Annotated in this window: 43 protein-coding genes (1 of these 43 only partly in view); 21 read left to right on the top strand and 22 right to left on the bottom strand. The window is 72.1% G+C overall.

Going from position 1 to position 57,671, the window contains the following annotated elements; translation table 11 throughout:
• On the top strand, positions 1-185 hold the 3' portion of the coding sequence (locus DP939_RS37560) for an FMN-dependent NADH-azoreductase (RefSeq protein ID WP_113985604.1). It extends 466 nt beyond the left edge of the window; only the last 185 of its 651 coding nucleotides appear in the window; its start codon lies off the left edge, out of view; it ends in the stop codon at positions 183-185.
• A gap of 70 nt (positions 186-255) precedes the next feature.
• Complete coding sequence (locus DP939_RS37555; RefSeq protein WP_113985603.1) at positions 256-780, top strand: VOC family protein; 525 nt, start codon at positions 256-258, stop codon at positions 778-780.
• 27 nt (positions 781-807) lie between these two features.
• On the opposite strand, the gene DP939_RS37550 is transcribed toward DP939_RS37555, so the two are convergent.
• A complete protein-coding gene (locus DP939_RS37550; protein WP_113985602.1) occupies positions 808-1,032 on the bottom strand; it encodes a hypothetical protein in 225 nt (74 codons plus the stop codon).
• A gap of 53 nt (positions 1,033-1,085) precedes the next feature.
• Between DP939_RS37550 and DP939_RS37545 the strand changes: the two genes are divergently transcribed.
• Positions 1,086-1,973, top strand: a complete 888-nt coding sequence (locus DP939_RS37545) for an MFS transporter (RefSeq protein ID WP_113985601.1) — start codon at positions 1,086-1,088, stop codon at positions 1,971-1,973.
• Here DP939_RS37545 and DP939_RS37540 read toward each other — a convergent pair.
• The 3 genes from DP939_RS37540 to DP939_RS37530 all read right to left on the bottom strand — a co-directional run bounded on the left by DP939_RS37540 (position 1,966) and on the right by DP939_RS37530 (position 5,071).
• Complete coding sequence (locus DP939_RS37540; protein ID WP_147268291.1) at positions 1,966-2,235, bottom strand: hypothetical protein; 270 nt, start codon at positions 2,233-2,235, stop codon at positions 1,966-1,968. The two genes, DP939_RS37545 and DP939_RS37540, sit on opposite strands and share 8 nt — an antisense overlap.
• Positions 2,236-2,574: 339 nt before the next feature.
• Positions 2,575-4,464 (bottom strand): alpha/beta hydrolase, encoded by a 1,890-nt coding sequence (locus tag DP939_RS37535; RefSeq protein ID WP_113985599.1) that lies wholly within the window; start codon positions 4,462-4,464, stop codon positions 2,575-2,577.
• 280 nt (positions 4,465-4,744) lie between these two features.
• Positions 4,745-5,071, bottom strand: coding sequence for a hypothetical protein (locus tag DP939_RS37530; protein WP_113985598.1), 327 nt, complete (start codon positions 5,069-5,071; stop codon positions 4,745-4,747).
• Between the two features lie 112 nt (positions 5,072-5,183).
• On the opposite strand from DP939_RS37530, the gene DP939_RS37525 reads away from it, so the two are divergent.
• Positions 5,184-5,945 (top strand): TetR/AcrR family transcriptional regulator, encoded by a 762-nt coding sequence (locus tag DP939_RS37525; RefSeq protein ID WP_113985597.1) that lies wholly within the window; start codon positions 5,184-5,186, stop codon positions 5,943-5,945.
• Positions 5,946-5,969: 24 nt separating this feature from the next.
• On the opposite strand, the gene DP939_RS37520 is transcribed toward DP939_RS37525, so the two are convergent.
• Complete coding sequence (locus DP939_RS37520; protein ID WP_113985596.1) at positions 5,970-7,232, bottom strand: MFS transporter; 1,263 nt, start codon at positions 7,230-7,232, stop codon at positions 5,970-5,972.
• A 55-nt stretch (positions 7,233-7,287) separates the two neighbouring features.
• Between DP939_RS37520 and DP939_RS37515 the strand changes: the two genes are divergently transcribed.
• Both DP939_RS37515 and DP939_RS37510 read left to right on the top strand, forming a co-directional pair.
• Positions 7,288-8,163: a winged helix-turn-helix transcriptional regulator gene (locus tag DP939_RS37515; protein WP_113985595.1), complete on the top strand. Its 876-nt coding sequence runs from the start codon at positions 7,288-7,290 to the stop codon at positions 8,161-8,163.
• A gap of 377 nt (positions 8,164-8,540) precedes the next feature.
• Entirely contained in the window at positions 8,541-9,305 is a 765-nt protein-coding gene (locus tag DP939_RS37510; RefSeq protein ID WP_147268290.1) for an RICIN domain-containing protein, read from the top strand.
• On the opposite strand, the gene DP939_RS37505 is transcribed toward DP939_RS37510, so the two are convergent.
• Entirely contained in the window at positions 9,300-9,551 is a 252-nt protein-coding gene (locus DP939_RS37505; protein WP_113985593.1) for a response regulator transcription factor, read from the bottom strand. The genes DP939_RS37510 and DP939_RS37505 overlap by 6 nt on opposite strands.
• A gap of 113 nt (positions 9,552-9,664) precedes the next feature.
• Positions 9,665-11,554, bottom strand: a complete 1,890-nt coding sequence (locus DP939_RS37500; protein WP_147268289.1) for a BTAD domain-containing putative transcriptional regulator — start codon at positions 11,552-11,554, stop codon at positions 9,665-9,667.
• Positions 11,555-11,772: 218 nt separating this feature from the next.
• Between DP939_RS37500 and DP939_RS37495 the strand changes: the two genes are divergently transcribed.
• From DP939_RS37495 to DP939_RS37470, 6 genes are all read left to right on the top strand, one after another.
• Entirely contained in the window at positions 11,773-12,714 is a 942-nt protein-coding gene (locus tag DP939_RS37495; RefSeq protein ID WP_147268288.1) for an ABC transporter ATP-binding protein, read from the top strand.
• A gap of 1 nt (position 12,715) precedes the next feature.
• Positions 12,716-13,528: an ABC transporter permease gene (locus DP939_RS37490; protein WP_113985590.1), complete on the top strand. Its 813-nt coding sequence runs from the start codon at positions 12,716-12,718 to the stop codon at positions 13,526-13,528.
• A gap of 8 nt (positions 13,529-13,536) precedes the next feature.
• Positions 13,537-14,688 (top strand): YcaO-like family protein, encoded by a 1,152-nt coding sequence (locus DP939_RS37485; protein ID WP_158578922.1) that lies wholly within the window; start codon positions 13,537-13,539, stop codon positions 14,686-14,688.
• Positions 14,688-15,950, top strand: coding sequence for a TfuA-like protein (locus DP939_RS37480; RefSeq protein WP_113985588.1), 1,263 nt, complete (start codon positions 14,688-14,690; stop codon positions 15,948-15,950). The genes DP939_RS37485 and DP939_RS37480 overlap by 1 nt, the downstream gene beginning before the upstream one ends.
• Positions 15,947-17,158: a cytochrome P450 family protein gene (locus DP939_RS37475; RefSeq protein WP_113985587.1), complete on the top strand. Its 1,212-nt coding sequence runs from the start codon at positions 15,947-15,949 to the stop codon at positions 17,156-17,158. Before DP939_RS37480 ends, DP939_RS37475 begins: the two co-directional genes overlap by 4 nt.
• A 77-nt stretch (positions 17,159-17,235) precedes the next feature.
• The gene (locus DP939_RS37470) at positions 17,236-17,943 is read left to right on the top strand and encodes a response regulator transcription factor (RefSeq protein WP_147268287.1); all 708 of its coding nucleotides are present in this window, start codon (positions 17,236-17,238) and stop codon (positions 17,941-17,943) included.
• On the opposite strand, the gene DP939_RS37465 is transcribed toward DP939_RS37470, so the two are convergent.
• The 4 genes from DP939_RS37465 to DP939_RS37450 form a co-directional block, all read right to left on the bottom strand.
• Positions 17,915-19,240, bottom strand: coding sequence for an NAD(P)/FAD-dependent oxidoreductase (locus tag DP939_RS37465; protein ID WP_113985585.1), 1,326 nt, complete (start codon positions 19,238-19,240; stop codon positions 17,915-17,917). The two genes, DP939_RS37470 and DP939_RS37465, sit on opposite strands and share 29 nt — an antisense overlap.
• The gene (locus DP939_RS37460; RefSeq protein ID WP_113985584.1) at positions 19,237-19,506 is read right to left on the bottom strand and encodes a PqqD family protein; all 270 of its coding nucleotides are present in this window, start codon (positions 19,504-19,506) and stop codon (positions 19,237-19,239) included. The genes DP939_RS37465 and DP939_RS37460 overlap by 4 nt, the downstream gene beginning before the upstream one ends.
• A gap of 15 nt (positions 19,507-19,521) precedes the next feature.
• Positions 19,522-20,973 (bottom strand): StsB family radical SAM/SPASM domain sactipeptide maturase, encoded by a 1,452-nt coding sequence (stsB, locus tag DP939_RS37455; RefSeq protein WP_113985583.1) that lies wholly within the window; start codon positions 20,971-20,973, stop codon positions 19,522-19,524.
• Positions 20,974-21,047: 74 nt separating this feature from the next.
• Positions 21,048-21,308 (bottom strand): StsA-related sactipeptide RiPP, encoded by a 261-nt coding sequence (locus DP939_RS37450; protein WP_113985582.1) that lies wholly within the window; start codon positions 21,306-21,308, stop codon positions 21,048-21,050.
• Between the two features lie 178 nt (positions 21,309-21,486).
• Between DP939_RS37450 and DP939_RS46485 the strand changes: the two genes are divergently transcribed.
• From DP939_RS46485 to DP939_RS46480, 5 genes are all read left to right on the top strand, one after another.
• The gene (locus DP939_RS46485) at positions 21,487-21,687 is read left to right on the top strand and encodes an aroma-sacti cluster domain-containing protein (RefSeq protein ID WP_111167557.1); all 201 of its coding nucleotides are present in this window, start codon (positions 21,487-21,489) and stop codon (positions 21,685-21,687) included.
• A complete protein-coding gene (locus DP939_RS37445; protein WP_158578921.1) occupies positions 21,684-24,632 on the top strand; it encodes an AAA family ATPase in 2,949 nt (982 codons plus the stop codon). The genes DP939_RS46485 and DP939_RS37445 overlap by 4 nt, the downstream gene beginning before the upstream one ends.
• Positions 24,633-24,639: 7 nt before the next feature.
• The gene (locus DP939_RS37440) at positions 24,640-25,548 is read left to right on the top strand and encodes a S8 family serine peptidase (RefSeq protein ID WP_113985580.1); all 909 of its coding nucleotides are present in this window, start codon (positions 24,640-24,642) and stop codon (positions 25,546-25,548) included.
• The gene (locus DP939_RS37435; RefSeq protein ID WP_113985579.1) at positions 25,538-26,140 is read left to right on the top strand and encodes a GAF domain-containing protein; all 603 of its coding nucleotides are present in this window, start codon (positions 25,538-25,540) and stop codon (positions 26,138-26,140) included. The genes DP939_RS37440 and DP939_RS37435 overlap by 11 nt, the downstream gene beginning before the upstream one ends.
• A 91-nt stretch (positions 26,141-26,231) precedes the next feature.
• Positions 26,232-28,817 (top strand): helix-turn-helix domain-containing protein, encoded by a 2,586-nt coding sequence (locus DP939_RS46480; RefSeq protein ID WP_113985578.1) that lies wholly within the window; start codon positions 26,232-26,234, stop codon positions 28,815-28,817.
• On the opposite strand, the gene DP939_RS37425 is transcribed toward DP939_RS46480, so the two are convergent.
• From DP939_RS37425 to DP939_RS37390, 8 genes are all read right to left on the bottom strand, one after another.
• Positions 28,814-30,202 (bottom strand): High-affinity nickel-transporter, encoded by a 1,389-nt coding sequence (locus DP939_RS37425; protein ID WP_113985577.1) that lies wholly within the window; start codon positions 30,200-30,202, stop codon positions 28,814-28,816. The two genes, DP939_RS46480 and DP939_RS37425, sit on opposite strands and share 4 nt — an antisense overlap.
• Positions 30,199-31,500 (bottom strand): tetratricopeptide repeat protein, encoded by a 1,302-nt coding sequence (locus DP939_RS37420; protein WP_113985576.1) that lies wholly within the window; start codon positions 31,498-31,500, stop codon positions 30,199-30,201. Before DP939_RS37420 ends, DP939_RS37425 begins: the two co-directional genes overlap by 4 nt.
• A 40-nt stretch (positions 31,501-31,540) precedes the next feature.
• Positions 31,541-32,920: a DUF4331 domain-containing protein gene (locus tag DP939_RS37415; protein ID WP_113985575.1), complete on the bottom strand. Its 1,380-nt coding sequence runs from the start codon at positions 32,918-32,920 to the stop codon at positions 31,541-31,543.
• 75 nt (positions 32,921-32,995) lie between these two features.
• Positions 32,996-33,658 (bottom strand): hypothetical protein, encoded by a 663-nt coding sequence (locus DP939_RS37410; RefSeq protein WP_113985574.1) that lies wholly within the window; start codon positions 33,656-33,658, stop codon positions 32,996-32,998.
• Positions 33,659-33,852: 194 nt separating this feature from the next.
• Positions 33,853-34,623 (bottom strand): hypothetical protein, encoded by a 771-nt coding sequence (locus DP939_RS37405; RefSeq protein ID WP_113985573.1) that lies wholly within the window; start codon positions 34,621-34,623, stop codon positions 33,853-33,855.
• Between the two features lie 94 nt (positions 34,624-34,717).
• Complete coding sequence (locus DP939_RS37400; protein ID WP_147268286.1) at positions 34,718-36,772, bottom strand: hypothetical protein; 2,055 nt, start codon at positions 36,770-36,772, stop codon at positions 34,718-34,720.
• Entirely contained in the window at positions 36,769-49,680 is a 12,912-nt protein-coding gene (locus tag DP939_RS37395) for a hemopexin repeat-containing protein (RefSeq protein ID WP_158578920.1), read from the bottom strand. Before DP939_RS37395 ends, DP939_RS37400 begins: the two co-directional genes overlap by 4 nt.
• 117 nt (positions 49,681-49,797) lie before the next feature.
• Entirely contained in the window at positions 49,798-50,976 is a 1,179-nt protein-coding gene (locus DP939_RS37390; RefSeq protein ID WP_113985570.1) for an acyl-CoA dehydrogenase family protein, read from the bottom strand.
• A gap of 189 nt (positions 50,977-51,165) precedes the next feature.
• On the opposite strand from DP939_RS37390, the gene DP939_RS37385 reads away from it, so the two are divergent.
• Complete coding sequence (locus DP939_RS37385; RefSeq protein ID WP_113985569.1) at positions 51,166-51,582, top strand: hypothetical protein; 417 nt, start codon at positions 51,166-51,168, stop codon at positions 51,580-51,582.
• A gap of 61 nt (positions 51,583-51,643) precedes the next feature.
• Here the strand turns inward: DP939_RS37385 and DP939_RS37380 are convergent, their stop codons facing one another.
• Positions 51,644-51,919 (bottom strand): GNAT family N-acetyltransferase, encoded by a 276-nt coding sequence (locus DP939_RS37380; protein ID WP_147268285.1) that lies wholly within the window; start codon positions 51,917-51,919, stop codon positions 51,644-51,646.
• Positions 51,920-52,371: 452 nt separating this feature from the next.
• Here DP939_RS37380 and DP939_RS37375 point away from each other — a divergent pair, with 452 nt between their 5' ends.
• Positions 52,372-53,979, top strand: a complete 1,608-nt coding sequence (locus DP939_RS37375; protein WP_158578919.1) for a DHA2 family efflux MFS transporter permease subunit — start codon at positions 52,372-52,374, stop codon at positions 53,977-53,979.
• A 238-nt stretch (positions 53,980-54,217) separates the two neighbouring features.
• Here DP939_RS37375 and DP939_RS37370 read toward each other — a convergent pair whose 3' ends face one another.
• Positions 54,218-54,883 (bottom strand): GntR family transcriptional regulator, encoded by a 666-nt coding sequence (locus DP939_RS37370; protein ID WP_113985566.1) that lies wholly within the window; start codon positions 54,881-54,883, stop codon positions 54,218-54,220.
• Between the two features lie 51 nt (positions 54,884-54,934).
• Here DP939_RS37370 and DP939_RS37365 point away from each other — a divergent pair, with 51 nt between their 5' ends.
• On the top strand, positions 54,935-55,510 hold the full coding sequence (locus tag DP939_RS37365) for a YbhB/YbcL family Raf kinase inhibitor-like protein (RefSeq protein WP_225878730.1): 576 nt from the start codon (positions 54,935-54,937) through the stop codon (positions 55,508-55,510).
• 125 nt (positions 55,511-55,635) lie between these two features.
• Positions 55,636-56,568, top strand: a complete 933-nt coding sequence (locus DP939_RS37360) for a nucleoside hydrolase (protein ID WP_113985564.1) — start codon at positions 55,636-55,638, stop codon at positions 56,566-56,568.
• A 4-nt stretch (positions 56,569-56,572) separates the two neighbouring features.
• Here the strand turns inward: DP939_RS37360 and DP939_RS37355 are convergent, their stop codons facing one another.
• Positions 56,573-57,595 carry an MDR family NADP-dependent oxidoreductase gene (locus tag DP939_RS37355; protein ID WP_113985563.1) on the bottom strand — a complete coding sequence of 341 codons (1,023 nt, stop codon included), beginning with the start codon at positions 57,593-57,595 and terminating at the stop codon, positions 56,573-56,575.
• Between the last annotated feature and the right edge of the window lie 76 nt (positions 57,596-57,671).

The following is a 57,671-nucleotide window of genomic DNA, read 5'->3' as shown; positions in this document are numbered from 1 at the left end:
TGCTCGGCCACGAGGACATGTTCGGCCTCGACGTCACCATCGTGGTCCCCGAGCTGACCATGGCCCCCCACGAGACGGCGATGGCCGCGCTGCTTCCGATGCACAAGGCGTCCATGGCCAATGCCCACGACCGAGCTCGCGAACTCGCCGCGACGATCGCCGGCGGCGCGACCGCCGCCGCCTGAGCCCCGAACCGGTACGGGGCACCCCACCCCGCCGGCGAAGACGACCAACCGTGACCAGCCAAGGAGTGACATGCCAGTCCAGCGTCTCAACCACGCCGTGCTCTACGTCCGCGACGTCGAACGCAGCATCGCCTTCTACACCGAACTGCTGAACTTCCGCATCGACCACCGCCTCCATGCCGACGGCGACAAGATCCCCGAGTCGGCGTTCATGAAGGCCGAGGACTCCACCAACGACCACGACCTGGCCTTGATGCAGATCGACGGCCCGGCCGCCCCGCAAGGCCCGGACCGGCGCCCCGGGCTCGCGCACCTGGCGTGGGAGGTGGACACCCTGGCCGAACTCCAGCGGATCCGCGGCAGGCTGCGTCAGGCAGGCGCCTTGATCGACGAGATCGACCACGGCGCCACCAAGTCGCTGTACGCCGCCGACCCCGACGGCCTGCAACTCGAAGTGTGCTGGCTGGTGCCCGCCGACAGGATCGACGAGACGACCCACGAGGCGTTCGCACCGCTCGACTGGGACGCGGTGCTCGCGCAATTCGGCGCCGACCTCCCAGGTGGGATCGGAATCTCCGCTCCGGCCCGCCCCTGAACCGGCGTACGCCATCCTTCCCTCGGGTCAGGAGCGGGGGGCGGGGACGCGGGGGGCGGGGTGTGCGCTGCGGATGATGGTCGTCACCACGTGTTCCAGGCGCTCGCGGTCGTCGGGGGCGACCTCTCCGATCAGGTGCTCGACCTGTGCGGTGACCTTGCGGTGCGCCGCGTGGGCGATCTGCCTGCCCTGCTCGGTCAGTTGGATGTCGCAGGCGCGGCGGTCACGCTGGGCGCGGACCCGGAGCACCACGCCGCGCCGTTCGGCCCGGTCGACGAGCCGCTGGTGAAGCGTACCAACGCGACGTGTTCGCCCTGGTCACCTCGGTCTTCAGCTACGCGCTCATGCAGACGATGGTCGTCCCCGCGGTCGGCCTGCTTCAGCGCGAACTCGACACCACACCCGGCTGGGCCTCGTGGATCATCAGCGGGTTCCTGCTGTCCAGCGCCGTGCTGACCCCGCTGCTCGGCCGGATGGGCGACCTGTACGGCAAGCGCCGGGTGCTGCTCGCCGTACTGATCACCTATCTCGCCGGCATGGCCGGGGCCGTGGCCGCCCAGGACATCGGGCAGCTCATCGCGGCCAGAGTCGTCCAGGGCGCGGCGCTCGCGCTGGTGCCGCTGTCCATGGCCATCCTGCGCGAGACGATGCCGCGCGAGCGGATGACGTTCGCGTTCGGGCTGATCTCCGGGATCGTCGGCGCGGGCGCCGGGGCCGGGCTGGTGGTCGGCGGGCTGCTCGCCGACTACCTGTCATGGCGCTGGCTGTTCGGGCTCGGCGCGCTGCTCGCCCTGGTCAGCCTGCTGCTGGTGGCCCGCTCCGTACCGGCGAGCGCGCACACCGCGCGCGGCGGGCTCGATCTCCCCGGCGCCGTCCTGCTCGGTGCCGGCCTGGTCGCCCTGCTGCTGGCGCTCACCCAGGGCCGGGGCTGGACCGCGGTCGCGCTCGGGGTGGCCGCGCTCGCCTTGTTCGTCGTCCTGCTCCTGGTCGAGCGGCGCAGGGTCCACGGGACCAGCGGGTTCACACTCATGACCATGGACCCGAGCCGGATCAGGCGGTTCGGCGAGGAGGTGGCACCCGCCGTACGCGAACTCGTGGCGAAGGAACGGGCACCGGACCGTAGGCCCGCGTCACGCTCGGATGCCGCCCCGATCAGGCGGCCTCCGCCAGGCGGCGGCGCACAGATCACTTAGCGGGGCGGATGCGGATGATCGCGGCCTTGTCCGTGATGTCGGTGACGGTCAGGGTCATCTGGTTGATGGTGACCTTTTCGGCGGATCGGCAGGTCAGGTCCCAGTGGGCGGGGGCGTCGGCGGACGAGCCGATGAGGGTGGCGGAGCAGCCGCCGTCGCTTTCGAACTTCGACCGGGTCAGTGGGACGACCATCGTGATGGTGTCGTCCTCGACGCCGGTCACCCTGATCGGGCCGATACCGAATCGGCGGGGGAGTGGCACCTTGGCCCGTTCCCTCACCCGGACCTCGCAGGTGCCGTCCGCGCATGAGCGCAGTTTCGTGCCGTCGCGGGGAACGGGCCGCGACGGTGTGGGCGATGGGGTGGGGGACGCCGGGGCGCTGGAGGTGGTGGGCGGGGGCGATGGTGACGTGGTGGTGCGGCTGGGGGGCGGCGGGTTCGAAGAGCATGACGTGAGCATGGGGGGCAGCAGCAGGCAGGCGAGCAGCCGCGGCCAGACTTTCGACGGCAACCGTGAGCTGGGCATGGGGATACCGAACATCAGGTCTCCGGGGAGCGGTCCCGTGGCCGCTCGGCAGCACGGGGGACCTGATGCCGCTCGTCAGAAGGCCGGGGCGGTGGCCTGGAAGGGGTGGCCGTTCAGCTTGCCCTGGAGGCGGGTGAGGTCTTCGGGCTGGAAGGGCCGCCATGACAGGGTCAGCGGTGTCTCGGGCGAGCCGGTGGGCTTCGCCTTCAGGTCGGCGGTGGCCACGCCGGTGTCCGGGGCGTACCGTACGGTGCCGCTGACCTGGACGTCCTTCACGTACCTGGTGTGCGCGAGGGTCACCGTGGAGGTCTTGGCGTCGTAGCGTACGTGGCCGCCGCGCAGGCCGGGTTCCCGCGCGGGCAGTGGCGTGGTGGAGTACGGGCCGCGTGGGGCCAGGGCGTCGACGGCGGTGGCGAAGGCGGCCGCGATGGTACGGCGGGCCGCGCCGGGCAGGTCGTCGCCGCCGCGGATCGGGGGCAGGTCGGCCGACCGTCGCGGGTGCTCGCCGAGCAGGCGGTAGTGCTCGGCCGAGCAACCGGCCACGGGCTTGGAGGGCTCGGCGACGAACGTGCGGAGCAGGTCCTGGACGCAGCCGCTGTCCGGCCCGGTGCCCATGAGCAGCCCGTGGCCGCCGAACGGGATGTTCAGGGCCCGGCCGCGGGGGAAGCGCGCCGCGACCGCCGTCGCGTCCTCGGGCGCGGTCTCGGTGTCGAACCGCCCGCTCATCGCCAGCACCGGCACGTCCGGCAGCCGGGTGCCCGGCGGGACGGGCGGGGTGTGGCGCGGCGTGGGCCAGTACGTGCATGCGCGCAGCCACTGCGCGGTCGGCCCGGACGCCTCCCGCGCGGTGTAGGGGGCGAAGATCGGGTGGCGGGCGAGGTAGGCGTCGAGCTGGCGGGCGCGTACCCGCGCGGTGGCCGTTCTGTCGTACGGGGCCCGCGCGTCCCCGCAGTAGTAGGTGAACAGGGCCGGTGGCAGGGCGGCGGGTGACGGGGTCGGCGTGGCCCGCTTGACCAGGCGGCGGAGCGGTGCCCGATCGCCGCGGAGGTACGCGCTCGCCGCGGCCAGGTTCTCGCGGGCGTCCGGTACGGAGGCGGCGATCAGCAGTGGTTCGGTGGCCCTCACCGGGACCTGCCGGTCGGGGGCCGAGCGCAGGCGGCGCAGCAACCTCTCCCACAGCCGCTCGGGGTGGGGATGGGCGCGGGCGCAGGCGGCCGAACGGCGGCAGGCGGCGATCAGTGCGTTCATCCCCATCTGGTGCTGGTTGCGAAAGCCGCGGGCCTCGTACCCGCGCGCGTCGGCGGCGACGACGCTGTTGAGGAACATGGCCCGGACCTGCTTGGGGAAGCGGGCGGCGTACGCCTGGCCGATGAGGGTGCCGTAGGAGTTGCCGACGAACGTCACGTTCCGGCCGCCCAGCGCCTTGCGTACCGCCTCGATGTCGGCGGCGTGCTGCTCGGTGGTGAAGTACGAGGCCCGCGACCCCAGCCTCCGGGTGCAGGCGGCGATGGTCGCCGGGCGGTCGATGTCGAGTCCGTCGCAGGTCAGCGGCGCGGAACGGCCGAACCCGCGGGGCTCGACCATCAGTACGTCCACCCGGTCGGCCAGCGGACCGAGCATGGCCTTGGCCAGTTCGCCGTAGGAGGGATCCAGGGGGCCGGGGCCGCCGCCGTTGGCGATCACGGTGGTGAGCGGGGGCCGGGCGCGGTCGCCCCTCGGCACCCAGGTGAAGGCCACGGTGATGGTGCCCGAGCCCGGGTCCTTCCAGTTCAGCGGCACCTGCAAGGTACCGTCGCAGCGTTCGTCCGCTTGGGCGCAGTCGTGCGGGGGAGCGGGGGTCGGGTCAGTGTCCGCCTGTGCGGGCGTCGTGACCGCTGACAGGGCCGTCGCGGTGGCCAGCAGGGCACAGGCCAGGCGCCGTGCCGGGGTGCCGGCGGCTTGTTTCGAGGTGTGCGTGCGCAGCATGGCTGCTCACCCTTTCGCTGGGAGATGCGTCGCGTGAGAGCACGCCGTACGGCGTGGTGGTGCGTTCCCGTGGTCGTCGAGTTGCCGCTCGCCGGCCACGGGGGGCCATCCGGCCCACGATGCCACGATAAGTCATGCATGACCTCTCGTGCAAAGGGTGACCGGCTGCTCGGGGTCACCCCCAGACGGCGGCAGGCCCCCCACCTGGTGGCGGGGGACCTACCGGAGGAATTCCGTGGGCGGCGCTGATGTCCGGGCTGCCGCCCTCAGTTCACTTCTGTCAGGGCGTGGTGGCGTATTGCGCTGATATCGCGGTTTCCGTGCCGAGGCAGTATGAGAGGGAATTGCCGTCCTGACGCCAGGGGCCGGAGCGGGGGGTGATGTCGCCCTCGGCGCTCTGACATTGGGCGATGGCCTGGTACCAGCCGCCGTTGCTCTGCGCGCAGGTCGCGCCGGTGTGATTCCAGCCGAGGATTTCCGCGTGGCAGTCGCTGGGCAGGGCGGTGGCTTCGGCGGTCGCGGCCGAGGCGGTCCCCGCGAAGGTGGTCATGACCGCTGCGGCGGCCATGACGATGCTCAGGCGCTTGGCCCGTTGTCCGGATTTCATGCCGTGGCTCCCTTCGTTGCGCGGTGCCGGGCGGTGCCGTCTCCGCCGCCCGCATAATTAGTGTAAGGCTTGAACAGTTTTTACGGGAGCCGCTTGGTGCAAGATGTTGACGATGAAGGACAGCCCGGAGCGTGAACTGCCCCCCGGCCTCACCCTGGCCTGGGGACTCGCCTCGACCGCGCGGCGGCGCGGCCCCAAGCCCGCGCACAGCGTCGAGCGGATCGTCGAGGCCGCCGTGGAGATAGCCGACCGGGACGGCCTCGCGGCGCTGTCCATGCCGAAGATCGCAGGTTCGCTGGGCATCACGGCCAACGCGCTCTACCGGTACGTCAGCTCCAAAGAAGAACTCCTCGTCCTCCTCGCCGAGGCCGGCTGGGGCCCTCCGTCCAGCGCGCTGTGCCACGTCACCGGCTGGCGGGAGGCCGCCACCGAATGGACCCACGCGGCCGTCGAACGCCTCCGCGCCCACCCCTGGCTGCTCGACCTCCCCGTCCGTGGCACCCCTTTGACCCCGAACCTGCTGGGCTGGCTTGAGGTCCTGCTGGAGGCCATGTCGGGCTCCGGGCTGGACGATCAGGAGATCCTGGGCTGCGCGCTGCTCCTGGACGGCTACGCCCGCAGTACGGCGGACCTCGCGCGCACCATGGACGTCCTGGGTGCACCTCCCGCCCTGCCCCCCACGGTGATCGAGTTCCTGCGGCCCCTCCTGAACGAACGCGGGTTCCCCAGGCTCGCCGCCATGATGGCCGGTGGGAACTACGAGGTGAACGATTTCACCGACAGTGACATCGAGTTCGGCCTCAACCGGATCATCGCCGGCATCGACGCCCTGATCGACACCAAGCGCGGCAAGCCGGAGGACCCCAAGGCGTGACGTAGTCAAAAGCGTGCCCGCCGGTCACGGGGTGAGCGTGTCCGCCTGGGCTTCGATCTGCCGGTAGTCGGTGAGGTCGCGCAGGTGGCGGATAGGTGAGGCGAGCAGGACCAGCGGGATGCAGGCGGCCGCGACGACGAAGATCATCAGGGTGGCCCGGCCGCCGAGCGCGCCCGCGATCACTCCGGCGATCAGCCCGCTGATCGGGATCGCACCCCAGGAGACGAAGCGGACGGTGGCCATCACCCGGGCCAGCAGGCCGGGCGGGCTGGCGATCTGCCGGTACGTACGGGTCACCACACTGAGCACCACGACGCCGGCGGCGAACACCACATTGCCGACGGCGAAGGCGGCGAACCCGTGCCAGCCGGTGCCGAGGGGGACGACGAGCGCCCCGGCGACGGCGACGAAGCCGGTGACGATCAGGGCGCGGGCGGTGCCGAGCCTGGCCGTGAGCCGGTTCGTCAGGGCCGCGCCGATCAGCGTGCCGACGCCGTCCGCCGCCAGCAGCAGGCCGACGAGGCCGGGCTCGGCGTGCAGTTCGCGTACGAGGTACAGCGCGTAGAGGGCGTGCTGCGCCCCGCAGACCGTGTTCGCCGCGGTGGCGGCCCACATGCACGGGCCCATCACCGGGTGGTGTACGACGAAGCGCCAGCCTTCGCGGATCATCGCGCGCATCGGTGTCCGGTGTCCGGGGGCCTCCGCGCGGCGTTCGGGCAGGCTCCGCAGCAGGAGGGCGGAGACGAGGTAGCTCACCGCGTCGACGAGGAGGGTCGGCACCGCTCCCAGTAACTGGACGATGAGACCGCCCGCCGACGGCCCGCCGAGCTGAGCGGTGGCCTGGGTGCCCGACGTCAGGCTGTTGCGGGACTGCAACTGTTCCCTGCTCACGATCGACGGCAGGAAGGTCGAGTTGGCGACGTCGAAGATGACGGTCGCGAAGCCGATCACGAGGGCCGCGATGACCAGCTGGGCGATCGTCAGCCGGTCCAGCCACCAGGCCGGCGGGATGGAGAGGATCGCCGCCGCGCGGGCCAGGTCGGCGGCGACCTGCACCTTTCGCATGGGCAGCCGCTGCACCAGCACCCCGGCGGGCAGCCCGATCACGATCCAGGCGACGTACCCGGCGGCGGTGATCAGGCCCATCTCGAACGCGGAGGCGTCGAGCACCGTCAGGGCCGTCAGCGGCAGCGCCACCGCGCCCACCGCCGAGCCGACCGCGCTGGTCGTCCCGGCCGCCCACCATCGCCAGAAGACGCCCGCCCCGCTTCCGCCGCCGAATCCCATCGCAGCGCCTCCCACTAAGTGAGTTCCAAATTGAAACGCACTCTATACTAGGGATGTGAAGCGCGCCGAGCTGTCCGAATCCGACTGCGGCATCGCCCAAGCGCTCGGAGTGATCGGCGACTGGTGGACGTTCCTGGTGGTGCGCGACATCGCGGGCGGCATCACCCGCTTCGACGCCCTCCAGCGCGAGCTGGGCGTCAGCCGCCGGGCCCTGGCCGAACGCCTGGCCGGGCTGGTCGAGCACGGGGTGCTCGAGCGGCGGCCCTATTCCGATCGCCCGCCGCGCCACGACTACGTGCTGACCCCGAAGGGCGAGGGCCTGCTGCCCGCGCTCGTCGCCCTGCAGGACTGGGGCGTCAGGCACGTGATGGGCGATGGGGCGCTCACCGCGACCAGCGAGGACGGGTCGGCCGAGAGCCGTCGCGTGCACGAGCTGGTCGACCGGAAGATCCCGGACGTCCTGCTGGAACGACATGACGGCGAGCCGGTCGCGCCCAACGCGCCGGACGGCCTCTGGACCGTGCTGTTCTTCTTCCCCGGTGCCTTCGCCCCGGGCACCCAGGGGAACCCACCCGGCTGGACCGACATCCCGGGCACGCAGGGCTGCACGCTGGAGGCGCTCACGTACGCCTCACGCAGCGCCGGCTTCGAGGCGGCAGGTGCCACGATCCGGGGCGTGAGCACGCAGCGCCCCGACCAGCTGGCCGCCTTCGCCGAGTACGCGAAGCTGCCCTACCCGCTACTGTCCGACCAGGACAGCAGGCTCGCCGCCGGGCTGCTGCTGCCGACCTTCCGGGTGGCGGGCGCCGACCGCTTCAAGCGCCTCAGCCTGCTCGTCGATCCCGATGCGATCATCCGGGCGGTGCAGTTCCCGATCAGCGACCCGGCCGGTTCGGTGGACGAGATGCTCGCCCTCGTCCACAGCCGATAAACACGGCTGCCGGGGGTCATCCCTCGGCCCGCGCCTGCAGTACCTCCCGCACGCCGGCTCGGGCGATGCCCGCACCGCGCTCATCGCCGGTGGCCTCGAAGCAGGCCGACGCCCCCGGCCTGGCGGGGTGTCACCCACTCGTGACCCCTGCACGGGCCGGACCGGTGGGCCTGGCAGATGGACAGCAGGTTTGACAAAGATTAGGGGCCATGCACCCCCATTCTTCAGATCGTCCCGATCCACGAGAGGCGAGGACGCCTGCGGAGTTCGTCGCGCAGATGCGGCGGCTCAGGGCGTGGTCAGGACTGACGTTCCGGAACGTGGAAGCGCGGGCCGCCGCGGCGGGCCGGTCGTTACCGCACAGCACACTCGTCGGCGTGCTGCACCGAAGCACCCTGCCACGCGACGAAGTCCTCATGGCGTTCGTGCTCGCCTGCGGATGCGGCGAGGAGGAGGCCGAGTTATGGCGAAGCGCGCGCACCCGGCTGGCGATGGGCGAGCCGCCGCCGAGGCCGGACGCCGGACCCGAGCCCTCCACAGGCGCGGACTCCCCGTACCTGCCCCCCAGGAAGTGGACGTACTGGCTCTCGATGCTCCTCGGCACGGCCCTCCTCCTGCTGCTCCCCACCGGCGGATCGGTCCGGCTGGACCTGACGCGGGCACAGACGCCACAGCCGTCGCTGGACCAGGCCGGACCGGACGCGCCGATCGCCGCGGGCCCCTACCGCATCCGGATTCCCGGCAGTGACCGCTGTCTGTCGGCGTCCAAGGGCCGGGACGGCCGGATCCGGCAGATTCCCTGCGCCGACGCCTTTCCGAAGCGGTTCGTCCAGCCGCTGGGTGACGGCAGGTACAGGATCAACACGCAGCATCCGGAACTGGGACTGGGCTGCATGGGCGTACGCAACGGTGAGATCCACGACGACTACTGCGGCGAGCGGAGCGGCAACCAGATCGACCGGTTCCGGCTGGAGCGCGCGGGGACCGGAGACGCCGACCGCCGGATCAGGGTCGCCGACGGCGACCAGTGCCTGGCGCACTCGGTCCCGCCGCACGACATGGCCCCGCTGTGGCTGCGCCGCTGTACGCCCGCGACCGCGGAACTCGTCTTCACCTTCGAGCCGGACCCCGGCCGTTCATGAGATGGCGCTGGAGGCGCTGGGCGGCCAGATACCCACGTGCAGCAGCCGGTGGGCGTAGGAGTAGGCCACCAGCTGGCTGCGGTTGCTGCACGAGAACCGGTCGAGCAGCTTGCTGATCCATTCGGCCACCGTGTAGCGGCTGAGGTGCAGCTCACGGGCGATTCTCGTTGTCGTGTACCCCTTGGCCAGCATCACGATCAACTCACGGTCACGATCGTTCAGCAGGCCAACGGAACCAAGATCCATGTGAACGCCCCAGGTCAGATCGCGTTGGACCAGAGGTCCCCGACTGGAAGGATTTCGATGTCAACGCTAGGAGGATTCGCTTAACCAGCGGTATGGCGCGGCCATGCTCCCGGTTATGTGTCCAGTTCCTGACACACGTAGGACCAGGGGTCTTCGGGACGACCCTGGAGGATCGCCTCGTAGACCTTCCGCAGTGCCGGGCTGGGATCGATGCCCAGCTCGGCGGCCAGGTGGCGGCGCAGGCTCTCGAACTGCGACAGCGCCTCGGGGGCGCGCCCGCAGCCGACCAGGGCGGTCATCCTGGCAGCTATGAGTCTTTCCCGGGTGGGAAAGTGTGAAACCAGGTCGTCGAGGCGCGGCAGCGCCTCGACGTGCCTGCCCCGCTCGATCTCCAGCTCGGCCCAGTCCTCGCTGACCGTGAGGTACAGCTCGGTGCAGCGGCTCACCGCCTTGTCCGCCAGCGGGACGCAGGCGAACTCCGCGAGCGGCCGGCCGCGCCACAGGCGGGCGGCGTCGCCGAGCAGGTTCAGCGCCGCCTGGCCGTCGCCCCTGCGCCGCAGGTCGCGCCCGGCTCCGGCCAGGTGGCGGAAGCGGAGCAGGTCCAGTTCGTCCGGCGTGGCGTCCAGCCGGTAGCCCCAGCCCTCGTAGAAGATCCGGTCGCCCACCTTCCTGCGCAGTTCGGAGACGTGGACCTGGAGGTTCTTGCGGGCGGTGGGCGGCGGGGACTCGCCCCACAGGGAGTCGATGAGCTGGTCGGTCGCGACCACCTGGTTGGGGCTGAGCAGCAGGATCGCGGCCAGCAGCCGGATCTTGCGGGCGCTGATCCTGACCAGGGCGCCGTCCACCCTGATTTCGAACGTTCCAAGCACCCGGGCGTCCAGGGCGGGCCTGACCTGCTCGGCCGGTGCGCGCCTGCCGGTGCCCAGGGCGAGGAACCCGGTCAGGGCGACGGGCGCGGGGGGCTTGGGCGCCGCCTGCGCGTGCAGGGCCTTGACCATGGCGAGCGCGGCCATGGAGACGTCGTCCACGCCCGCCTTGGCCTCGAACCAGCGCCAGTCGCCGTCGGTGTTGACCTCAAGGAAGACCGGCCCCTGCCTGGTCATCAGGAAGTCGAAGGCGCCGTAGCGCAGGCCCCACAGATCGGTGAGCCTGCGGACCGCGGCGACCACGGACTCGGGAGTGGAGACCCGGCAGACCGAGACCGAGTCGGCGTCGCACCACAGCGCCTCGGGCGAGGGCTTGGTGACCCGGAACGTTCTAATCTCGCCGTCAAGGAAATAGACGCGCAGCTCCACCCCGTGATCGACGTACTCCTGCACGATCATCGGGGCGTCCCTGACGGAGAGCCCGCGGGCCGCCGCCGCGTCCATGATCTCGGGGAAGACCCCGGCCAGCGTGCCGGGCTCGGTCTCCACGAAGTGCCCGTCGAGCGCCTTGACGATGACCCGGTCGCCGGGCAGGGAGCCGCTGGCCGCGGCGGGGTCGGTGGTCACGATGGTCCGCGGGGTGCGTACTCCGGCCCGCGCCGCGTCGCCCAACTGGATCAGCCGCCCGATGTCGGGGCCGCCGGGCAGGTGGTGGGCGGCCAGGTGGGACATCTGGGCGACCAGGGCGCACCAGGAGTCGGCGCGGAACGGCGAACTCGCCGAGTTCGGGATGGCCCGGGGCGAGAAGTGCCGTACCCAGGTGACGGTCGGGACGATCCGGCGTCCGTTGACCGTGAGCGAGCGGTCGGCGATGTCCGCGGCGATGCGCAGGTCGTCGATGGCCTCCGCGTCGATGCGCAGGCTGGGCACGCCCAGGGTGCGCAGCCCGCGCTGGAGCGCGGCGAACTCGGTGAGCCCGGCCCGGTCGGCGAGGACCACGCAGGGGAGCGGGGTCGCAGGGTCGCTCTCCTCGGGCAACCGCCAGGTCAGGCCCGTACCGCCGGGCGGCAGGATGAGGGTGTAGGCATCGGGTTCTGGCGTGATCTCTAAGTTTCCCGAAGGGATCTCTAAGCTCACTCGCGGTCCACCACCTCATGCGTGCCGGGGATGCGGTTCAGCCGGTCGCACTCGTCCATGTGCCGATGATCATCGGGTCGGCGTGGGTGCGCAATCGGTCCTCTGTCGTTTGGCATATGGATTTTCGCTAACGCCCACATTCGTGGGGTTGTGGCCCCTATGTGCCTGCGAGTCATACTCAACCAGCACGCTGCCCGAGGCGGGGAGAGGTGGGGTAGTTGTCTGACGACGTTGTGACAGCCACGGACCTGGTCAAACAGTACCGGCGCATGGAACGCCGGGCGGTGGACGGCATCTCCTTCGAGATCTCACAGGGCGAGACGATCGGGCTGCTCGGACCCAACGGCGCGGGTAAGACCACCCTGATCAAGATGATCTGCGGAGTCACCGCGCCGACCTCGGGCCGGCTCGAACTCTTCGGCGTGGACCCCGTGCGGCAACCGGTCGCGGCCAAGACCTCGATCGGGGCGATGCACCAGGTGGGCCCGTTCGACCTGATGCTCTCCGCGCTGGACAACCTCAAGATCGCGGCACGCTTCCGCGGCCTGCGCTGGCGCGAGGTCCGGCCCTGGGCCATGGAACTGGTCGAGCACCTGGGCATCACTCCGGCCCTGTCCCGCTTCTGCTTCCAGCTCTCCGGCGGCCAGCGGCAGCGCCTGCAGCTCGTCCGCGCGCTGCTCACCATCCCGCGGCTGCTGGTGCTCGACGAGCCGTCCGCCGGTCTCGACGTCGGCGGGCGCAGGCACGTCGAGCGGTTCGTGACCTGGCTGCGCGACGAGCACGGCGTGACCGTCCTGTGGACCAGCCACCACATCGACGAGCTGGAGCGCAACTGCCAGCGGGTGATGGTGATCGACCAGGGCCGGGTGATGCGCTTCGCCAAGCCGCGCGAACTGGTCGAGGAGTTCGGCACCACGCACCTGGTGGTGACCGTGCAGGACCCGGGGACCAGCGGGGTCGTGGTCGCGTGGGCGGAGGCGGCCGGGCTGGTGGTCAAGGCGGAGGACGCCGAGGTACGGATCGAGGGCGCGCAGGTGCAGGACGTCCTGCCGGGCCTGTCCGGCCACTGCCAGGAGCACGGGGTGGCGATCTCGGGTGTCTCCACCGCGACCGATTCGCTTGAGGAGGTCTTCCTCCGGATGACCGAGAACAAGGAGTGACGTGGCCGCCGCCCTGACCTTCGAGAACAAGCCCCCGGCGCCTCGGGGCCGGGTCTCCGACCTGTTCGCGGTGGTCTACCGCGAGTACGCGCTGCTGGCCCGCAACCGGGTCTACCTGATCGTGGGCCTGACCCCGATGCTCATCTACTTACTCCTGGTCAACACCTCGCTGAGCAATCTGGTGCAGAACGTCGACTACCGCGGCATGAACGTGCCCTTCACCATCTTCCTGCTCCCGATGACGCTGGCCATGTCGGTGGTCAGCGCGGCCGGTACGGCGGGCATGGCGGTCTTCCAGGAGGAGACCAGCGGCGTCGCCACCCAGCTGTGGTCCTATCCGCTGCGCAGGTCCCGCTTCCTGCTCGGCAAGCTGATCGCCGGAGTCTCGCTGGTGATGGCCCAGACCCTGCTCGGCCTGGGCGTGGCGGCGCTGATCTTCGACTTCCCGTTCACCGCGGGCGGCTGGATCGGCCTGCTGGTGATGCTGGTCTTCGCCTCGCTCGCCTTCAACGGGCTGTACCTGGCCGCCGCGATCACCATCACCGACCACCAGGTCTTCATGGTGCTCTCCAACGTGTCGATCCCGGTGCTGGTCTTCTCCGCCCCCTCGCTCTACACGATCGAGAGCATGCCGACCGTGATCCAGTGGATCGCGATGGTGAACCCGCTGACGTACGCGATCAACGGCATGCGCGACGCCTCGCTCTTCGGGCTGGGCGAGACCCTGCAGCCCATGGTGGTGATGGCCGTGATGGCGGTCGTCGGCTACACCATCGGCGGACGCGCCCTGCTCAACCGGGCGCGCAACCTCTGATGCGCGGCATGGACGACATCTCGTGGCTTCCCGCGCAGGCCGACGACGTCAAGGTGCGGCTGCCCGGTACCGACCGGGCCAAAGAACCGGCGCAGACGCTGGCGATGGCCCGGCGCGCGGCGGGCCCGGTGGGGATCACCCGGGTCGCCGACCTGACCTGGCTGGACACCATCGGCATACCGACCTACCAGGCGATCCGGCCGGCCGCCCGCACGCTCGCCGTCTCCCAGGGCAAGGGGATCACTCCGGAGCTGGCCCGGCTGTCGGCGATGATGGAGGCGATCGAGCTGTGGCACGCCGAACAGTCCCGCCCGCCCGCGCTGACCGCCCCGCCGCGCGAGGTCGCCGGTGAGCTGAGCTACGACCTGGGCGAGCTGCCGCAGGCCACCCCGAGCCTGTTGCACGAGGGCCTGCCGATGGAGTGGGTCGCGGCCACCTCGCTGGCCGACGGCAAGCCCACCCTGCTGCCCAAGGAACTCGTGACCGTCACCATGGACCGCGGCCCCGGCTGGCACCCGCCCGTCTTCGCGGTGTCCTCCAACGGCCTGGCCAGCGGAAACACCCTCGTCGAAGCGGTACTGCACGCGCTGTACGAGGTGATCGAGCGGGACGCGGTGACCCTCGCGCTGAGCGGCGGCGGCAAGGGCGTGAACGCCGATCCCGCCTCGCTCGGCTCGGCCGTCGTGGACCGGCTGTGCGAGCTGCCGGCCAAGGCCGGGGTCCGCCTGGAGGTCAGGTCGATGCCGTCGGCCACCGGGCTGCCCTGCTTCCTGGCCGAGATCACCTGCGACGAGTACGCGATGAACTTCCGCGGCTTCGGCTGCCACCTGAGTTCGGAGATCGCGCTCACCCGGGCCGTCACCGAGGCCGCCCAGGCCCGGCTGGCCTACATCTCCGGCGCGCGGGACGACCTGCACGCCGACGCCTACGCCTCGATGGGCGAACGCCGCAGGAAGGCCCCCGCCCCCGAACCGGCCGAGCCCATCGCCCGCGTCACGGCCAACGCCAGCCTGCTCGACGACCTGCGCGACGTGGTCGGGCGCGCCACCGCCGCCTTCGGCCACGCGCCCCTGTTCACCGACCTGACCAGGGACGATCTCGGCGTACCCGTGGCCAGGGTGGTCGCGCCGGGCGCCCGCCTCGCCCCCGAGGAGTTCTGATGCGGACGGTCGTCTACACCGGTCCCACGCTCGCCCCCGACCAGGTCGCCGAGGCACTGCCGGGCGCGGCCGTCCGCCCGCCGGTGGCGCGCGGCGACGTGCTGGGCGAACGCTGGAGCCCCGGCGACACCGCGGTGATCATCGACGGCTACTACCGCGAACGCCTGTCGGTCGGCCACAAGGAACTGCTCTGGCTGCTCGGCGAGGGCGTCACCGTGATCGGCGCGGCGAGCATGGGCGCGCTGCGCGCGGCCGAGCTGAGCCCGTACGGCATGCGCGGCGTCGGTGACGTCTTCGACTTCTACGTCTCCGGCGCGATCGACGGTGACGACGAGGTCGCCATCGTGCACGGCCCCGCCGAGGTGGGCTACCCGGCGAGCACCGTGGCCATGGTCAACATCCGTTACGGCTGCCGGGAAGGGGCCAGGAGCGGCCACATCCCCGCCGAACTCGGGATGCGGATCGTGCGGACCGCCAAGGACCGGCCCTTCTCCCACCGGACCTGGCCGGACCTGGCCCAGGCGCTCGGCGCCGACGCGCTTCCCGCCCTGCGCACGCTGGAGCGGATGATCGCCTCCGGCGAGTGGGACCGCAAACGGCTGGACGCGCTGGCCGCCCTGCGCGCGGTCGGCGAGTCGCCGCCGGAGACGACCACCGAGGCTCACCGCTCGATGGGGACCGGCCCCGCCCAGGTGCTGCGGTGGCGGAGCCGGCGGGAGTACGCCCCCGGCCGGTGGATGTCCGACCTCGACGTGCTGGACGCCGCCCGGCTGTACTGGACGGGTTATCCCGAGCTGCACGAGCGGGTGCTGACCGAGCTGCTGACGGAGTTCGCCGGGGAACGCGGGCTCGCCGCCTACCTGGACGCCGGGCTCGGCGTCGAGGAGGCCGTGCCGCCCGCGCTGACCGGCTGGCTGACCGCCGCCGAGCGGGCCGGACTGCCGGTGGCCGAGCAGTACAAGCGGGTGATGCTGCGGGTCTGGCCGCTGTGGAAGTCCTTCGACTGGCGGCCCGCCGTGCTGGCCGAACTGCGCGAGTCGGGCCGTTGGGAGGAGTGGACCGACCTCGTCGCGCAGGCGGACGAGGCGGCGGAGCAGGCCATCGGCCGCCTGGTGGTGCCGCCCCCGGCGTACTGCGGGAAGCTGTTCCTGCGGCACTGGGGCGGTGACCCGGTGGAGATGGCCAGGCGCGGCTTCACCGGGTTCGCGGACCTCGGCCGGACGGTCAGGAGGTACTTCGCGCTGGACGTACGGCGCCGATGACCTTCACCGCCGAACTCGACAGCGCCGACCCGCACGCCTACCTCCACCGGATGCGCGAGCGGGACCCGGTGGAGCGGCGGGTGGACGCCTCCGGCCGGGCGTTCTGGTACCTGACCCGGTACGCCGACGTACGCCGGGCGCTCCAGGCTCCCGAACTGGGCCGCCAGCTCGACCGGCTGCCCCCGGAACTGGCCGAGACGCACCGGCGCTGGGAACACGACACGCTGCCGATGTTCCGGCGCAACGTCTTCAACCTGGACCCGCCCGACCACACCAGGCTGCGGCGGCTGCTGGCCCCCGTGTTCAGCGCGCGCAGCATGGCGGCGCTGTCCCGGCGCGTCGATCAGTGCGTCGGGGAGCTGGTCGGCGCCATGACCGGCGAATGCGACCTGATCAAGGCGCTGGCGCTGCCGCTGCCCATCCTGATCATGGCGGAACTGATCGGCTTCCCCGCCGAGGACCGCGGCAGGCTGCGCGCCTGGTCCGACGCCATGCTGAGCGAGGACGTGCCGGCCGCGCGGCGGGCCGGGATGGAGTTCCTGGGCCACGTCAATCGCCGGATCGAGGATCGCCGCGCCGATCCGGGCGACGACCTGCTCTCCCAACTGACCGGCAGCACCGAGCTGAGCCGGGCGGAGCTGGTCTCCAGCGTGTTCCAGATGCTGTTCGCCGGGGACGAGACGACGGTCGGCCTGATCGGCATCGCGATGCTGGAGCTGCTGCGCCACCCCGCCCAGCTCGCCCGGCTGCGCGCCGACCCCGGCCTGCTCGACTCCGCGATCGAGGAGGTACTGCGGTTCAACGGCCCCGTGGGGCACGCCAGGCCGCTGTACGCGCTGGCCGACATCCGCTTCGGCGGCAAGGTGATCCCCCAGGGCGACGTGGTGGTGCCGTTGCTGCTGGCGGCCAACCGCGACCCCGAGGTGTTCCCCGACCCCGACGTGTTCGACATCGGCCGCACCCCCAACCGGCATCTGGGCCTGGGCCACGGGGCGCACTTCTGTCTCGGCGCGGCTCTCGGCCGGTCGCAGGCCAGGGCAGCGCTCGGCGCGCTGCTCGCGCGCTTCGACGAGATCACCCTGGCGGTCGCGCCGGAGGCGGTGGAGTGGGTGCCGGGACTGCTCGTGCGCGGCCTGCGCGGCCTGCCGTTGCGGGTGAGCATGGGCGGGGCTCTGAGTATGCCCGGGGCGAGGGCCGGGGCTGAGTAGCCTGCCTGCTCTGGTGGCCGGGAGCCGCCGTGCGTAGGGTGCGGACGCGCAGTCTCGCTCACCCCGGACGGATCAGAGTGGCACTACTGGACGAATCGAGCCCCACGAGCGAGCCACCGGCCGCGCTGCGGGTGGTCGTGGGGGAACAGGACCGAGATACGCGCGCCAGGCTCAGGAGCGTGCTCCACATGGGCAACGGCATCTTCGTGCTGGGCGAGGCCACGGCCGCGCCCCGGCTGGACGAGCTGATCGTGCGGCACCGGCCGATGGTGGCGGTGGTCAACGCGACGCTCAGGCAGGCGGACGACGTGGAGTTCGCGCTGGCGCTCGCGGCCCGGAGCCTGGGCAGGACCCGCGTCGTCCTGGTCTCCGAGACGCTGGACGAGGATCTGCTCGGCCGGGCGTTACAGAGCGGTACGGGGGGCTTCGTCCACCGCGAGGCGCTGCTGCGCGAGATCCTTCCGGCGATCAGGCAGGTCGCGGCGGGGCTGACGTTCATCTCCAGCACCATGATCACCCGGCTGCGCGACCGGTTCCCCGCGGTGATCAACCGGGTCGGCCACCGGCTCACCCCGCTCACCCGGCGCGAGGCCGAGGTGCTCGCGCTGGTCGCGGCCGGGCTTTCCAACCTCCAGATCGCCGACAAACTGGGCATCGGCGCTGGAACGGTCCGATCCCATCTGGCCCGGATCCTGGCCAAGCTGTCGGCGCGGAACCGGGCGCACGCGGTCGGCATCGCCTACGAGTCGGGCCTGCTCACCGTGGGATCGCCGCGTCGAAGGTGAGCGCCGGGTACTGCCGGCGGGCCTGGTCCGCGGTGAGCAGGGGAGCGGGCTCACGGGTGAGCGCGTGGAACCTGGCCGCGTCGTCCAGCGGCGGGGCGGGGATGAGCGCCTGCGCGTGGAACAGCCCGGCGGCGAGTTCGGCGCTGCCCAGCCTGGCCCTCGCCAGCCTGGCCCTGACCTTGCGCGCGTGCGCGCTCGGCTCCGGCTCGTCCGCCGCGCCGCTGACGTGCCGATCGCGGGCGACCGCCATCCGCCAGGACGGCTCGGCCGCGGCCACCAGCGCGGCCTGCAACCCCGGTCCCGCCTCCGCCGACGTCAGCTCGCCGTCCAGGCGCAGCGCGGCGAGCGCGGCGACCGACATGCCGTGCGAGTAGAGCGGGTTGACCGCGACGGCCGCGTCCCCGATGGCCACGAAACCGGCGGGCAGCGCGGCCCGTTCGTAGTGACGCCTGCGGTTGGCGGTGTCGCGGAAGGGACGGATCGGGCCCTCCACGGTCGTCATGGCCAGCAGTTCCGCCACGATCGGATCGCGCAGCGAGCGGGCGAACGCCAGGAAGGCCGCCTCCGAAAGCGGCGGCGCCGAGCCCTGGGTGCCGGTCAGGGTGGCCACCCACCGGCCGTCCTCCAGCGGCAGCAGGGTCGCGCCCCGGGGCAGGCCGGGCGTGGGGTGCAGCATGATGGCGGGAAGGTCATCGAGGCCCGGCGGGGCCTGGCAGATCCTGGTGGCGTAGGCCAGGCCGGTGCTCACGGTGGTCTCCTCGATCGGCGGCCCGCCGATCTCGGCCAGCCACCGGGGCCCCTGTGACCTGCGGCCGGTCGCGTCCACGACGAGATCGGCCCCGATCGCCGCCGCGCCCGCCACCCGGACGCCCGTCACCCGCCCGGCGTCACCGGTCAGCCCGAGCGCCTGAACGCCCTGGGCAACCCGTACGCCCGCGCGCCGCCGTACGACGTGATCGAGGAGCCCGCGGGTGCACGAGACGAAGTACGCCGCGCAGTCGAAGCGGTGGAACCAGCCCTCGGCGGACAGGATCAGCGAGTCGCCCGGCAGGCCGCGGCGGTGCGCGCCGTGGGCGTACAGGTCCTGGAGCGTGCCGGGCAGCAGCGTCTCCAGGGCCTCCGCGCCCCCGGTGACCAGGACGTGGCTGTGGTGGGACTGGGGCAGCCCGCGCCGGGGGCCCGGCGCGGCGGGGAAGTGGTCCCGCTCGACCACGACGACCTCGTCCGCGTGCCTTGCCAGCACGGTGGCCGCCAGCACGCCGGCGAGGCCGCCCCCCAGCACGACCGCTCTGTTCACTCTTCGAGCAGCCCCTGCTCGACCATGCTCGCCAGGAACCGATCGACGTCCCGCATGATGTGCACGGTGACCAGGGCGTTGTCCCCGGCGAACTCCTCGGCCAGCCGGGTGATGATCTTCTCCCGTTCGCCCTCGCTCGCGACCAGCTCCCAGATCTTGGAACCCGTCTCGTTCAGGCTGTGGAAGTCGCCGGTCTCGGTGTGGTACAGCGAGATGCCGTCACCGGTCTCCTGCCAGATGATGCTGTCGCTGATCCGGAGTGACACACTCCACCTCTCCTTCTAGACGGGGGTGATGGGCAGCAGCTCGCCGACCCTGACCGGCTGGACGGGCTTGGCCGTGGGCCGGACGTAGGTCTTCCAGTCCTCATAGACCGGGTGCATGGAGTCGTCGGAGACCAGCCGCGGCCTGGTCATCTCCTCGTCCGAGGCCAGCGCGGCGGAGCCGATCCCGGTCTCCAGCCACAGGTGGGTGGTGACCCCGTGGCGCAGGATCCGGCAGTTGGGCCTGCTGTTGCGCCGCAGGTCCAGGCTTTCCGACATGTGGGTGGCCCGGCAGCCGCCGCCGCAGAACGGCTTGACGTAGCACTTGGCGCAGTCGGCGTGGTAGCCGCCGCCGAACACGGTGCTGCTCCGCATCTCGGAGAGGAGGTCCCCCTGGAAGATCTCGCGCAGCGAGCGGCGGCGGATGTTGCCGGCGAAGTGCTCCTTGCCGGTGATGAGCTTGCACGGGTAGACGTCGCCGAGCGAGTTGACGTAGATCTCGTTGCCGCCCATCCCGCAGTTGGCGCGGACCGTGCACGAGGGCGTCGGCCGTGGCCCGTCGGGGCGCAGCTTGCCGAGGGCAGGGGAGGTCCACACCAGCTTCTGGATGCGCATGTGGTCGGCGAAGCCGAACTGGTACTCGTCATCGACGCCGCGGCCCAGGTCGTTGTGGTACATCAGCCGGATGTCGGCCACCTCGACGCCGTCCATGAAGGCCGCGAAGCCCTCCAGCTCGTCCACGTTCTCCGAGGTGACGATGTGGTTGATCACCGGTACCACGCCCTCGGCGTTGAGCAGCTTCAGCGCCCGGTGGGTCCGGTCGAACGCGCCCTTGCCGCGGGTGCGGTCGTGGGTCTCCGCGGTGCCGCCGTCGACGCTGATGGTGACCTGGTTGAACAGCTCGGCGAACCGCTTGGCCTGCTCCGGCTTCCTGATCATCGTGGCGTTGGTGATGATGTTGGACTTCATGCCGCTGCGGTTGGCGTGCTCGACGACCTGGAACAGATCCTTCCTGATCATCGGCTCACCACCGGTGAAGATCATGTACTCGGCGCCGAGTTCCGCCGCCTGCGTCACCAGGTCCAGCGACTCCTGGGTGCTCAGCTCGCCGGGCAGGCACTTCTCCGAGGAGGCGTAGCAGTACGGGCACCTGAGGTTGCAGCCGTCGGTGATCGCGTAATACACCTGCACGAGCGGAGGCGCCTCGGGCTGGATCTTCGGCCGTGGCCGGTCGTAGTAGACGATCCAGTTGAGGATGAGCTTGGCCAGCGCCCGTTCCGTCTCGGCAGTCTCCGGAAGCGGCTCGTTCACCCGGGTCAGCGTGCGCAGTACGGCGAACTCCTGCGGGCTGAGCACGCATCGGCCGCCGATCTGCGGGTTGATGACCAGATAGGTTCCCTCGTGCGAGAAGTAGGTGAGGTCTTCCGGCACATCGAATAACGCGCGGTTTGCGGCCAGCTTGCCAGGCATTCCTACTCCTTCGGTTCGTGGGTGCGAACGCAGCGCCGTCATTTCGCCGGCGCCGCGTTCGCGAGCCGTTCGGATTACACGGGGTCCTTGCCACTGCCGGAGCCGGACCAGATTCCACAACCACAGGCCTGCGCGACGTCGAGGCCGTGGACCTCGACCTCGGGCCGGGACCAGCCGGCGCCCGACAGCGCCCCCGCGGGGAAACGGTCCTTCAGGCCGATGAGCAGGTTGACTTCTTCCTGGGTCATGCTGGCGAAAGCCTGCTCCGCCTCCGTGGCGAGCGGGCCGCTGATGATTCCGGCTTGGCGCAGGGCTTCCTGTGCGTCGAAGGCCATGTCTCCACCTCTCTGCTGGATGAGATGCGTTGCTGGTTGAGTATGGGCTGGCCACGCGAGGGTCACACAACCCCACAAACGTGGGCTAAAGGGGCACGAATGTGGGCTTGCCGACGTGGGTTCGCCGCCCCAGGCTGGTCGCAGAAACGACGTCGGATCTTCGCGATGGGACAGGCTGATGACCGGAACCGGATCAGGTGCATTCGACGCGCTGGACAGGCTGCGTGCGTCCGGGCATCCCGTCGATCTGCTGGACGAGCGCCAGCAGCGGGTCTTCGCCCAGCTCAACGAGGCCGAGGTGGACCTGCTCAACTCGATCAAGCAGCGGCTCGACGAGGTCGCGGGCGAGGTCGAAGGGCAGGAGCTCAAGCTCATATGAAGGCGGAGGACCGGCGCCCCACCAGGAGGAACGTCGCGGTCCTCTTCATCGACATCGTCGGGTCGACCGAACTGGCCGAGCGGCTGGACCCCGAACTGCTCCTGCAGATCCTGGAGCGCTACTACGACGCCTGCCGCACCGAGATCTTCCAGCGCGGCGGCGTGGTGGAGAAGTACATCGGCGACGCCATCATGGCCGTCTTCGGTGTCCCGGTCAGCCGCGAGGACGACGCGCTGCGGGCGGTCCTGGCCGCTGAGCGGGCCATGGCGGCGGTGCACCGGCTGAGCGCGGAGCTGGCCCCCACGCACGAGGTCAGCCTGGACGCCCACTGCGGGGTCGCGTTCGGCCAGGTCATGGTGGTGGAGAGCCCAGGGGCCGACGTACGGGTGATCGGCGACACGGTCAACACCGCGGCCAGGCTCCAGTCGGCGGCCGGTGACGGCGAGATCCTGCTGGGCGACGACGTGGCCAGGCTGGTACGCCGGCACGCCGTGCTGGACGAGGTCCCGCCGCTCACCCTCAAGGGCAAGCGGGAGCCGGTACGCGCCTGGCGGCTGGTCAGCGTGGACCCCGAACGCGGCGAACCCGAGGCGGACACGATCCCGCTGATCGGCAGGACGGCCGAACTCCACCGGCTCACCGAACTGCACGCACAGGTCGTCGCGGAACGGCGGTGCGGCATGGCCACCCTGCTGGGCGCACCGGGCATCGGCAAGTCCCGGCTGGTCAGGGAGTTCCTGCACGATCTGCCCGGCGAGGCGATGGTGCTCACCGGACGCTGCCCCGCCTACGGCGTCGGCGCGACCTACCGGCCCATCGCCGAGATGCTGGAACCGCTCGACCTGGACGAGGTGGCCGGGGCCGAATGCGCGGGCACCCTGCGCGAGCTGACCACCGGGATCGCCGAGATCGCGCGGGCCGTCCGCACCCTGTTCGAAGTGCTCGCCGAGGACCGGCCGCTGGTCGTGGTGCTGGACGACCTCCAGTGGGCCGAGCCCACCCTGCTCGACCTGATCGAGGACTGCGCGGCCTGGCTGCGCGACGTACCCGTACTGCTCGTGTGCGTGACCAGGCCCGAGCTGTACGAGAGCCGACCCGCCTGGGGCGGCGGCGCGCCGCGCGCGGTGTCCCTGGAGGTCGGGCCGCTCGGCCCGCCGGACACCGCCAGGCTCGTCGCCGAGCTGTGCGCGGCCCGCGCCGACGTACTGGCCCACGGCGAGGACGACGTGCACCGGCGGGTGACCGCGGGCTGCGACGGCAACCCGCTCTTCGCCGAACTCATGCTGGAGACCGCCGCCGAGGGCGACGCCGCCCTGCCGCCGACCATCCAGGCGCTGCTCGGCGCCCGGCTCGACCGGCTGGACCGTCCGGAACGCGAGGTACTGGAACGGGCCGCCACCGTCGGGCAGTCCTTCACCGCCGACCAGGTGGGCGCGCTGCTCGAAGCCGGGGTCCCGGCCACCGCCGGGCCGTTGTGCAGGCTCCAGCGCGCCCGGCTGATCAGACGCGGCCCGCACACCGGCTGCTACGAGTTCACCCAGACCCTCACCCGGGAGACCGTCTACGCGCTGACCAGCAAGGACCTGCGGGCCGGCTGGCACCGGCGGCTGGCCGACCTGCTCGGCGGGAGCCCCTTCCCCGGCGACGTCAGCCACCACCTGCTGACCGCCTGCCGCTTCACCAGGGAGGTACGGCCCGGCGACCCGCTGCTGCCCGAGCTCACCGACCGGGCCGCCGCCTCCCTCATCGCCGACGGCGGCAAGGCCCTGCACCGCAAGGACCTGCCCGCCGCCATCGCGCTGCTGGAACGCGGCCGGGAGATGCTGCCCCCCGGCCGGGACGAGCACCGCTCGCTGGCCGTACGGATCAGCGACGCCCACCTCGCCAGGGGCGCGAACGCCCAGGCCGCCGCCGCCCTGGACCGTGCGGCCGAACTGCTGCCCGGCGACCCGCGCAACGAGCTGACCTGCGCGATCCAGCGGGAGATCCTGGCGCTGCGCGCGGGCCGCGCGCCGCTGCTCGAACCGCTGCGCGCCCGGCTGGCCGGGGACGCCGCCGACCCGCTCAGCCGGTGCCGCTTCCACCTGCTGGAGGCGCTGGCGCACACCGAGAACGGCCGGTTCGGCACCGCGGAGCAGGCGCTGCGCGACGGGCTCGCCAAGGCCAGGGCGATGGGCGACCGCTACGAGGAGGACCGGCTGCTCGGCGGGCTGTGCGAACTCGTCCAGTGGTCGCCCACCCCGGTGGGCGAAGGTCTCGCGCTGTGCGCCGACCTGCTGGCCCGCTTCGCCGGCGACCGCACCCTGCTGGTGCCCGTCCTGCTCGCCAGGGCCAGGCTGCTGGCCCTGTCCGGCGACCTCGAACCCGCCCACCGGGCCCTGGACACCGCGGGCCGGTACGCCGACGAACTCCACCTCCGCCTCTCCTCAATCGCGATCACGCAGGTCCGCGGCCTGGTCGAGTCCCTGGGCGGCGGGCACGAGCGGGCCCGCGAGCTGTTCGTCCGCGCCGGGGCGGCGCTGCGGGACGCCGGGCACGAACCGCCCGCCGCCACCCTCGCCGTCTACGCCGCGCGGGAAAGCCTCCGGCTGGGCGAGGTACGGCGGGCCGAGGCCGAACTGGGCGCGGGGGCGGCGGGCCCGCGCCAGTTGCGCGGCGAGCTGACCGCCGAAGCCGTACGGGCCAGGATCGCCTCGCTCGACGGCGACCACGACCGCGCCCTGGCGACGGCGGAACGCCTGGGCGGCCTGCTCGCCGCCACCGACGACCCCTGTCTGCACGGCGACACCCACTTCGAGATCGCCCAGATCCACCGGGCCGCCGGTCGTGACCCGGCCGCCGCGGCCGGCCGTGCCCTCGACGCCTACCTGAGCAAGGGCGCCAGCCTGCTGGTGCGCAGAGTCCGAGAGTGGACGTCCGACCCCCGACGTCCGCGAATGGAGTAACGGAACCGTGTCCACCACCCCGACGACACCGACGAGCCCGACGAGCACGCCGCCGCCCTGGCGCAGGGAGGTGCGCGCGCACTTTCCCGGGGTGCCCGCGTGGGGCCTGGCCACCACCCGGGCGGCCCCGGAGAGCTTCGACATCAGCCCGCTCGCCGAGGTGGACAGGGAATGGGCCTGGGGCGGCGCCGACGGCTCGGGCGTGCGGGTCTGCGTCGTCGACACCGGAGTGGAAGGCTCACACCCCCGGATCGGCGGCCTAAAACGTGCCGTCGAGGTCGTCCGCGGCGAGGACGGCGGGCTCGTCCTGGCCGACTGCGACCCGGTCGATCCGACCGGGCACGGCACCGCCTGCGCCAGCGTGATCAAGTCGGTCGCCCCCGGAGTCTCGATCACCTCGGTACGCGTACTGACCGACGGCAAGGCGGGCACCGGCGACGCCCTCCTCGCGGGGCTGGCCTGGGCCATCGACGAGGGCTACGACCTGGTCAACCTGAGCCTGTCCACCACCAGGTCCGGTTTTCGCGAGGCGCTGCACGAACTGACCGACCGCGCGTACTTCCGCCGCTGCCTGCTGATCGCCGCCGCGCACAACATGCCGGTGCTCAGCTTCCCGTGGATGTTCTCCTCCGTCGTCTCGGTCGCCAGCCACGACGAGGCCGATCCGATGACCTACTACTACAACCCGGCCCCGCCCGCCGAGTTCCACGCGCGCGGGGTCAAGGTGCCCGTGGCCTGGCCCGGCGGACGCGAGATCCGCAGCACCGGCAACAGCTTCGCCGCGCCGCACATCACGGGGATCTGCGCGCTCATCCTGAGCAAGCACCCGTTCCTGACGCCCTTCCAGCTCAAGACGATCCTCTACCTGGCAGCCGACAACACCACGAGACCCCACGGAGAGACACATGTCCGCTGACGACATCGACGGAACGGAACGCCGGCTGCTCCAGTCCATCGTCGAGGTGGCCCGGCACATGTTCGGCGCCGCCGCCTCCTCGATCTTCCTGGTCGATCCGGACACCGGCGACCTGGTCTTCGAGGCCGTCTCGGGCGAGGGCGAGAAGCAACTGGTCGGCAGCCGCTTCCCGATGGGCACCGGGATCGCCGGGTGGGTGGCGGTCAGCGGCCAGCCGATGGTGGCCGACGACGTCTCCACGGTGAGCCAGTTCGCCCAGGACGCGGCGGAGTCCACCGGGTACGTGCCGCGCACCATCATGGCCGCCCCGCTGATCAGGTTCGAGGAGTGCGTCGGGGTGCTCGAAGTGCTCGACCGCACGGCCTCGCGCAGCGAACTCGACGACATGGAGATGCTCGGCCTGTTCGCCACCCAGGCCGCCTGCGGCCTGGAACTGCTGCTGCGCGTACGGCGCAACCGCCAGGAGGCCGGCCGGCCCGATCCGCGCGAGCTGCTGCGCCGGATCGGCGAACGGCTGCCGGTCCGGGCCGGAGGGCGGGACGCCGCCGCCGTGCGGCTGCTGGCCATCGCCAGCGACCTGCTCGACGGGTGATCTTCTCGTCCCGGGGCACTTCGCTCGAAACGGTGTCGCAGAGCACAATGGCGATGTCGTGGCGAGCGAGCGGACGGCCTGAAGGGACGACATGGGTGACAAGGGTGTCTGGCCGCTCGTCGGACGCTCGGCGGAACTGCGCGCGCTCACCGACGCGGTGGCGCGGCCCGACCTCGGCGGCGCGGTGGTGGTGGGCGCGGCCGGCCTGGGCAGGACCCGGCTGGCCAGGGAGGCGCTGGCAAGGCTGGCCGCCCAGGGCCACCCCACCTGCTGGGCGACGGGCAGCCGGTCGGCCGGGGCGATCCCGCTGGGCGCGCTGCTCCCGCTCGTACCACCGGGGGAGGCGGCGGCCGGGCGGGTCTTCGCCCGGCTCGTCGAACGGTTCGGCATGCCGGGCGGCAGGCGTCCGGTGCTGGTGGTCGATGACACCCACCTGCTGGACGGCGCCTCCGCCGCCCTCGTGCACCACCTCGCGGTGCACACCAGGACCTTCGTGATCATCACGGTACGGCAGGGGCTGCACCCGCCCGACGTGGTCACCGCGCTGTGGAAGGAGGACCTGGCGCTGCGCCTGGACCTCCGCCCGCTGAGCGAGGACGAGATGGACCTGCTGCTGGAGGGCGTGCTGGGCGGCCCCGCCGACGTCGTCACCCGGCGCACGCTGCGCGGCCTGGCCGCGGGCAACCCGCTGGTGCTCCGCGAACTCGTCCAGGCCGGGCTCGACCACGGCGGACTGCGCCGCGGCGACGGGCCATGGCACCTGCACGGCGGGGTGCGGGTCACCGCCCGGTTCGCCGACCTGATCGAGGCGCAGATGCGGGTGGACGATCCGGGCGTGCTGGAGGTGCTGGAAGTACTCGCCTGCGCCGAACCGCTCGGCCAGCCCGCGCTCGAACGGCTCACCGGCGTCGCGGCGGTGGTGCGAGCGGAACGGCAGGGCCTGGTGGTGGTCGAGTCGTCGGGGGCGCGGCACCTGGTCAGGACGGCCATCCCGGCGTACGGCGAGGTGGTGCGCGCCCGCATGCCCCGCGCCAGGGCCAGGGCGATCTGGGCCCGCCTCGCCGGACACCTGGCCGCCACCCCCCGCCGCCGCGCCGACGACCCTCTTGACCTGGCCAGATGGCGGCAACAGGCCGGACTCGGCAGTACGGCCCAGGAACTCCTGGCCGCCGCCCACCGCGCCATGGAACGCATGGAACTCCAGGCCGCCCAGCAGTTCGCCACCGCCGCCCGCACATCGGACGCCACCCCCGACGCGGCCCTGACCCTGGCCGAGGCCCTGGCCGCCCAGGGCCACCACACCGCCGCCGCCACCGCCCTCCCCGCCCCCGAAGCCTGCGGCGACCCCGCCCACGCCGCCCGCCGGGCGATACTCCACGAACGCATCGCCTACTGGCACCGCCCCCTTCCCCCGGCGGAAGGGCCGGGCGGGGAGGGGGTGCGGGCTTGGGGGATGGTGCTCGACGGGCGGGTCGGGCGGGCGTTGGAGATCGGGGGGCGGGTGATGGGGCGGGCCGGGGCGGCGGTGCCCGCGCGGGCGCGGGTTTGGGCCGCCTCCGCCGTCGCGTTCGCCGCGGGGATGCGGGGGGACGTCGCGCTGGTGGAGCGGGGGAGTAAGGCCGGGTGGGACATCGCGGTGGCGCATGGGCGGGAGCTACCGTGGGGGCAGGCGCAGGTGGGGGCGGCGCGGTGTCTGGCGCTGTTGCTGTGCGGGGCGCTGACCGACGCGGCGGAGGCGGCCGAAGACGGGTACCGGGAGGCGGCGGCGGCGCGACCGGCTCCCGTCGTCGGGCTGTGGGCGGCCGTGCGCGGGGTCGTGGCCAAGGCCCAGGGCCGGTTACGGCTCGCGCAGGAGGCCCTGCGGGAGGCGGTGGTACTGCTCGACGGGCACGATCCCCTCCGATTACGCCGCGTCTACCTGGCCGAACTCGCCGGAGCGCACGCCATGGCGGGCGAGACCGGGAAGGCGGACCTGTGGCTCGGCCGGATGGCCGCCGCGCCCGAACCGCCCGGCACGCTGCTCGCCTGCTGGATCGAACGCAACCGCGCCTGGGCCCTGGCCGCCGCGCACGACCTGCCCGGCGCGGTCGCCGTGGCGGGCAAGGCCGCCCAGGTCGCGCGGGCCGCGGGCGCGCCGCTGGTCGAGGCGCAGGCGCTGTGCGACATGGCCAGGTTCGGGGCGGCGAAAGAGGTGAACGACCGGCTGCGGCGACTCGCGGACGAGACCGGAGGGCCGACGGCCACCGCCTTCGCCACGGTCTGCGCCGCGCTGGCCGCCGACGACGCCCCCGCCCTGACCGAAGCCGCCCAGACGCTCCGCGCGCTCGGCCATCTCCTGCTCGCCGCGGAGGCGGCGGCCACCGCCCACCGGCTGCACGCCGCCGCCGGGCAGCGGACACCGGCCAAGCGCGCCTTGGTACTGGCCCGCGAACTACAGGACGAGTGCGACGGCGCCCGTACCCCCCTGACGGACCTCACCGGAAGCCAGGCCACGCTGACCCCCCGCGAACTCCAGGTCGCCAAGCTGGTCGCGGCCGGTCTGTCCGGCCGCGCCGTGGCGGCCCGGCTCGGCCTGTCGTTGCGCACGGTCAACAACCACCTGGGCCGGGTGTACGCCAAGCTCGGCGTCTCCGGGCGGAACGCGCTGGAACGGGTGTTCGGCGGCGGCGGTGACTAGGCCAGTTCGGCGACGGCGCGCAGGGTGACGCCGATGCCGACGACCAGGATGAGGGCGGCGGTCATGATGGCGGTGTAGGGCCGCAGCCGCCGCAGGCGTGTGGTGAGGGTGAGATCGCCCAGGCGGCGCAGGGCGAGCGCGGCGGTGAGCAGAGTGGCGGCCATGCCGGCTCCGTAACACACCACCGTCACCACACCGAACCAGGTGCGTCCGAGCGCCATCGCGCCCAGCAGTACCACCAGGGCGGAAGGGCTGGGCACCAGCCCACCGGCCACCGCCAGGGCCACCACCCCACCGGACCGCCACTCATGCCCGTGCCCGTGCCCGTGCCCGTGGCCGTGCCCGTGCCCGTGCCCGTGCCCGTGGCCGTGCCCGTGGCCGTGCCCGTGGCCGTGTCCATGGCCGTGCCCGTGTCCGTGCCCGTGGTCGCGTAGGGCGGCGCGGAGGAGGTTCGCGCCGATCAGGGCGATGATGAGCCCGCCGAGCATGCCCAGCCAGCCCAGCACCACGTCCCCCGCCAGCGAGGTGGTGACCGTGATGAGCGTCCCGAGGACCAGCACCCCCGCCGTGTGCGTGGCCGTGACCGTCAGCGCGACGGTGGCCGCGTCGCGCAGCCGGCTCCGCCGCCCGGCCAGGTACGCGGCCATCACGGTCTTGCCGTGACCGGGCAGCGCGGCGTGCGCCGCACCCAGCAGCAGTGACAGCAGCAGGGCCAGCAGCCCCACCGGTACCGTCAGCCGGTCGGCCCCGACCAGCGCGTTGAGCCGTCCGGCCAGCACCCCGGTCGCGCGGGTGATGACGTCCACACCGGGGACGTTCACCGCCGCGCCCGTCCCGCCGCTGCCCGGCTCGACGGTGACCTCGGCCCGCCGGACGTCCAGCGGTGAGCTGAGCAGGTCGGCAGGATAGTCGCGCAACCCTCCCGACCGGCTCACGGACGGCACGCTGGAGGCGCTGATCCGCACACCCTCGCCGCCCGCGGTGATCTCCCGCCACCCCGGAGCCCCGCTCTCGTGGGCGTTGGCGAAGGTGAGCGTACGACGCCGGTCGATCCGCAGCGGAGCGGTCAGGCGGCAGGTCAGCCTGCTGGTACGCAGCCCGGCCGCCCCCGGCTGGTAGCCGAACGACGCGCCGGCCACCTGCCAGGCGAGGGCACGCCCATCGACCTGCGCCCGGATGTCGTCACGCAGCCGGGCACAGGCCCCCCGGGCGTACCGGCCGTGATCGCCGGACACGGATCGCCGCAGGGTGGGGATCTCGGCGCTGTCCACGATGGCGACGTCCTCGATCCGGTCGGGACGCACGGTCAGCCCGTCGAAGTGGTTGACGCTGAAGTCGCCCAGCGGATGCGCGGCCAGCAGGGCGGCCACCACCACGGCGATCACGCGTCCGCCTTCAGCAGCGTCCGGGCGCGCTCGGCCCCTGCCGGCGAGAAGTGCGGATTGCGGGACAACGCCCGGCTCAGGTGCTCCCGCGCGGCGGCGGTGTGGCCCAGCGCGTACTCGATCTCGCCCCGGTGGTAGGAGAACGCCGCGTTGTGCCCGCCCAGCCGGGCGGCGCGGGCGGCGTAGGCGGCGGCCTCGGTGTCGCGGCCGGTGCGGTGCAGCGCCCAGGCCAGCGCGTCGGCGACCTCGACACTCGCGCGGCGCTTCCATTCCGCGCGCAGGTGCCGGACCGCGGTCCTCGCGTCGCCGTGGTCGGCGTGGAACCGGCCGAGCGCGAGGTCGTCGGCGGCTCCGTCCGCCGCGAGCAGCCGGTGCTGCGCGGCGAAGACGGCGTACTGCCGCCGCGCCTCGGCCTTGCGGCCGAGGCGTTCGAGCAGTTCGGCGTACTCCACCACGTAGGAAGGCGCGCGGGCGACGGCGGCGGCGTAGCCGCGCAGCGCCTCGCCGGTACGGCCGAGCGCGGCCTCGGCGCGGGCCTTGCCCGCCATCGAGGGCGCATGCGCCGGCTCGGCGGCCAGCGCCCGGGCGTACGCGTCGCGCGCGGCCTCCGGGTCGCCGTCGTTCCAGGCCAGCTCGCCGAGCTGCCACAGGCAGAAGGCGTACTCCGCGGGCTCCCCGGCGATGGCACGGGCGCGGTCCAGCAGCAGGCGGGCGGCGCCGCTCCGCCCGCGCAGGGCCTCCAGGCGGGCCGCCCTGGTGAAGGAGTCCAGGTCGGGGCGGCCCTGGAGCATGTTCCGCAGGGACCGCTCGGCCCGGTCGTAGTCGCCGAGTTCGAGGTAGGCGTCGGTGAGCACGCCGTACGCCGCCCAGCGGTACGGCGCCGCCCGGCGGGCCCGCTCGCCCCAGCGCGCCGCGCCGGTGAAGTCGTGCCGGGCGTTGGCCAGCGCGCCCATCCCGATCACCGCGTCGATGTGCGGCAGCCCGTCGCCGGTGGGCAGCCCCAGGGAGCGCCGGAAGGCGCCCTCCGCCTTGCCGTAGTAGGAGAAGTCGGCCGTACGGCGAGCCTGCTCCAGGCAGAACCGGCCGAGGGACGCCCAGGCCGCCGCGTCGCCGGGGTGGCGGCGCAGGTGGTCCTGGGCGGCCTCGATCGAACCGGTCAGATCGTACGGCGACCGCCCGGCGCCTCCGGTCGGCGGCTCGCCCCGGCGAAGCACGCCCCCAGGCGCGAACAGGACCAGCAGCGCGCACCCCAGCAGCGCGCATGTCAGCAGGGGCAGCGATCTCCGCAGGTGACTCATCTGCTCGGGTGTCCTCGTCGGTGTCCTCGTAGGTGGCGGGTCAGGCGGCGGTGACGGGCAGCGCCAGGTAGGGGAAGCCGCCGGAGATGGGCTTGGTCAGGAAGGCCGGGCCGTCCTCGGCGATCAGGCCCGGCGCGCCCCGCCCGGCGGGCTCGCCCAGCAGCATGCGCAGGTTGACGGTCACCACGTCGTCGATCAGCCGGCGGCCGTTCGGGTAGCCCTGCGGGTCGCCCTTGAGGATGCCGTACTGCGGCGTGGTCACCGGCGTGCTCATGTTGAGCCGCAGTTCCTCGGCCCTGACCACGCCGGAGGCGTCCCGGTTGAGCAGGTGGGAGTTGAGGTCCTGCCGGATCGGGCCCTCGCCCCGGGCGGCCAGCCCGGTCAGGTAGATCTGCTCCAGATCCTTGCGCGGCGCGGGCGGCACGGCCACCCCCGCCTGGCCTGCGACCACCTCGGCCTGCTGCGGGTCGAGGGTGGACGGTACGACGAGGCCGCCGCTCTCGTCACTGTCCGGCCGCAGCCCGTTGAACCGGTCGCGCTCCTTGAGCGGGATGATCACTTCGTTGAAGTTGGGGTTGCCCAGCCGGGACACCTGCTTGTGGCCGGCCGAGCCGGTGCCGAGCAGCGCGCTGGACCTGCGCGAGGCCGTCGTCCAGACGCCGATCACCGGATTGGCCGCCGCGTCGCCGCCCAGCGCCAGCTCCGACTTGGGGATCTGCAGCGCGAGCGCGCTGACGTTCATCGGCACGCCCGTCTTGACCGGGAAGAACGGCAGCCCGAACCGCAGCAGGCTGACCGCCTTGTTGTCGGAGTAGAACGGGTCGGCGGCCGTGCCGGTGAACACCCTGCCGCCGCCGGGCAGGTCACGGACCGCCTTGTCGCGCAGCTTGGGATAGCCGGGCGTGGCCAGCGGGCCCATGTCGGTCGGCGCGACGTACCCGTCCTTCACCAGGGTCTCGGTCCTGCCGCCGTGGATCTTGGTGAGCGTGTAGGACTGCTCGACCAGCGCGTCGGCCGGTGCCGCCGCGGCCCGCGCGCCACCGCCGCGCAGGAAGGACGGCACCGGCAGGCCCTTGTCGGCGAACGTCCACCGGTAGGTGATCGCCGCCTTCCCGGTGCCGGTGTTGTCGACGTGCACCTCGTAGTGGGCGTTCGTGTCGAACTGGTACGGCTTGTGCGGGACCTGGAAGGGGATGTAGTTCGCCACGATCGTGACGGTGTCCCGGCGTTCCGGGCTGGTGAAGGCGTACAGGTCGGTGGCGTCGATCTGCTTGTCGAGGGTGGTGGCGGGGGCGTCCCAGTGGCTGGTGGCCGTGCTCTGGCCCATCGAGGGGCCGAGCAGCACGGCGGTCGCCAGCATGGCGACGGACGCGCCGGCGGCGGTCCAGGTCCGCCGGCTCGGGGGGTTCGTCTTTCGCATGTGTCTTTCGCCTCGCAACTGGCGGGCCGTGCCCGTGACCGTCGCTGGACGGGCACGGCCGGTGGATCGTTCGGGTCAGGGGGTGTACTGGACGACCGCGTCGAGGTTGGCGAGGTAGTCGCCCTCGTTCAGCGGGATGCCGGTGAGGGTCCTGACGGTCTCGCCCAGGTAGGCGCTGACGTAGAACGGCCAGTGCTTGGGCCCGATGCCGCCTTCGAGCGGACGCGGGGTCGGCACGCCGGGCGCGAACTCCGCCAGCTTGTACGTGGACACCAGCTGCTCGCCCTGCGGCTTGCCGTCGATCTCCACCTGGGCGTGCGCGCCGTCGGGGCGCAGGTAGATGTCGTGGATCGCGATGGTGTGACCGCTCTGGACGTCGTTGAGGACGAAGCCGCCGGGGTAGTACACGCCCCGGCACGGGTCGATGTGGTCCTGCTGCCAGCCGATCGGCATGTAGACGCCCTTGTTCTGGGGCTTGGCCTCGATGGGGTCGAGCCCTTCCACCTTGACGCCGCGCTGGTCGAGCAGGCGCACGATGTCACGGCCGAAGTCGAAGTTCGCGTGCCCCTTCGGGCCGAAGTAGGGGAGCTGGAAGCACGAGGCGGTCGGCGGCTGGACCGTGGCGGTGCCGCCGGGAAGCGGCGGGAACGGGGCCGCGTGGGCCGGTGCGGACAGCGCCGCGGTGAGCACCGTGGCGCCGGCCACGAGCGTTCCGGCGATCCGGGCAAGGACGCGCATGCCTGTTCTACCTTTCGTCGCTGAGAGCCGTTTGCGGCTCTCTGACCTGTGATCAGTCGCTTAAGGTAGTCAGTCAATGACGTTGTGTAAATAGTTGAGTAAACAATTTCTTCGCCGCGAATCCGGGCGAAATCCGGGCATGCCGCAGGGCGCGCTCCCACTTGGGGGAAGGCGCGCCTTTTGGCGGAATACGGTTACAACAAACCGCCCGAACCGGGCAGTGGAAGGCCGGACGCACGGCCCTGGATCGCGTCGCTCACGACCTGCACGCCCAGCATGCCGAGTGACGTACCGGACGAAACCGGCCTGCTCGGCACTCCCCGCCAGGCGATGTCCAGGTCGGCCCAGTGCGAGCCGCCGTTGAACCGGGTGCCGAGCGCGGTGTTGAGGTCGCGCGCCCAGTCGCCGTTCATCGACAGGACGACCTTGCGCGGGCCGATGCCGCCGTTGTGCGGGACGAAGTTGCCGGGGGCGAGGGCCTGCGGCACGCTGAAGTCGACCATGGTCAGCTCGCCCTGCGGGCGAGGCTGCCCGTTCACGGTCGGCGTGGTGAAGAACCGGCTGTCGTCCACCGCGGCGAACAGCACCCAGAAGGTGTCGATCTCGTACGTCACGCCGGTCGCGTCGTTGGTGAAGCGGAACCCGCCGGGGTAGCAGACCCGGCCGGAGGGCGTCTCGATGTTGTCGTAACGCTCGCCGATCGGCATCCACACCGCCGTGCCGCCGTCGACCAGCTCGATGGGGGCGAGCGCCTCGAACCTGATCCCGGCCCGTCGCAGCTCGCCGAGGAAGGCGCTGGAGAACGTGGCCTTGGCACTCCCTTCCTTGGAGAGGTAACTGCCGACCTGGCCTTCGGCCAGGCAGCCGCCTCCGGGGGAGCCGGGGGGAGGGGCGGCTTGGGCGACCTGCGTGGACAGCAGCAGGGTGGCGAGAGCGGCACCACCGGCGACGAGCGTCGCGCGCATTGAACGCATGATGAGTCTTCTTCTCGGAGAGTGGGGGAGGCGCCGGAAGGGCCGGCCGCCTGACTGTGATCTGTAGTTGTATCACTACTTACAGTCACTTGGTAGAGGGTGGCTGTTGTCTGCCGAGGTTGTATATCCGCCGATGCTCCGTGCGGCGGACGCGCATGATCGTTTTGGCGAGGGCGGTGTCGATGGGCTCGGTCAGCTTGGTGGCGGTGGTGCCGGCCGCTTGCCGAACAGGGTCGTCCCATCGCGGGAGTGAGGCGGTGAGCACGTCGTGGGCGTTCCGCATCGCGGCCTCCCGCACGTCCTCGGGCTCCAGTTCCTTCTGTTCGATGGCGGCCTGGAGGGATTCGGCGTCGAACAGGGTCGTGGCCTTCGCGCCGCGGCGTTCGCCGTGCCCGCCGCGGTCGCCCGCGTCAACGGTGGCGTAGGGCAGCAGGTTCCTGAACGTCAGGTACGCCTTGATCGACTCCTCTGGGGACCCGGCCGCCAGGACGCTCGTCGCCGCGTCGAAGATCGCCGGAAGCTGCCCGGCGTTCAGTTGATCGGCGGGCAGCAGGGCGGCGAGCTTCGTCATCGGCTCACCGTTGAGGGCCTTGGTCGTCTGCGTGCCGAGCTCGGCCGCGATCCCCGCCTTGCCGGCCGTGGCCAGCATCCCGTGCACCGCGTCCACTTCGGTCATCCAGGCCGTTGTATGTGAGCCGTGGCCCTCCACTCCATCTGGCGCGGCGGCCCTGCCCTGGATGACCAGGTCCTTGCCGCTGAAGGTGATGACCAGGTTCCCGGTGCCGGCGCTGGCCGCCCACCCGCTGCCGTCGCCCACCTTCGGCCGGGGTTGGAAGGTGGCGTGCAGTGCCTGGACGCGGGTGACCAACTGCTCGATCTCGGCTTCGTCGTTTTGCGGGTCGGCCTTCAGGTATTCGCGCAGCCGGGTCGCGGCGGCCTCGGCCGCGTCGGCCGTCAGGAAGTCCGACTTCGCGACGGCGTTGGGGTAGGCCGTGGCCACGGTCGTCTGGTGCCTGTACAGCAGGTGGGCGAGGATGAGAGCGCCGTCGTTGAGTGCGTTCGGGTCGCCCGTCAGCATCTCCTCTAGGGAGTCCACGGCTTTGCGTCCTTCTGCCAGGTCGTCGGCGTGCTTCTTGAGCACTCTCGGACTCATGCGTCTCGTGTCGACCAGCAGGTCCTGTAGCGCCCCGACGGTCTGGATGATCTGCGTCGTCATGTCGTGCAGGGCCGAGTACGGTCTTTTGTGGGCGGCGAGCTTCTTGGCGTCCGTGATGATCGTTTTTGCCTCCTTGGCGAACGTCGGCCAATCGCCGGACTGAATGAAGCCGGACACTTTGTCCGTTAGGTCCCTGGTGTTCTTGATGTCCTTCGAAATCCCCTTTCTCCAATTCGGTGCGACGACGCGTTCGATGTTGGCCTCGCGGACCGCCGCCTCCATCGAGAACAGTTTCCACAGGTTGTCGCGGGTCCCGGTGGCCGAGAAGGGGGCGTCCGGGTTGCGCTCGACCTTCAGAACGGCGGTGCGCGCGGTGCCCTCGCCCGATCCCTTCGAGCCGGTCTGGCTCTTGGCGCGCACTGTGGCGTAGGGCAGCAGGTTGTCGTAGGTGAGGTGCCGGCCGATCGCCTCCGCCAGCAGCCCGGCCGCCTTGTCGGGGGGCTCCGAGTCGTTCAGTGCATCCTCGGCCTGGTCGAGCAGCTCGCCTACCTTACGTGCGGATTCCTTGAGCAAGCCGTCGCGCCGATCCGGATCGGAGGAGGAGGCCAGGATCTTCCACAGCTTCTTGCCCGTCGAGTTGTCATCGGACTTCCACGCCTCGGCGTGGGACTGCCGTTTCCGCAGTTCCTCCACCGAGTCTTTGACGGTCTTACCGTGCAGGGAGGCGTGCAGGGCATCGACGACGCTCGCCCACGCGGTGGTGTGGTCGCCCATCTCTTTACCGAACGGGGACGGCGTGCGGCCGGGGCCGAACTCCATGTGCGTGATCGTGCCCTCCCTGACCGTGACATGCGGCACGAAATCGCCGGCGAGGCGGCGGCGCTTGTTCCCGTTGAGGTGCACCGGCGTGCCGGGGTGGCTCGTGGCCGGAGGGTGGTGCACTGCCTCCGTGCGGTCGCTGGTGGTCCGCTTCCGCTTCATCATGGGATCGCCCGGTAGAGGAGGATCAGGGAGAAACCGGTCAGCGCGTCGGGGTCGCCGGTGGCGGTGAAGCGCCATGGTCGGCCGCCCGCGGTGAGGCCGGGTGTCTGCACGAGCCTGCCCGCGTTCAGTGCGAGCCGGGGGTCCCCCTGCAGCAGGAAACGGGCGTCGCCGTTCGCGGCGGCGTACTGCGCGATGACCCCCGTGACCTGCCGGCCCGACATCGCCGGGAACAGGTCGGGCGTGATCGGCAGGTCGAGTTCGGCGCCCTCGCCCGAGGCGAACTCCTCCCACGCCTCGGGGAAGCGCGCCGCGACGTCCAGGAACAGCGCGGAGGGGTAGGGCTTGAGCATGCCGCGCACGGCGGTGGCGAAGGTCTCGCCGCCGTCCTCGGCGGTGTACCGCACGGTGATCACCACGTCCAGCAGGCCGGGCGGGGGCGTGCGGGTTTCGAGGCGCCAGCGGGACACCGCGCCGGTCCCCTCGAACGGCAGGTAGCGGTCGTCGTCGTACCGCACCTCGAACAGCCCGCCGTCGTCCTGCCCGTCATCGACCTCCGACAGTGCGATCCGCTGGCCCGGCCGCCAGTTGCCGCGCAGGCTCGCGGGCGGTGACCCCTTGGGGTCGAGCAGGAAGCGCACCGCCTTGGGGTCGGGGGACAGCACGGTCTTGTCGTCGATCTGGGTGAGGGTCGCGTTGGCGGGGACGGGGCCGTCGGCGGTGACGAACGCGACGCTCAGTGTTTTGATCCGCCGCCGGTAGTGGCCGGGGAAGTCCCGGTCGAACAGGGTCTCGGTGAGCGCGAACTCACAGTGCCGCTCGTTCTTCAGCGCCAGCAGCGCGGCGGCGTCGAGCCGGAGCAGCGACACCCGCTTGGTGATCTCCAGGCCGCGCTGCCCGGAGTCGAAGTACGCCTGGCCGAGCCGGTCCAGGTCGAACGCGAGCCGGTCCCCCGCGAGCAGGCCCTTGCGCCGGGAGTCCCAGTACGTGGCCCTGACGATCCCCGGAGCCGTGCCACGCTCGGACTCGTAGGCGCGTTCGGCGGCGCGGGCCAGGTCCAGGGCCATCCGGTAGGTCTGGAAGTAGATCCCGGAGACCTGCCCGGCCATCCAGCCGTACAGCTCGGGCCCGGTGAACTTCGCGGTGAGGAAGTCGCTGACGGCGGTGAGGTGCGCGATCTGCCGTTTGTGGATCTCCAGGTCGCGCCGGGCGAGGGCGAGCTGGAGTTCGGCGCTGGTGACCTGGTGGCCGAGCTGGACGACGTCGGAGCGGCAGGTGTCGAGCTGGAACCGCCAGTCCTGCTCGGTGCGCTCCTGGTCGGCCCGTACGCCGAGCAGTTCGCCCACCATGCCGAACCCCTGGCCAAGCCCGGCGGCGACGTCCGCGCCGACGTCTAGGGCCTTGCCCACCTGGTCGCCGCCCACGGAGGTGCCCATGATGAACGGCCCCACGAGCGCCTGCGGCACGCCCGAGGCGACCGCCGCGCCGATCTTCAGCCCGCTGGAGACGAACTGCGCCGCCGCGCCCGCCACCAGCATCGCGAGCTGCGCCTCCTGGAGCGGCGAGATCCCCTCGTCCACGAGCTTCTTGTAGTAGGCGACCCGGTTCTCGGCGGCGGCCTTGGCGTCGCGGGCCTCGGCCAGCCCCTCCTCGGCGATCTTGACCTCGGTCTCCTTGAGCTGCGTGGTCAGCGCCAGGATCTCGCCGTCCTGACGGTTCTGGAGACGACTGAGCTGTTCGTTGTCGCGGCGGTCGATGACGTCGACCAGGTCGGCCCCGAGCTGCCGGAGCCGGTCGGCTAGGTCGCGGGCCCGCTGGTACACGACCTCGAACCGGTAGGCGGGCACCGGCACGGCCGCCGCCGCGGCGGCCACGTCGGCCGTCTCGCTGGCCGCCGCGCCCCGGACCAGCGCCATCACGTCGAGCGGCGGGTCGAACAGCGGGATCGGCCGGCTGACGCCCATGATGTCGAGCGATGCCCGGATCTTGGTCAGCCGGTCCTCCACACGCGTCCAGTACTCCTGGAACCGCTCGTTGCCGGGCACGTAGAAGTAGGGGTGGGCGACGCCCGCGTGTACCGCGCCGGAGTCCTTCAGCAGCGCGCCCTCGGCGGTCAGGTGCCCGGTCTCCACCGGCCCGTCGCCCAGGTCGGGGGAGTAGGGCGCGGCGGGCGGCAGCGCCGCCGGACCGAGGGTGATCGGACGCGGGCCGAGCAGGTCGTAGGCGTAGATGTAGAGCATCCGCGCCTCGTCGATGGTCTCGGCGGTGTACTGCCCGAACAGCATGTCGCCCCAGTCGAGCAGGTTGTCGATGTAGGCCATCACGACCGCTCGCCGGTAGGCGTCGGGCCGCAGCGCGGCGATGGCGTGCGGGTCGTACGGATCGTCCAGGTACGCCCGGATGAGCGCCTGCCGGTCGCCCATCGAGTTGTACTGCCTGCGCAGCCCGCCGACGATCGCGACGCGTTCGGCCAGCCCGGCGGCGCGCGGGTCGCCCGCCAGGGCCGCCTTGACCTCGTCCAGGCCGGTCCCGGCGAGGTGGCTGAGATAGTCCAGCTCGTCGGTGGTGAGGTCGCGGGCGCGGCGGAAGGCGGGAGCGAGAGCCGTCAGCTCGGCGAGGATCGGCGACAGCAGCGACTCAAGCGAGCCGGACCCCAGCTCGGCCAGATCCTTCCGGCACTCGGCGACCAGCGCGTACACGTCGGCGGCCAGGAACGGCAGGAATCTCCAGTAGCGGCTCGGCGTGGTGGGGTCGAAGACGTACTCGTACCAGCGCCCGGCCTCCTCGAAGCGCTGCGCGCCGTTGAGCGCCTGGGCGATCAGCAGCGGCGCGTGGAAGAAGATCTCCCAGTAGTACAGGCCGTTGGCGCTGTCGAAGTCCAGGTAGGAGCTGACCGGGACATTGGCCGCCAGTTCCGGCTTGACCCGCACGGTCCTGGCGTCGGAGACGGTGGTGCTGAAGGCGGGCAGCTCCGCCAGCTCCTGCGTGGCGGGGTCGAGTAGCCCGTCCACCCCACCGGCGAGCAGCCGCCGGTTCAGCTCGGCCGCGGTGCTGGAGGTCAGCCGGATCAGCTCGGTGGGCAGCGCGGCGATCTCGTAGGGGCGCGGGACGGCGTCACCGGCCGGGTAGGCCGCGTAGTTCTGCCCGAGGAACAGGTACACGGCGGTGTCGCCCTCCAGCAGGCCGGTCAGGTCACCGGGGAACCCGTCGGGCAGCGCGCGCCAGTTGCCCTCGTACGGCAGGAACGTCAGCGGCGTGCCCGGCTCCCACCCCGCGGGCAGCGGGGCGTAGCCGGTGGAGCCGAACGCGTACCGCCGCTCGCCACGGGTCAGCACGCCCCGGATCGGCTGGGCGGTCCGCTTCGGGTAGCCCGCGTCGATGTGGTCGGGGATCGTGGTCCCGTTGTCGGCGAGGGTGTACCGGACGTACTCGTCCGGGCCGACCAGGAACAGCCGCCCGCCGTCGAGGTAGGCGGCGGTGACCGCGCCGCTGTCGGCGAACCTGGTCATGACCCGCCCCAGGTCGCGCGTGGTCCCGTCGCCGCCCGCGCCGCCCGTGTAGGTGCCGCGGTCGTTGTCGAAGACGATCTCGATCGAGCCGCCGCGCACCACGGGCCCCGGCCCGGCCGACTCGGGCACCTGGTCGGTGTTGCCCGCCAGCTCGTGCGTGGTGGAGTCCACGGTGAGGTCGGCGTTCAGCCGTACGTACCTGTCGCCGTGGACCAGGAACGTCGCGTCGCCGCGCTGGTGGACCCGGTCCAGGCCGCTGAACCCCCACGCGGCCGACGCCGGCTGCGGGGCCCGGCCGCCCGCGGCGAACTGGTCGCGGTCGCGGGAGTAGAGCACCTCGGTGCCGTCCGGCAGGGTGAACGCCACGTCGATCCTCGGCCAGGTGACGGGCAGGCGGTCGCCGCCGCCGTCCGCGAGCTTCCTGGGGTAGCCGGAATCGAGCGTGCCGAACGGCGTCCCCGAGTAGCGGTAGTACTCGTCGCCCGCGAACAGCAGTACCACGCCGCCGCGGACGACCCCCGCGTCCACCCGGCCGTCGCGCAGCAGGGCGGTGCCCGCGACGCCGAACCGTTCGGCGACCCGCTTGCGGGTCTGCTGCGAGGTCACCTTGCCGGGCGGCACGGCGATGAACACCCCGCCGGTGGCGTCGAAGAAGTACAGGGTGCCGTCGGTGAGGCGGAACGCGGCGTCCACCCGGTCCCAGGTGGTGGGCAGCCGGTCGGCGTTGCCGCGGAACGCCTGGAGCGGCGCGGGGTCGCCGGGCGCGGCGACGGGACGGCACAGGAAGCTGCCGCCCTTGTGGTCCACGCTGAACCAGCGGCCGTCCTGGCTGTCGGCGGGCGCGTTGAACCGGACGACGTCGTCCTCGGTCACCGCCGTCACGGCGGGCTCGTCGAACAGCCGGTCCAGGTCGGCGGGCCGGGGCGGGGCGACGGTGCCGAGCGCGGGCAGCCCGTACAGCTCGGGGGTCAGGGTGAACGCCGACTCCGCCGCGTTCGAGCCGTAGTCGTAGGCGCACCGGACGACGATCGCGTCATGGTCGCTGACCCCGGGCACCTTCCGCGACGCCTGGACGTACAGCCCGACGTCGCCGATCACCCCCTCGCGTTCGGTGTCCACCGCGAGCACCTGAGCGGGCAGCCACTCGCCGTTCAGGTTGCGGAACGAGTAACAGATCTTCACCTGGGAGCGCGGCGGCGGGGCGTCGACCTGCTGCTGTCCGTCCGACCCGGCGGTGACGACCACCGTGGCCGCCGACGGATCGCCGGGCGGAACAGGCTCCACGACCGGCCAGAACACGAACACCCGGCCGAAGGCGTGCACCGGGTGGACCCGCTCGGCGGCGATCTGCACGTCCACCTTCAGCCAGGGCTCCCAGGTGGCCGACAGCTTGTCACCGTCGCGGAACTCGGCGGAACGGTGGTAGTAGCGCGGCGGGTCCGTGCGGGTGCGGCCGAACAGCACCAGCCTGCGCACCTCCGGCTCGGCCGCCTCGGGCCGGTAGACGTAGCCCCCGGCGATGGCCAGCCGGGAGACCTCGGTGTACTCGTCCAGGTAGCGCTTGTAGGCGGCCTGGACGGCCTCGGCGGTGATGTCGCCCTGGAGCAGGTCGCTCTCCAGGGCGGCGAACGCCGGGGTCTTGCGGGCGCGCAGCTCGGGGCGCAGGTAGTTCTCCGGGTACAGGAAGACCTTCCGGTTGGCCTCCCAGGTCCGGTAGCCGCGCATCCACGTCCACCAGGTCCGCAGCCGGGCGCGGACCTCCTCGGCATCGGCTCCCTCGGGCAGCGCGACGGTCTCCAGGCCGAGCAGGTAGCGCTGGAGGTAGAGCTGGGTGGCGGCGATGGCCTCGCGGACCCGCGAGGTCGTGCCCGCCGGGCCCATGTCCACGTCGATGAGGTAGCGCTCGTACAGCGCGCGCGAGTCGCCGTGCCGGGGCGTGAGCCAGGCGACCAGCGCGTCCCGCTTGCGGACGTTCAGCCGGTCGCGCATCGCGCCGGACACCTTCGGCCACTCCTGGGCGGCGGTACGCCGCTGGAGCATGCCGCGCAGCGCGTCCGCCGCCGCGTCGAGGTTTGGGGCGGGGCCGTGGATCTTCGCCCAGACGCCGTACAGCTCCGGTACGCCGGTGCCGACCTTGTCGGCCGCGGCGCACAGGTCCACCAGGGTCAGCAGGAACTCGATCTCGAACAGGCTCTCCTCGCCGGTGTCCGCCCGCAGCAGGCCCATGTTCCGCCGGGCCCAGCGCACCTCGTCGATCGGCCGGGCGAACGTCTCGGCCAGATAGGCGTAGGGGTCCTCGGTACCGTCCAGGAAGAACCCGGCGAGTCCGGCGGGCCTGGTACGGCACAGCGCGGCGAAACGGACGATCGTGTGCACGTCGCTCAGCCGGTAGTCGGCGGTGCCCGTCCAGCGGTGCCGGAAGTCCTGCGGGAACGTGCGGTCCACCAGGTGGTAGGAGCCGGAGTAGCGCAGGTAGCGGTCGCCCTTGAGCAGGTACGTGCGGCCGTCCAGGACGAACGCCCCGTCGGGGCCGCCGTCGAAGTCGGGCGGCGCGTCGCCCCAGTCGTCGTGGACGGCCCGGGGGTAGCCGGGCTCGACGTGCTCCGGCTCGCCGTCCGCCGGGTACCGCGCGTACCTGCCGCCCTTGAAGACGTACAGCTCGCCGGACGGCGCGGTGAACGCCGCCTCGGGGGGACCCGCGTCGAAGGGGTCGCGGACCACGCCCCAGGTGCCGCTCACCGGCGTGACCGTCCCGCCGGACAGGCATTGGCCGCCCTTGAACAGCCGGACGATACCGTCGCGGCCGGTGAACGCGGCGTCCAGGCCGTCCTGGAAGGCGGGCGGCAGCGGCGGCAGGTTCAGTTCGGCGGCCAGGTCGGCGATGGGGCGCGGGTGGCCGTCGTCGATGCGCCCGGGGCCGGAGAAGCGGACGTACTGGTCGCCGGAGAACAGGTAGATCCGCCGGCCGGCGACGAGCGCGGCGTCCACCCTGCCGGTCGCGGCGAGGTTGTCGCGGGCCCGGCCCAGGGAGCCCGGCGCGAAGGACGCCGACAGGGCGGGCGACACGGTGTGGCAGACTCCGCCGATGATCACGTGGATCGTCCGGTCGTTGCCCACGATCGCGTCGATCGGCCTGCCCAGGGCGTCCTCGAACGACTCGGGGAGCCGCGCGAACGGCTCCTCCGTGCGCAGGTGGCCCGCGATCGGCTTGGGATAGCCGGAGTCGATGTCGCGGTAGACCTCGCCGGTGTAGCGGACGTACCGGTCGCCGGAGAACAGGTACGTGTACCGGCCGCGCCACACGAACGCCGCGTCGATCGTGCCGCCGGGCGCGAGGAACGGGTTGGGGGAGCGCCCCCACTGGTCCCTGACCGGGACGCGCTGGCCGAACGCGCCGTCGCGGAAGGCCGCGCAGGTGTCGCCGAAGAAGAACCAGGTGGTGCCATCGGCCGTGCGCAGAGCCGAGCGCAGTTCGCCGGACTCGGCGAGGTCGTGGCCGAAGCCGGGGTAGAGCCGTTCGATCGGGCGGACGATCGACCAGTGGCCCGCGCGGTCGTCGTGGGAGACGCAGTCGCGGCCCGCCAGCAGCACCAGCCCGGTCCCCTCGGCCAGCACCGCGCTGGGGAAGGCGAACCCGTCGGGCGCGCCGGGGAACACGGTGGAGACGTGCACGGTGGCGGGGTGGCCGTCGTCCGGCGCGGCGTAGGAGGTGCCGGAGTAGACGAGATGGCGTACCAGCCCGTCGGCGTCGGGCCTGCTGTACAGGTGGGTCCGGTCGCGGTGGACGTACGCCAGCGCGACGTTCTCCAGGCCGCCCCAGTGCTCGCGGATCGGCCGCGGGTCGCCCTCCGCGAGCGTCGCGCCCGCGGCCTGCACCACGAACTGGTCACCGCTGAACAGGTACGTCCTGCCGTCGCGGCCGGTGAACGCGGCGTCCACCGCGCCGGTCTCGCGCAGTACGTCGCGGGGGCGGCCCCACTCCTCGGCGATCGGGTAGTCGCGGCCCAGCTCGGTGCTGTAGCAGGTGGGCCCGCTGAACAGGTAGGTCGTTCCGTCCGTGCCGTTCAGGACGGCGGAAAGCCCGGTGGCGAACCGCTCAGGCACCGCGCGCAGCGTGCGCGGCCGGTACGGCGTCGCCGCGACGACGCGGCCCTCCAGCGCCGACAGCCGCTGCCAGCCCGCGCCCGTCTCGGCCACGATCGAGCCGTCCTCGACGAACGCGCAGCGCACGTCGCCGAGCGGCAGGTCGTCGTAGCGGCGATAGGACGCCGTGGACACCGCGTGGCACACCCCGTCGCGGAACAGGTAGACCGTGCGCCGGTCGGAGAACGCCGCGTCCACCCCGTCGAGCCGCACCGGCAGCGCGCCCAGGCCCGGCTCGCCGGGCAGGGCGGCGATGCGGCGCGGGTAGCCGGGGTCCACCGTGGCCGGCTCGGTGCCCGTGTAGCGGACGTACTGGCCGCCGGAGAACAGGTACGTGCGGGTGCGCGGCACGTCCACGCCGTCGATCTTCTGGGTGACATCGAGGACGAACGCCGCGTCCACCCGCCCGGTCCGGGCCAGGTCGTTGGTGACGTGGCCCCAAAGGCCCGAGGTCGCGGTGGGATAGCCGTCGTCGATCTCGGTGTAGTCGGCGGTGGAGTAGCGCGCGTAGTGGTCGCCGGAGAACAGGTACGTGCGCCCGTCCAGGCCGACGAACGCGGCGTCGATCCGGTCGAAGGGGATGCTCTCCCACTTCTCGTGCAGCGCCATCGGCTCCGACCACCAGCGGTGCGCCGCGTCGAAGCGGACGAACCGGTCACCCGCGAACAGGTACGTGTGCTGGTCGCGCCCGGTGAACACCGCGTCCACCGGCTGGGACAGCATGCTGTCGGGCATGTTCCACCAGTTGTCCGACAGCGGCTTGGGGAAGCCGGGGTCGGGGGTGCGGTAGTCGCGGGTGGAGTAGCGCACGTAGAAGCGGGAGTCGTCGCCGGAGCGCGCCTTCAGCCTGCGGCCCTCCCGCGTGACCGCGACCGTGACGCCCTCGGCGGTGGTCAGCTCCCAGCGGGGCGCGCTGCCCGTCACCCCGGTGAGGGTGAGGCCGTGCTCCTGGAAGAGCAGGCGCAGCGCGGGGGTGAGCCGCCCGGCGTCCAGGTCGGCCTGGTGGGATTCCGGTAACTCCAGCAGCACGCCCCCGGCGCCGAACAGGTAGGTGCGGCCGTCCATCACGAACGACACCGCAACCCGGGTCAGCCCGCCCCAGTCGCCCTCGATCGCGCGCGGGTAGCCGTCATCGACGGCCGAATAGTCCGCGGTCGAGTAGCGGACGTAGGTGCCGCCGGTGAACAGGTACGTGCGGCCGTCGAGCCCGGTGAACGCCGCGTCGATCGGGCCGCCCGGCGCGGGGCCGCCGAGCACGCCCCAGCGTTCCGCGGTCGCCTGGACGGCCGCGCCGGAGCCGTCCAGCGCGACCGTCCGGCCGTCCTTGAACAGGTGCAGCACCCCGGACGGATCGGTGAAGGCGGCCTCCACCCCGCTCTCGAACTGCGGCGGGACGCCCTGGAGGCGGCGCGGCACGCCCTCGTCGGCGCGGACACCGGGGTTCTCCACGCTGTCGGAATAGCGCAGCACCTGACCGCCGGAGATGAGGTGGACGGCGGAGTCGGTGGTGTAGGCCGCGTCGATGCGGCCGGGGTCCGGGGCCGGGCCTCCGCCCCAGAACTCGGCGCCCCAGAACTCGGCGACGGGCCGCTGGCCCGCCGCGGTGATCCAGCGGTCGCCGCTGAACACGTGCAGGACGCCGTCGGCGTCCTGGAAGCAGGCGTCCAGCCTCTCGTTCCCGCCCGGCAGGCCCTGGCGGGAGCGCCACTCGGCGATGTCGCGCGGGTAGCCGTCATCGGCGGCCGAGTAGTCGCCGGTGGAGTAGCGCACGTACCGGCCGCCGGAGAACAGGTGGACGCGGCCGTCGGTGTCGCTGTAGGCCGCGTCGATCCGCGTGAAGGCGTCGCCCGTCTTTCCCCAGGTCTGGGTCTTCGGGGCCCAGCGGGTGCCGCCGGGTTCGCGGGTGAACGTCAGCGCCGCGCCCGCCGCGTCGCGTCCGAGCAGCCAGGCGACGCCGTGCCGGACGAACGCGGCGTCCACGGCGGTCATGGCGGCCAGGTGCGGGGACAGGTCGGTGAGCGGGCGGCGTGCCTCGGCGGTGCGGGCGCGGGTGGCGGCGTCGTAGGTCCAGTAGCCGCTGTCGTCGCCGAAGAGCAGGATCGTGCCGTCGCCCGCGTCGAGCAGCGCCTGGATCCGGCCGACGCCCGGCGGCAGCGTCAGCGGTTCGGGGAACTTGCCGGTGAGATCCTGGTCGGTGAAGACCGCGCGTACCTCGGTGGCGTCCAGGCCCAGCTTGGCGGCGAGCAGCGCGAAGCGGCGGATCCGGCGGTAGGCGGTACGCAGCCGCGGGTCTTCCGGGGGCTCGGGCGAGTCGAGCGCGGGGGCCGCGAACATCAGCCGGGCCGCCCGCTCGCCGCCCACGACCGCCCCGCACAGCGCCCGCGCGGTGGCCGGGTCGAGGCCGAGCACGTCGGCGAGGCTCGCGTACAGCGTCGCGTCCTGCCGGGCGGCCAGCACGTCGAGCCGGTCGGCGATCTCCGCGACGGCGGCCGTCAGCTCCCTGGCCACGTCGTGGAGCAGGAAGAAGACATCTCTGGCGTAGTCCGTCATGCCGGGCAGCTCGAACGCGAGCGAGTTGTCGGCACCGGCGAAATATCCCAGCTTGCCGGACGGGACCGCGTGCCGGTCGGTGATCCAGCCCTGCTGGACCAGGTGGCCGAGCAGCGCGGTCCGCTGCTCGCCGGTGAGGCCGAGGCGGGTGAGCGCCGCCGGGTCCAGCCGGTAGGGCGCCTCGTCCCGCAGCACCGTGACGATCCGGTCGAACACGATCCGCTGGTCGGCGGCGTTGAAGTGCGGGCCGAGCGCCACGGTGCCGTCGGGGTCGGCGAACTGCGCAGGGTCGATGACCCGGCCGCCCGCCAGGACGCCGCCGTCGAGCGCCGCGAACGCCCTGGCGGCGGCGATGTCGTCGGCGAGACCGGCGAAGTCCTCGGCGGCGAAGGTGGTCAGGGCGGTGCGGTGGGCCGCGATCTGGCCGCGCAGCGCCGCGAGTACGGCCGGGCGCAGCACAGCGAACTCCGCGGCCAGCCCGAAATCGCGCGGGGCGATGTCGAGCAGCGCCACATGGTCGGCGTAGCGGTCCTCGGTGTCAAGGTGCCCGTTGAACCGCAGGCTGGCGCGCAGACGGGTCATCTGGGCGTCGGTGAGCCGCAGCCCGGCGAGCGCCGCCGGGTCGAGCGGGAGGGCCTCGGTGCGGAACCGGTCCAGCCGTTCCTGGACGAGGTGGGCGACCGGCTGGACGGCCTCGGTCAGGTCCACGTTGACGGTGAAGAGGGCGGCGTTGCCGGGGTCGAGGAAGAAGTCGGGGTCGAGGAGTTCGCCCTGCTCGTCGAGGTGACCGTGGTAGACGAGGTTGTCGTACAGCTCGGCGCGCTGGTACGTTCCGGCGCCCTCCAGGTCTTCCAGGTCTTCCAGATCGGACGGGTAGAAGGCCGCGACGTCGTTCGCGGTGGCGGCGATGGCCTTGAACAGCGCCTCGCGCCAGGGCTCGAAGTCGCCCGCGAGGTCGCCGGGCGTCGCGGCCACCAGTGTCCCGTCGGCGCGCAGCCCGCCCCGGTACACCAGGTTGCGGAGGATCTTGCCCTGCAGCCGGTCGCCCAGGCCGAGCCCCTTGAAGTCCGAGGGGAAGATCGTGCCGAGGTCCGTCACCGCCCGGTACGCGGCGGCCCCGGCCTTGGCCGGATCGACGTCGAGCAGTCTGCTGCCGACGGACGTCACGACCCCCTCGTCGAAGGCCACCAGTACGTCGTGGACGACCTGCGCGGCCCGCTCGCCGAACCGCTCCGAGGCCAGCGCCTGCGGGGACAGCGCGACGCCGTCGAGTTCGCCGCCCAGCCGGTGGAACAGCGCGGCGAGGTCCGGTGTGCCGGGATCGGGCCCGCCGCCCAGGATCCCGGCCAGTTCGGCGGCGTCGAACCCGGCCGTCCCCATCCAGCCGACCACCGCGAACAGCGTCTGGGCCAGCCACAGCGCGGGCTCGGCGGCCCCGCCCGCGAGCACCCGGTGCATGTCGTGGATCTCCGGCCCGGGCTCGCCCAGCACGGCGAACGTGGTGTACCGCTGGAACGAGGGGTCGCCCTCAAGTACGACGAGCACATCGAACAGCTCGCCCGCGCCGATCCCGAGCGCCGTCGCGAGCAGCCCGGCCCGGCGCAGCAGCGAGATCTCCGCGAGGCCGACCTCGCCCCGGTCGAACGGGCTCGGCTCACGGGCCGCGTAGTGCTCGCGGTAGCGCCGGACGATCCGCACGATGTCCGGTTCGGCGACGTCGATCAGGGCGGCCAGCCGGAAGCGGTAGTCGCGGTTGGCGGGGGCGAGGATGTCGCCCGCGCACACCTCGACCCGCACGCCCTTGCCCGGACGCCAGGGCACGACCAGCTCGCACACGTCCTCGACGGCGAGCCCGTGCGCCTGCCCGAGCCGCGTCACCGCCGCCACCGCGCGCAGCGCCGCGAGGTCCAGCCGCCCTCCGGCGCAGGAGGTCAGGATCAGGCCCAGGTCGGTGAGCGAGGTCCCGGTACGGCGGGCCAGCCGGATCAGCCGGTGCGCCCAGTCGAGCCAGTCCGGCGGCAGGCCGGCGCTCGCGTCGGCGCTCGGGTCGGCGGGGGCGAGCTCGGTCTCCTCGTCATCGAGTACGACGAGGCCGCCCTGCCCGGAGAGGCCGATCAGCTCCCGCAGCCCGGCGTGGTCCAGCCCGGTCGTCTCGGTGAACCTGCGCGTGTCCCGCAGCACCGCGAGCGTCTCGCCGGGCGCGAGCCCGTACCGTTCCGCGAGCACCGCCGCGTCCGTGCTCGATTCGGTCACGGCGGCGACGTCCTCGGGGGTGAGCCTGAGGTATTCGCGCGCCGCCACGTCCTGATCGACGTGCGTGGCGAACAGCCGGTACAACTCCTCCGGGGTCACCTTGAGCTGTTCCAGGCACACCCGAAGCCGTTCGGATTTCAGGGAGAAGGGCAGCCCGAAAGGGTAGGGGGCCTGCCGCAGCGTCTCGTATGGATCGTTCCCGGCAAGGCGCTCAAGCACTTCGTTGACGATGTCGAGATAGGGGGTCTCGGTGAAGGTGTTGTCGGCGTCCAGCACGATCTGCTTCAGGTCGGGTCGTCGTTCCAGCAGCTCAGGCCGGTCGAACGACCCCTCCAGCAGTCCGAGCAGTTCGACCAGGTACGCGGCGGGCGACCAGACCGACCGCGCGTCGTCCTGCTCGGGAAAGCGGAGTTCTCCGAATAGACGTGTGTAGTCCGGCGATCCTTCATTGACCATGCTCATCTCCCGCAAGCGGCTCCGGAACGGCGCCTCATGATCCCGAAGATGAACGAACACGCCTACTTACCGAAAAGACAGAACTCGTCCCCCCGATTATTCGCAGGACAAAACCAGCTATTTGGTCTCCGGTGGTTGCAGTTCGAAAATCCGCCAGGACTCGCCCGCGGCCAGGCCGGCCAGTTCGCGGCCGCACTCCTGGAGGAACCGGGGGCCGGAGGTGATGTGGGCGGCGCCCGCGTGGGCGTCCCGGAACAGCCGCTGGATCAGCCCGTCGCGTAACGCGGAGGTGCCGCCCGAGGTGTAGACGAACCGGGCGACCTCGGCGACGGTCGAGGTGGCGTGGTTGAGGGCGAGCCGGACCATCGTCTCCTGGCGGACGCCGAGCCTGCGGCCCGCGTCCAGGGTGCGTTCGGTGTCGTCCCAGGTCTCGTGGATCAGGGCGCGGGCGGCGCGGTAGGCCGCCTCGGCGCGGGCGAAGCCGGAGTGGAAGGCGTCGCTGGCGGCGATCTGGCCGGGGCGTCCGGCCCGGGCCCCGACGTGCCGGATCAGCTCGTCCAGCAGCCGCCGGCCGATGCCGAGCGCCCAGGCGGAGTGGCCGATCAGCGCCAGGTCGAGGATGCCCAGCCGGTAGATCGCGCCGCCGCGCAGCGGCTCGTCCTCGTCGAAGGCGTGCGTCTGGGACTCCGGGACGAAGACGTCATCGATCGCGTAGTCGATGCTGCCGGTCGCGCACAGGCCGAGGACGTCCCAGTTGCCGAGCTTGGTGACATCGTCGATCGGGGTGATGAAGATGCGGGTCTCCTCGGTGCCCTCGATGGCGCCGAGGCTGTGGGCGTACTGGGCGTGCGGCATGCCCGAGGCGAAGCTCCACCGGCCGCTGAGCCGGAACCCGCCGTCCTTGCGCACGGCGGTGCCCGGCCGGGTGCCCTGGCCCGCGAAGATCGGCATCCGTCCGCCCTGGAATATCCGCTCCACGGCGTCGTCGCCGAGGTACGCGCCCGCCGCGCCGCTCTCCAGCGCGGAGGCCATGACCACCCAGCCGGTCGAGGGGTCGGCGTAGGACAGTTCCTCGAAGACGGCGATCAGCTCGCGGGGGGACAACTCGGCGCCGCCGAGCGGTACGGGCACCCATACGCCGAAAAGCCCGGCGTCTCGCAGCGCCGCCACGACGGGCTCGGTGAGCCTGCCCAGCGCCTCTCCCGCCTCCGCCTCGCTCTCGATCAACGGGCGCAACGCTCGCGCCCGGTCCAGCGCGGCGGTGCCTGCGAAGTGGAGACGCGGGGCTTGGCTCATGTCCGGATGCTCCTGTCCGTGATCATCGCTGTGAGATGGCTCCCCCCGGAAGGAATACCCCGCATTACCTGGGAGGCATACCCCGCATTACGCGGCCGAGATCATGGACAAAATGATTGAAATATTGACTCTTTTGCTCGACAGCAAGACGGTCGTGCAGACGGGCATCCGGCCCCGATTGGAGAGCACATGCGAAGCATCCGCAAATCCACCATGCTGGCCGCGTCGATCGCCGCCGGCCTGCTGACCATATTGCCGGCGGGAGTGGCGAACGCCGCCCCGGCGGGGGAGACCTATCCGGAGTGCGAACTGTTCTTCGACCAGCCGAGTGTCGTCGACGGCAAGGTCCGCTTCACCGGCGGCGCGAAGTGCGCGTCCGACACGTCGGCCAACGTGGGCTGGCTGCTGGTCTGGCTGACGCCGCACCATGACGCGCCGTACAAGGAGGCGGTCGGCGAGAAGCGGGGCAGGGCGAAGACCCTCACCGCCAACAGCACCGTGCCGTGCGTCAGCGGGAACTACCAGGGCTCTGTCTTCGCCACCGTGACCGGCGACAAGGGCGTCGAACACCTCAAGGTGGACACCACCGTCCCCATCACCTGCTGAGCGAGGTTTCTCGGCCGAGGGCCTGCCCCGCCGCCTCCGGGCGACCGGCGAGTGACGGGCCCTAAGCCATGATCGGACAGTCGTACGCGTGGGCCAGGCCATGCCGCCCGGCCCACGAGGCGAGCCCGGTGTGCCGGCGGCCGACGTCCATCCGGACGGCCCCGGACACACCGGCCGCCAGGTCGGCGATCAGGATCTTGGCGATGGCCTCGCCGGTGGCGATGACCGGGCCGATCCCCCGTCTGCTCCGGGTCCTGCCAGACGCCGCCGTACCGGCGATCCCGGAAGCGCCGTCCACGACGCGGAACCCGGAGCAGGAGGGCGGCGCGCTCACCATCTCGGTACGGGGGCGCGCCCAACGCCACCTGGTCCAGCGACACCATCGCGGGCAGGTCGGCGGGGCGCAGGGCGGGAGACGCCCGTGGCGGCGTTTCCCGTGGCGGGGACCCCGGTGTACGTGCCGACGGTGCCGATCTCACGAAACCCGAGCCGCGCGTAGAGGAAACGGCACCCTGAACGTACGCGCGGGGCTGATCAGTGACCGAGGATGGCGAGGGGCGTGCCGGCCGATCATGGCGAGCCCCTGTGTTACGCTGCCGACCGGCTTCGCACCGTTGGGCTCATCGCCCCGCCGACCGGCTACCCCGCGTCCCGATGACACGGGGAGGGTCGAAGTCGCTCACCACATCCTGGGAACGGCTGTCCTGTGCTGGTGGCGACGCGTGTCGGCCCTTCTTTCCGACTCTCCGGCCCCTCCCCGGCAGGCGTTTCCGCGGGGAGGTCTCCGGAATGCCGGAAATCAAGCCAGAAAACCGGGCGGAACGCGAATCCGCCGAGCGACCGGTCACGCGGCGGCCGTGGCCGGTGCTCGCGATCATGTGCATCGGCTTCTTCATGGCGCTGCTCGACGGATCCATCGTCAACGTCGCCGTCCCCACCCTGATCCACGGCATCGACGCCTCCTACGACCAGGTGCTCTGGATCATCGACGGCTATCTGCTCGTCTTCTCGGTGCCACTGATCACCACCGGGCGGCTGGGGGACATCTTCGGATATCGCCGCCTCTACGTGATCGGCGTCATCACCTTCACCGCAGGGTCGGCGCTGTGCGGGCTGGCCGGTTCGCCGTCCTGGCTGCTGGCCGCCAGGCTGCTCCAGGGGCTGGGCGGGGCGCTGCTGTTCCCGCAGGTCATCTCGTCCATCCTGACGATCTTCCCGGCGCGGTTGAGGGGGCGGGCGTTCGGGGTGTTCGGGGCGATCGTCGGATTCGCCCCGATCCTCGGCCCGGTCCTGGGCGGCTTCCTGCTCACCCACCTGAGCTGGCGCTGGATCTTCTTCATCAACGTCCCGATCGGGATCATCACCGTGGTGCTGGCGCTGACCCTCGCCCCGCCGATGCGCTCCGGCCGCGCCCACCGGCTCGACCTGCCCGGCGTCGCACTGGCCACGGCCGGGGTGGGCGGCATCGTGTTCGGCCTGATCGAGGGAGAACGCTACGGCTGGGGCACCATCGCCGGGCCGATCGGCATCCCTTCGGTCATCGTCGTGGGCGTGGCGCTGCTGGTGGTGTTCGTCCTGCTTCAGCGCCGTCGGCGGGACGAGCCGTTGATGCCGCTCGCCCTGTTCCGGGTGCGCAACTTCGCGGTCGGCAACGGGGTCGGGTTCGTCTTCCAGCTCGGCATGATCGGGATCATGTTCGTGCTGGTGCTGTACCTGCAGATGGCGCGCGGGTACTCGGCCCTCGCGACCGGCCTGCTGGTGCTGCCGAACGCCGTGCTCACCGCGGTCGGCTCGGCGTACGCCGGGCGGCTCTCCGACCGCTTCGGCGGCAAGTACATCCTGATGACCGGCCTCGCGCTGCTGGCGGCCGGCCTGCTGGTGCTGGCCGCCATGGCCGGGCCGGACGGTGACGCGTGGCGCCTGCTGCCCGGCCTGCTCATCATCGGCCTCGCCAGCGGCGCGACGTTCGCCCCGCTCCAGCAGGCCACCATGGACGGCCTCGATCCCCACCTGGCGGGGGCGGCATCGGGCGTCTCCAGCACGATCCGCCAGGTCGGCGGCGTCCTCGGCACCGCCGTACTGGGCGCACTGCTGTCGGCCCGCCTCACCTCCACCCTGCGCGACCAGGCCACGCAGCACGCCACCGCGCTCCCGGCAGATCTGCGCGCACGGTTCATCGCCGACGCCACCACCGCCGCGCGACACCTCCGCCCACCCACGCCCCCCGTCGGCCTGGACGCCACCACGACGGCCCTGTACGAACGCATCACCACCGACACCTTCGCCACCGCCTTCACCACCGCGATGCAGACCACCCTCCTGGCCTGCGCCGCGACCCTGGCGACCGCCGCCCTCTTCTGCCTGATGTTCAGCCCACCCGGCAAGCCACAGGACTGACCGCCCGCCGCTCCGGAGCGGCCTCAGCCGGTCAGCGCCGTGGCGGACGCGGTCGTGGGCGGCAGTGGTGGTGACGAAGCCGTCCGGAACGCTGGAGCCCTTGCCGAGCATGGCGGCGAGGTTCACCGCCCTGCTTCCGGCTCGGCCGACATCCGTGCCGGTCAGCTCCCCGAGCGTCAGCAGAAGGCCCGTGGCACCCACCTGACCACTGACCCTTCGGTGGTGACACCGTGCATCCTCAGGTCGTCAGGTCGGCGGCGGTCGTGGTCAGGTGCCGGGTCAGTACTTCGGCTGCTGTGTCGGCGTCGCGGGCCAGGGCCGTCTCCTCCAGGCGGCGGTGTTCGGCGACGCCGTCGCGGCCGGGGGTGCGGTGGGCGGACCAGCGGCGGGCCAGCTCACTGGCCGTCCAGAGCCGGTCGAAGGTGTCCAGCAGCACCGGGTTGCCGCAGCCCTCCAGCAGGGTCCGGTGGAAGACGCGGTGGGCCTCTGACCAGGCGCTGCTGTAGTACTCGCCCTCCCCGGGCGCGTACACCGGGGTGCGCGCCAGCCGGTGGTGGGCGGCGCGCACCCGGGCCTCCCAGTCGAGGTCGCCGCGTTCGATGGCCATGCGGAGCATGGCCGGTTCGATCGTGCTGCGCGCCTCGGCGATCTCCTGCCAGCGCCGGTCGGAGAAGTCGGGGACCGCGAAGCCGCGGTTGGGCAGCCGCACCGCGATGCCCTCGCCGACCAGCCGTACCAGGGCCTCGCGGACCACGGCCAGGCTGACCTCGTGCCGCTGGGCCAGCTCCTGGGGTTTGAGCGCCTCGCCCGGTGCGTAGTCGCCGCGCAAGATCGCTTCCTGGAGCCGGGCGTGCACGCGCTCGGAGAGCATCTGCTTCGCCGAGGTGCCGGTCGTCGTCGTCATGCCCACAGCATAGACGATTCGACAGATAATCGATTATCTATGCTATCGTCGATGAAGTACCGAAAGTTGATCCCAGTAGAGGAGCCCAACGCGATGAGCGCCAACGACCCCTTCGCCCGTCTCCCCGAGGTGCCCTCCTTCACCGTCACCAGCACCACGCTGGCCGACGGCGCCACCTGGCCCGCCGCGCAGATGTCGGCCGGGGTGCCCGGCGGCAAGGACGTCTCGCCGCACCTGTCCTGGAGCGGCGCCCCCGCGGGCACGAAGAGCTACGCCGTGACGGCGTACGACCCCGACGCCCCCACCGGCTCCGGCTTCTGGCACTGGGCGGTGGCCGACATCCCCGCCACTGTCACCGAGCTGCCCGAGGGCGCGGGCGACGAGACCGGCCTGGGCCTGCCGGAGGGCACCTTCCAACTGCCCAACGACGCCCGCGCGGCCCGGTACATCGGCGCGGCCCCACCGGCCGGGCACGGCCCGCACCGCTACTTCGTCGTGGTGCACGCCCTTGACGTCGAGTCCATCGGCGTCCCGGCCGAGGCCACCCCGGCCTATCTCGGGTTCGTCATCAGCGGCCACATCCTCGCCCGCGCCGTCCTGACCGCCACCGCGGAAACCCCCGCCTGACCCCGGCCTTGTCGTCCGTGCGGGGCCGTTGACGGCCGAAATCGCCTGGTGCATATTTCGGCAATGGCGCATTTATCGGCATTCAACGAAATCAGCCGCCGACGGCCCCGCAAAGGCGGCGCGCGATGAGCGACGTCCGGACGGTGATCCACGACCACGATGGCGGCCTGGACGACATTCTGTCCCTGTTGTTGCTCACCCGGTACGGCAATGTCGCGCTGCGCGGTGTGACCGTCACGCCCGCCGACTGCCTGCTCGCCCCCGCCCTGTCGGTCACCCGCAAGGTGCTCGCGATGACCGGGCTGCCGCACGTGCCCGTGGCCGCCGGGGAACTCCAGGGCCGCAACCCCTTCCCGCTGGAGTGGCGGATCGACGCGCTTCGCATGGACGCCCTGCCGGTGCTCAACCGCCCCGGGCCGCTCGGGGGCGAGCCGGTCGATCTGCCCGCGCACCGGCAGCTCGCCGCCTGGCTGCTGGCGGCGGAGGCGCCGGTCACGGTGCTGGCGACCGGGCCCATGACCAATCTTGCCTGGTGCCTGGACCGGCACCCGGAGGTGGAGCCCAAGATCGCTGAGGTGGTGTTCATGGGCGGTGCGCTCGACGTACCGGGCAACGTCGATCAGCCGGGACACGACGGCTCGGCCGAATGGAACATCTACTGGGACCCGGACGCCGCCCAGCGCGTCTTCGACAGCGGCGTGCCCGTCACCATGTTCCCCCTGGACATCACCGACCTGGTGCCGATCATCGGTGAGTTCGCCTGTGCGTTCGGCGAGCACTATGGCAACCCGGTCAGCGACCTCGCCGGGACCCTGCTCGCGATGACCTTCGGCACCCTGGAGACCACCGGCATGCCGTACTGCGGCTGGGACAGCCTCACCACCTCCTACCTGGCCGTGCCCGACATGTTCGAGTTCGAGACCGCGCGGTGCCGGGTCGTCACCACCGGCCCGAGTCAGGGCCGTACGGTCAGGGACCCCGCCGGCCGCCCCGTCAAGTGCGCCCGCACGGTCGATCCCGACCACTTCTACAAACACTGCCTGGCCACGTTGACCTAGCCGCTCAAGGGGTGATCTCGACGAACACCGCGCCGACGTGGTCGCCCCTGGTCAGCGCGGCCAGCGCGCCGGGCGCTCGCTCAAGGCCGCGCACCACCGTGTGCGGGAAGGAGATCGCCCCTTCGGCCAGCCAGCCCGCGAAGGCCGTGGTCCAGCGGCGGGTGAGGCCGGGGTCGGGGAGGGTCGCGAAGCCGGTCAGGGTGATCTGCTTGGCGATCACGGTCATCACGTCGAGCCGGGTGCCCGTCGGCGCGCCGCTGGAGAGCTGGTCGGCCAGCGCGCCGCACAGCGCGAAGCGGGCCCCGGTCGCGGCGGCGGACACCGCGGCCGTCAACTGCTCGCCGCCGACGTTGTCGAACACCACGTTCAGCCCATCGGGGGCGAGTTCGGCCAGCCGTTCGGCGACGGGCTCGCTGCGGTGGTCGATGGCGGCGTCGTATCCGAGTTCCTGGACCAGGCGCCGGACCTTGGCCGGGCCGCCCGCCGTGCCGATGACCCGGCCCGCCCCGCGCAGCCGGGCGATCTGCCCGGCCAGCGAGCCCACGCCGCCCGCGGCCCCCGTGACCAGCACGGTGTCGCCCGGCCTGACCCCCGCCACGTCCACCATGCCCCTCCAGCCGACCTGTCCTTGGGACAGGTGGTAGTAGGGGGCGGGCAGCGCGTCCTCCTCCAGCGCCTGGAACCCCCCGGCCGGGCCCGTCGCGTACTCCCGCCAGCCGAGCCGGTGGACCACGGTCTGGCCGGGGCGCAGTCCGGGGTCGGCCGAGGCCACGACCTCGCCGATCGCCGGTCCCCACAGCGGGGCGCCCAGGTCGTAGCCGGGCATCGGCAGGCCGGGGTCCCCGGCCATCAGCGAGCGCATCACCGCGACCACCGCCATCCAGCGGTTGCGCACCAGCGCCTCGCCGGGGCCCGGGGGCCGTACGGCGGCGGTCTCGACGACCAGCCGCCCGGGGTCACCGGGCCCGCCCGGTCGTTCGGCCAGCCGTACTTCGAGCCCGCTGGTGGGAGTGACGACAGAGGTCATGTATGGTCCACGCCTTTCCAGGTGTACGGCAGGACATATTTCCCGCGAGCAGAAAAGGGATTCGCTCCCGCAGAAT

The sequence above is a fragment of the Spongiactinospora rosea genome (assembly GCF_003315795.1).
Taxonomy (GTDB): domain Bacteria; phylum Actinomycetota; class Actinomycetes; order Streptosporangiales; family Streptosporangiaceae; genus Spongiactinospora; species Spongiactinospora rosea.
The sequence above is the reverse complement of the archived record's forward strand: the minus strand, read 5'-3'. Positions and strand labels throughout refer to the sequence as shown.

Excerpts from the sequence above, each read along its gene's own strand:
- DP939_RS37355 (WP_113985563.1), bottom strand. The coding sequence starts at position 57,595 with ATGACCTCTGTCGTCACTCCCACCAGCGGGCTCGAAGTACGGCTGGCC.
- DP939_RS37360 (WP_113985564.1), top strand. The coding sequence starts at position 55,636 with ATGAGCGACGTCCGGACGGTGATCCACGACCACGATGGCGGCCTGGAC.
- DP939_RS37420 (WP_113985576.1), bottom strand. The coding sequence starts at position 31,500 with ATGAGTCACCTGCGGAGATCGCTGCCCCTGCTGACATGCGCGCTGCTG.
- DP939_RS37505 (WP_113985593.1), bottom strand. The coding sequence starts at position 9,551 with ATGGATCTTGGTTCCGTTGGCCTGCTGAACGATCGTGACCGTGAGTTG.
- DP939_RS37415 (WP_113985575.1), bottom strand. The coding sequence starts at position 32,920 with ATGCGAAAGACGAACCCCCCGAGCCGGCGGACCTGGACCGCCGCCGGC.
- DP939_RS37375 (WP_158578919.1), top strand. The coding sequence starts at position 52,372 with ATGCCGGAAATCAAGCCAGAAAACCGGGCGGAACGCGAATCCGCCGAG.
- DP939_RS37535 (WP_113985599.1), bottom strand. The coding sequence starts at position 4,464 with ATGCTGCGCACGCACACCTCGAAACAAGCCGCCGGCACCCCGGCACGG.
- DP939_RS37480 (WP_113985588.1), top strand. The coding sequence starts at position 14,688 with ATGCGGACGGTCGTCTACACCGGTCCCACGCTCGCCCCCGACCAGGTC.
- DP939_RS37485 (WP_158578922.1), top strand. The coding sequence starts at position 13,537 with ATGGACGACATCTCGTGGCTTCCCGCGCAGGCCGACGACGTCAAGGTG.
- DP939_RS37520 (WP_113985596.1), bottom strand. The coding sequence starts at position 7,232 with ATGGGATTCGGCGGCGGAAGCGGGGCGGGCGTCTTCTGGCGATGGTGG.
- DP939_RS37405 (WP_113985573.1), bottom strand. The coding sequence starts at position 34,623 with ATGCGCGCGACGCTCGTCGCCGGTGGTGCCGCTCTCGCCACCCTGCTG.
- DP939_RS37530 (WP_113985598.1), bottom strand. The coding sequence starts at position 5,071 with ATGAAATCCGGACAACGGGCCAAGCGCCTGAGCATCGTCATGGCCGCC.
- DP939_RS46485 (WP_111167557.1), top strand. The coding sequence starts at position 21,487 with ATGACCGGAACCGGATCAGGTGCATTCGACGCGCTGGACAGGCTGCGT.
- DP939_RS37450 (WP_113985582.1), bottom strand. The coding sequence starts at position 21,308 with ATGGCCTTCGACGCACAGGAAGCCCTGCGCCAAGCCGGAATCATCAGC.
- DP939_RS37395 (WP_158578920.1), bottom strand. The coding sequence starts at position 49,680 with ATGGTCAATGAAGGATCGCCGGACTACACACGTCTATTCGGAGAACTC.
- DP939_RS37380 (WP_147268285.1), bottom strand. The coding sequence starts at position 51,919 with ATGGTGAGCGCGCCGCCCTCCTGCTCCGGGTTCCGCGTCGTGGACGGC.
- DP939_RS37555 (WP_113985603.1), top strand. The coding sequence starts at position 256 with ATGCCAGTCCAGCGTCTCAACCACGCCGTGCTCTACGTCCGCGACGTC.
- DP939_RS37370 (WP_113985566.1), bottom strand. The coding sequence starts at position 54,883 with ATGACGACGACGACCGGCACCTCGGCGAAGCAGATGCTCTCCGAGCGC.
- DP939_RS37390 (WP_113985570.1), bottom strand. The coding sequence starts at position 50,976 with ATGAGCCAAGCCCCGCGTCTCCACTTCGCAGGCACCGCCGCGCTGGAC.
- DP939_RS37435 (WP_113985579.1), top strand. The coding sequence starts at position 25,538 with ATGTCCGCTGACGACATCGACGGAACGGAACGCCGGCTGCTCCAGTCC.
- stsB (WP_113985583.1), bottom strand. The coding sequence starts at position 20,973 with ATGCCTGGCAAGCTGGCCGCAAACCGCGCGTTATTCGATGTGCCGGAA.
- DP939_RS37410 (WP_113985574.1), bottom strand. The coding sequence starts at position 33,658 with ATGCGCGTCCTTGCCCGGATCGCCGGAACGCTCGTGGCCGGCGCCACG.
- DP939_RS37525 (WP_113985597.1), top strand. The coding sequence starts at position 5,184 with ATGAAGGACAGCCCGGAGCGTGAACTGCCCCCCGGCCTCACCCTGGCC.
- DP939_RS37365 (WP_225878730.1), top strand. The coding sequence starts at position 54,935 with ATGAAGTACCGAAAGTTGATCCCAGTAGAGGAGCCCAACGCGATGAGC.
- DP939_RS37400 (WP_147268286.1), bottom strand. The coding sequence starts at position 36,772 with ATGATGAAGCGGAAGCGGACCACCAGCGACCGCACGGAGGCAGTGCAC.
- DP939_RS37445 (WP_158578921.1), top strand. The coding sequence starts at position 21,684 with ATGAAGGCGGAGGACCGGCGCCCCACCAGGAGGAACGTCGCGGTCCTC.
- DP939_RS37385 (WP_113985569.1), top strand. The coding sequence starts at position 51,166 with ATGCGAAGCATCCGCAAATCCACCATGCTGGCCGCGTCGATCGCCGCC.
- DP939_RS46480 (WP_113985578.1), top strand. The coding sequence starts at position 26,232 with ATGGGTGACAAGGGTGTCTGGCCGCTCGTCGGACGCTCGGCGGAACTG.
- DP939_RS37475 (WP_113985587.1), top strand. The coding sequence starts at position 15,947 with ATGACCTTCACCGCCGAACTCGACAGCGCCGACCCGCACGCCTACCTC.